This window comes from Nannocystis sp. RBIL2, from assembly GCF_026626745.1.
Classification (GTDB): domain Bacteria; phylum Myxococcota_A; class Polyangia; order Nannocystales; family Nannocystaceae; genus Nannocystis.
Genome location: NZ_JAPNJW010000001.1, coordinates 5,431,445 through 5,488,165, shown reverse-complemented (window position 1 = coordinate 5,488,165; position 56,721 = coordinate 5,431,445). Strand labels below are relative to the sequence as shown.

Below are 56,721 nucleotides of genomic sequence, written 5' to 3'. Positions count from 1 at the left end.
GCGCCACTACGCCGACGTCTTCGACGACTACCTCGAGTTCTTGTGGCCGCGGCTCGAGCAGGCGCACCGCTTGCTGGCGGCCGACGGCAGCTTCTTCCTCCACCTCGACTACCGCGAGGTGCACTACGCGAAGATCGCCTGCGACCAGATCTTCGGCCGCGAGTGCTTCATGAACGAGATCGTGTGGTCGTACGACTACGGCGGTCGCTCGAAGTCTCGCTGGTCGGCCAAGCACGACAACATCCTGTGGTACGCCCGCGACCCCGCGCGCTACACGTTTCAGTACGAGGCGATCGATCGGATCCCCTACATGGCCCCGGGCCTCGTCGGGCCGGAGAAGGCCGCCCGCGGCAAGACCCCGACCGACGTGTGGTGGCAGACGATCGTCAGCCCGCAGGGGCGCGAGAAGACCGGCTACCCGACGCAGAAGCCGCTCAAGATCCTCGAGCGGATCGTGGTCGTCCACTCGCGCCCCGGCGACCTGCTGCTCGACTTCTTCGCCGGCAGCGGCAGCTTCGGCGAGGCGGCGCTGCGCCACGGTCGCGACGTGGTGCTGGTCGATCAGAACCCGGAGGCGGTCGAGGTGATGCGTCGCCGGCTCGGGTTCGCGGCGCCGACGATCGAGGCGCTCGGTTCGCTGACGTTGTTGCCGAGCGAGACCGTCACGGCGCCGCCGGGCGAGGCACCGGCCGCAGAGCCGCTCGCGGCCGAGTCGGCGGCGACGCTGGAGCCGACGCGGCAGGACGAGGCGCCGGCAGAGTCGACGGTTGAAGATCGGCCCGCGGCGGCGTCACCGGAGCCGGCGCGGCAGGACGACGCGCCGGAGGAGTCGCTCGCGGACGAGGCCGAGGTGACGCTCGCGGCGGAGACCAGCGAAACGCCCGTGATCGTCGGCGAGAGCCCGGCAGCGGCCGAAGAGGCCGGTTGAAACTCGTTTTTTTTACCCATGCGGACATTCGCGGCCGAGCGCGGTCGGATGTCCGAAGAGACATGTGCGCGTAATTGCGCGAAGTGCTGACAACGCGTATTGAACCCGGGCCAGGCGCGCGTCACCTGGTGTGATTGCCGGAGGTGCGAGCGAGGGCGGTCGGTCACGACATCCGTGTCGTGCCGTGAATCGCATGAGCCCGGTGGCGTGGTCGGCACGGCTTGGTTAGGTTTCCCCCATGCGCTCCTATTTTGACGTGACCCGCGCCTTCTACGTGGAGCTGATGGCCGGGCTGGGTCTGGTCGCGGCTTGTGGGGGCGCGAGCGGCGAGACCACTGCGGCGACCGACCCGAGCTCCACGTCGTCGACCGGCGCGGCCACGGCGGCCGTGACGACCAGCGCGACCGACGACTCGGGCGCGGTGACGGACAGCACGGAGGGCGTGACCACGACGACGACGAGCGAGGGCACGACCGCCGGCACGATCACGACCACTGTGAACTCGATCACCGGCGAGGAGAGCACCACCGCCGAGACGACCGGCGAGGCCAGCGGCACGACGACGACCACGGGCACGACGTCGACGACGAGCACGACGACGGGCGAGCAGACCACCGGCGACACCAGCGAGCTGACGTGCGACCCGCCGCCGCCCGGGATGACGCAGAAGTACGTGTGCTTCCCGGTGCCCGACGGCCTGGCCGACTGCGCCGCATGCGACGCGACGTGCACGCAGAGCTGGGCCAACGCGGCGGCCAGCGGCGATCCGTTCTGCAGCTACAACGAGCTGATCGTGCAGTGCGGCCCGGACCCGATGCCGGCGGTGCCGGATCAGTGCTGCTACTTCGTCGCCCACGGCGACGGCATGGTCTGCGAGGGCCGGCCGTTCGTGGTCGAGGGCGAGGGCCGGGTGGCGCCGAACCTGCGCCGCAGCGACTGGGGCGGCCAGGTGATGCCGTCGCTCGCGGGCCTCGACGATCCGACCCGAGCGGCGCTGGCCGACCTGTGGGGCGCCGCGGCGGCCGACGAGCACGCGTCGGTGGCCGCGTTCGCCCGCTTCGCCCTCCAGCTGCTGGCCGTCGGCGCGCCGGCTTCGCTGGTCGACGGGGCGCAGCGCGCGATGGCCGACGAGATCGCCCACGCGCGCGCCTGCTACGCGCTGGCGGGCGCGTACGCGGGGACGCCGATGGGACCTGGCCGATTGGACATGTCCTCTGCGCTAGGCGACACCGGCCTGCCGGCGCTGGCGGCCGCGGCGGTGCGCGAGGGCTGCGTGGGCGAGACTCTGGCGGCGCTGCTCGCCCAGGTGGCGACCTTCCAGGCCGACGACTACGCGGTCCGCAGCGCGCTGAAGCAGATCGCGGTCGACGAGGGCCGCCATTCGCAGCTGGCCTGGCGGTTCGTGCAGTGGGCGCTGGGCCGCTCGCCCGAGGTGCGCGAGGCCGTGCGCGAGGCGTTCGCTGCGGCCCTGCGCGAGCCGATCGCCGTGCGCCCGTGGCCGGCCGACGCCGACCCGGAGCGGCTGCGCGCGCACGGGCGCCTGTCGCCCGAGGTGCAGATGACGCTGTGCCGCGACGCGCTGGTCGGGGTGATCGGCCCGGCCGCCGACGCGCTGCTCGGCCGCGCCGAACAGGACGCGGCGGCCTGAGCGAAGATCACCCGCCATCGACGCGGACAGCCGGCGCAGCAGCGCCGAGAGTCGAGCTCGCCGCAGGCTCGAAGCGGCGCCGAGATCGGTCCGACGAATCGATCATCCGGACCGACGAATCGCGGCGCCGCGTCGAGACAGCGACTGCCACGAATCCCCACCGCAGCGATTCCACGCGGGTTCGCAGTCGCGCCGAAGCGCCCGGGCCCGGAAGCCCGGACGCGGCCGGGTGCCCTCATTGCGGGCAGCGCGGGGCGATGAACTTGCCGTCGAGCTCGAAGTCGTTGTCGAGCCCGTTCCAGGTCACGTGGCACAGGCGACCGACGACCTTGTCGGCGTCGATGGCGACGATCTCGAGCGTGCCCTTCGCGCTGCCGCCCCCGCCGTCGCAATCGTCGCCGCTGCCGAGGTCGGCGCCGGTCTCCAGGCCGAAGGCGTGCACGCCGGGCCACGACAGCGAGTACAGGCCGGGGGCCTGGAAGGCGGCGGGGATCCGCACGGACAGCTCCCACTGATGGCCACACGAGATGCGGTCGTGCGGGTCGGCGCAGGTGAAGGTCTCGCTCGAGAAGCGGACGTACAGCTGGTTCGGATCGTCGTCCTCGCCGGTGGTGCCGTCGCTGTCGGGGTTCGCCGGGATCTGCGACTCGAGGTAGGCCAGGACCTCGACGTCGAGCGGCTCCGCCTCGCCGTCGCACGGCACCGGCTCCTCGGGCTGGCTGGTGGTGTACTGCGAGGTGGTGTCGCTGGCGGACCCGGGGAACTGCCCGGTGGTCACGTCAGCGGTGGTCCAGCCGTGGCTGTCGGTCTCGGAGACGATGGTGGTGGTCCAGTTGGGGCCTTCGGTCTCGGAGACGATGGTGGTGCTGGTTTCGGGCGGGCCCTCGGTGTCGGAGGACCAGCCGGGTCCCGCGGTGGTCGTCGCCGGCCCCGGGCCGCTGGTCTCGAGGGTGGTGCCCTGCCAGGTGTCCCAGGTGCCCTGGGACGGGTCGGGTGAATCACCAGTAGTGCCTGTGGTCGGCGCGGTGTCCCCGTCGTAGAGCTTGCTCTCGAAGGTGCACGCCAGCACGGTCGAGGCGACGATGAAGAGGTGGATACGGGTTGTCATGTGCATGCAGGATTCAATAGCATGCACTCCGATGATTCGATCGGACCCGTTTCGGTCCATCGGACCACGATCGGACTTCGGCGCTGGATCGGCCAAAATCCGGAGAATAGGGCCGTTCTGAGGTGGCGGGAGGGAGCGGCGGTGGCCGCGGTGTGTGCATTCGACCGGTGGGCGGTCACTGTCTCGATATTCGCCGGTCGGCGCCGATCTTCGCCATCGCCTCGCCGGATTTGCGGCGGGTGTGCGGATCTGGGTCGGCCGCGAGCGCGGCCAATGATGGTACTGCGCAGCTCGCGGCAGCGCCGTGATTGCCGAGGGCGAGCGCGGCCTGGCGGACAATGGCGGGATCGGCGTCGGCAAGCAGGCGCGTGAGGTCGGGGATCGCGGCGGTCGCTCGCGGGCCGAGTTCGATCAGCGCCGCGATCGCCTCCGCGCGCTGATCGTCGGGCTCGCCAGGAGTGACGAGGCGCAGCAGCGTCGGCAACGCTCCGATAGCGGCGTCGCCCCAGGGCAGGCGACGAAACGCGGCGAGCGCGACCCGCCGCACTGCGGGCGACTCGTCCTCCATGATGACGCGCAGGGCCGGCAGGATCGCGGGCGGGAGCGAGGGATCGGCGGCGAGCAGGTCGATCGCGGCCGACCGCACGCCGGCGTCCGGATCCGCGACGAGCGCGAGCAGCGGGCAAGCGACCGGCCGCGGGTCGGCGCCGATTCGGCGCAGCGCGAGCAGGGCCATCTGCCGCACGTAGCCGTCGGCGTGATTGAACAGGGCGACCATCTCGGGCGCGGTGTGCCGCGCCTTCTCGCCGTAGCTGGCGAGCGCCTGCAAGATGTCGAGGACGATCGCGGCGACCGGCTCGTCGTGGAGGTCGCGCGCGAGGTCTTCGATCAGTGCGGCGCCCGGCGGACCGAGGGCGAGGAGCGCCCGCGCGCCGCGCCCGCGGACCCGGTGCTCGCGGCTGCGCAGCTCGGCGCGGTGATAGGCGAGGCGATCGTCGATGGACTCGAACTCGCCGAGCGCGAGGGCGGAGAGCGGATCGTAAGGGTCGTGCGCGACGCCGAGGAGGCGCCCGCCGGGGGCGATGAAGGCGACCGCGGGGTAACTCAGCGCGCCGAAGCCCTGCCACTGCTCGTCGGTCTCGGCGTGGATGAAGCGCATCGGGCCGCCGGTGCGCCGGGCGAGATTTGCAAAAGTGGTACGGAACGGGCCGCAGGCGGCGCACCAGGTGGTGGAGAGGTTGACGACTGCGATCTGCCCCGGCGCGAGGCCGGCGACTGCGGCGTCGAGCGCGGGCCGGCCCTCGACCTCGAGCGGCGCGCTGCCGCGGGCGCGGGCCTGGCGACGCGCGAACGACAGGGTGCCGAGCGGGTCGACGAAGCGCACCCCGCCGCGATCGATGCGGCGGGCCTGCGCGGCCCGCTCGCGCACCGCGATCACGCCGTCGCCGTCGCGGTCGGGGACCTGCGGCGACCAGAAGGCGCGCGCGGCCCGATCTCCGACCTGTCCCGAAGGGAAGGTCACCACCACCGCGGTGGCGTCGGTCAGCGCGCTGAAGGCCAGCCGCGGGCGCGCCTGCGCCAGCACGACGATGCGCGCGCCGGTGCGGAGCTCGGCGAGCTCCAGCTGCAGCTCGGCGAGCGGCAGGCAGGCGTCCTGCAGCGGGATGCAGCCCCACGGGTCGTCGGCCAGCGTGTCGACCTCGGCGGCGAGGAGCACGAGCATCGCGCCGGGCTGCAGCGCGCGGCGCAGGGCGGCGAGCAATTCGGCGACGCCGGCGCGGGTCGGCGGCGCGTGGTGGGCCGCTCCTCGCGGCGCCCGGGCGCCGGCGACGAGCAGGCGATAGTCGGCCTCGTTGCGCAACGTGCTCAGTGCGTGCTCCAGCCGCGGGCCGTCGCGGCCGTCGAACACCAGGGCGAAGCGCGGCAGCTGGACGTCGAGCGGCGCCGCCTCGCGCGGCGGGAGCTTCGGCACCGACGAGAACGACGAGCCCGCGTGGATCCACCCGGCCGCGCCGGGGCGCGGGTCGCAGACGAAGGCGCTGTCGAGGTTGGCCGTGAGAGCGGAGGGGCCGGCGGCAGGCGACGGGCCGTCACAGGTCGAAACTTCGGGCGCTGGCGCTGGCGCCGGTGGGGGCGGCGCGGGGTGACATCCGCTCGCCAGCGACAACAATAAGCATACGGCGAGGCCGACCGAGCGCATGCAAAGCTCGAGGATAGCACGCCGCGCTGGCGCGCACGTGTCAGCCCTCGAAGGCGCGCAGTTCGATGCCGGAGACGTAGAACCGGAGCTCGCGAAAGTCATCGGCGTCGACACAGGCGCGCACGCGATCGCTGAGGTACAGCTTGCCCCACTCGCCGCAGTCCTGGGCCATCTTCGAGGCGATGTTGACCGGCATGCCGGCGATGTCCTTGCCGCCGCCGGCGAGGTCGAACACCAGCACGGGGCCCTGGTCGACGCCGATCCGGCAGTCGATGCCGCCCTCCGCGAGCTCGCTGCGAAAGGTCCGGGCGAACTCGAGCGCGCGCGCCGGCTCGTCGAAGGTGTAGATGCCGAGCGGCCCTGAGACCTTGACCTCGGTCCCGCGCGCGGCGGCAAGGTGACGCAGGCCCGCGTCCTTCATCTTCGCAGACAGCGACAAGTTGGCGAACAGCGCGACCGCGCGGCTGTCCGCGTCCTGGGCGTGGCGCTCGACGAGCACCACGACCTCGTGCCGCGTGTACTTGGCGGTCATCTCGCGCGCGAGCTCGCGGTCGCCGAGGCGGTCCGCGAGGCGCGTGAGGTCGGCGTGGAAGGCGTCGGAGTAGGGGATCGGGTAGCGCCTGCCGCTGGATGTCCCGAGGGACAGGCGAGGGCCGTCGACGAGGCGCCACAGCGGACCGAGCCCGTTCGTCTCGCCGATGGCGACGAGCGTGAAGTCGTGCGCGGGCGGCAGGCGACCGGCCACGGCCTGGCTGACGACGACCTCGCCGCCGGCGACGTGGTTCTCCGCGAGCTCCTCGATCGCGTCCGACGCGTCGCCGTAGAGGCCGCCGCTGGCGCTGTAGAACTCGCCGAAGTGGGCGGCGAGGCCGATCTTGATCGCACAGCGGCGGGCGACCAGATCCTGCACAGTGAGCAGCGCCGCGAGCAGGCGCTCGGCCGGGACCGCGTCGGGGTAGAACATCTGAGTGTTGTCGGCCGCCCAGATCCCCACGCTCTCGCCGCCGATCGCCAGGCCGAGCTCGTGGACGATCGCCTTCGGCTGATCGATGATGGCGAGGATCTCCATCAAGCCGCGCTCGGCGGTCATGCGCGTGAGCCCGGCCGCGTCGGACACGACGTTGAAGCCGGTGACGCGGCAGGCCGCGAGCAAGCGCAGGGCGTCGGCCTCGGTCTGCTCGCTCTCCCACCACCGCTCGAGCAAGCGGAGCGGGAGGCCGCCGACGATGTCCTGGGCGAGGTCGAACAGCGCGGGCGAGTACTGCGTGCGGGCGAACTTGGCGGCCAAGGCGAGCGGCTCTGTGGGTAGCAAGGTGCGGCGAGCTTGACAAGCGGTGCGCGTGGGCGCCCGGTCGACATCGGCGGAGGACGACGGCCCGGCGACGTCGAATACGCGTAACACTGGCGCCCGCGCCTCGTTGGCGAGCTGCGACCGGGAGGTCGCGCGGACCATCACGACTGCGAGGAGTTTTATGAAGATCTGGACATGTCTTGTCGCGCTCGCGCTCGCGGGCTGCGGCGACGACGGCAGCAGCACGACCGACAGCCCCGAGGACGCGACGCAGGTGCCGCCGACCAGCGGCAAGGTGGCGATGCGCGAATGGCTGGCCGCGGGCCACTACAAGCAATGGGCCTGCGAGGCCGGCGCCCACGACGCGACGATCGGCGTGTCGCCGCACGGGAAGCAGCGGATCTGCAGCAACGACATGCTGGCCGGCCACGGCGACGGCGAGTACCCGGTCGGGGCCGCGGCGGTGAAGGAGCTGTACGACGCCGAGGGGGCGAGCATCATCGGCTACGCGGTCTACCGCCACGTGAAATCAGGGACCGACGGCGGCAGCTGGTACTGGTACGAGGAGGTGCCGGCCGATCACCCGGCGCCGCACGACAAGGACGGGATCGTGGCCGACGGCCTCGGCGACGCCGGCCCGGCGATGAGCGTGTGTGTGAGCTGCCACCAGGCGGCCGGCAGCGACGCGGCGCACCCCGGGCACGACTTCGTGTACGTGCAGGTGCAGTGATTCGCGGTACCATGCCGGTCGCATGACCGAGGCGACCCTCGACGACGCGGCGTTGCTGGCCGGATTCGTGGCAGCGACCCTGCCAGGTCCGGCGTTCGGCCACCGCGAACACGTGCGCGTGGCCTTCCTGTTCCTGCGCATGTACGACGACTTCGGCGCGGCCGCCGTGGCCTTTCGCGCGGCGCTGCGCCGGTTCGTCGCCGCGCTCGGGGCCGAGGACCGCTACCACGAGACGCTGACGTGGGCCTACCTGGCGCTGGTCCACGAGCACATGCACGGGCACGACGACGCCGACTCGCGGGCGTTCCTGGCTCGTTGCCCGCGGCTCGGGCAGCACCGCGGCGGCGAGCTCGAGTCGCGCTGCGACGTCGCGGCGCTCCTGGCGTCGCCGCTGGCCCGTCGCGTGCTCGTGTGGCCCTCGCGCTAGCGCGGCTCGACGAAGCCGTTCGCGGCCGCGAACTCGTCGAGCTCGGTCACCGTGGCGCGCATGAATCGGCGCTTCTCGTGGTACGGCAAGAACGCGCTCTTGAAGCCGTTCAGGATCACCTGGCGCAGGGCGGCGAAGTCGAAGCCGAGCTCGGTGTGGAGCAGGTGGAGCTCGCGCGACACCGTGGTGTCGGTGATCAGGCGGTTGTCGGTGTTGACGGTGATGCGCGCGCCGAGGTCGAAGTAGAGGCGCAGCGGGTGGTCGCCGATGCTGCTGACGGCGCCGGTCTGCACGTTCGACGACGGGCAGCACTCGAGCGGGATCCGGTGGTCCACCACGTAGCGGAGCAGGTCGCCGTCCTCGCGCAGGCGGCAGCCGTGGCCGATCCGGTGGGCCCCGCACACGTGCAGCGCCTGCGCGATCGAGGCCGGGCCGTAGGCCTCGCCGGCGTGGATGGTCACGTTGATGTTGTTCTGGCGCACGAGGTTGAAGGCCTCGTGGTGGTCCTTGGGCGGGTAGTCGTACTCGGCGCCGGCGAGGTCGAAGCCGACCACGCCGCGGTTCTTGTAGGCGACCACGAGCTCGGCCATGCGCAGCGAGGACTCGGGCGAGATGTTCCTGATCCCGCACAGGATCAGGTTGCTCTCGATGTTGTGGGCCTGCTGGGCGTCATGCAGGCCGCGCAGCACGGTCTCGACCACGCGCGTGAGGCCGAGCCGGCGCCGGGTGTGCAGCATCGGCGAGTAGCGGACCTCCATGTAGCGCACGTTCTCGGCGGCGGCGTCGGCGGCCAACTCGAAGGCGGCGCGGTAGAGGGCCTCCTCGTCCTGCAGCACCTGCAGGGTGACGTCGAAGGCCTTGAGGTAGGCGACCAGGCTGCCGGCGTTCTGGCCGAGGTGCATGGCCGCGGTGAGGCCCTCGGGCGTGTCGGCCGGCAGCGACACGCCGCGCTCGCGCGCGAGCTCGAGGATCGTCGCTAGCCGCATCGAGCCGTCGAGGTGGACGTGCAGGTCGGTCTTCGGCAGGCGCTGGATCTGCTCCAGCGTCAGGGTGTCGGTCATGCTGGCCCCTGGGACATGTCGCAAGTGTCAGGTGGTGTAGATCGACGGCTTGAGCACGCCGATGTACGGGAGGTTGCGGTAGTGGCCGGCGTAGTCGAGGCCGTAGCCGACCACGAACTCGTTGGGGCAGGGGAAGCCGACGTGGCGGACCTGCAGCGGCCGCTTGCGCGCCTCGTGCTTGTCGAGGAGCGTGCAGATCTCGAGCGAGGCCGGGTGGCGCGTGCGGAGGACGTCGCACAGGTAATCGAGGGTCAGGCCGCTGTCGACGATGTCCTCGACCAGGACGATGTGGCGGCCCGTGGCCGCGTTGCTCAGGTCCTTCAAGATCCGCACCTCGCCCGAGGAGGTGGTGCGGTCGCCGTACGACGAGACGGCCATGAAGTCGATCGACAGCGGGATGTTCATGTGCCGCACGAGGTCGGCCATGAACAGCAGGCTGCCGCTCAGGATCCCGACCATCAGCGGGTCCTTGTCCGCGTACTCGCTCGCCAGCGTGCGCCCGAGCTCGGCGACGCGCTCGTGGATCTGCTTCTCGGTCAGGAGGATCTTCGAGAGGTCCGCGGTGAGGCCGCCCTGCCAGGTGTCCGTGGTCGTGTGTGTCATGCGCGCTCTTGCGCGGGAGGATACACGAGCGCCCGGCGCGCGTCAGCCCGCGCAGGGGCCGTGATCGCTGCTCCGACGCGGTCGCAGCGGTCGCCGCGGCGGACGACGACGTCCGCGACGTCCGCGAGCTCGGAGCACGGAGGTCGAGCGAGCGTCGTGACCGAGGCTCACGCATGCGACCGCGTTCACGAGCCCGAACCGGTCGGGCCGACGCGCGGCGCTCACGGGGCGGGCGGGGCCAGCAGCGGGCGCGGGGCGCTGAGGGCCAGAGCGGGGCGCGGCTCGGGGGCGGGCAGGGCGACGGGCTCCGGCAGGCCCTTGATGTAGACGTCGTGCTTCGAGTAGGGGATCTCGATGTTCGCGGCCGTCAGGGCCTTGTAGACGCGGCAGTTGAGGTTGTCGAGCACGTCCTCCAGGAGGCCCGGCTGGACGATCCACACCATCAGCGAGAACTCGAGGCCCGAGCCGCCGAAGCTCGTGAACACCACCGAGGGGGCGGGCTCGTTGCAGATGTTCGGCTGGCCTTTGGGACATTCGAGGAGCACGCCGCGCACGAGGTCGATGTCGGAGCCGTAGGCGACGGACACCTTGATCGCCACGCGCTCCTTCTCGGCCGGGCCGGCGCTCTCGTTGACGACCTTGGAGTTGCCGATGATCGAGTTGGGGACGGTGATCTCGATGTTGTCGCGGGTGAGGATCCGGGTCGAGCGCAGGCCGATGTCGGTGACGCGGCCGCGCGAGCCGTCGTCGAACTTGATCATGTCGCCGATCTTGTAGGGGGCGTCGGCGAGGATGAAGATGCCGGCGAACAGGTTGGCCAGCGAGTCCTTGGCGGCGAAGCCGACGGCGATGCCGACGATGCCGGCCGAGGCGAGCCAGCCGGTGACGTCGACCTTCCACGCCAGCAAGGCGAAGTAGATGGCGCCGCCGAACAGGATCAGCTTGGCGAACATGTCGAACAGCGGCAGCGTGCGCGGCTGCAGGAACGAGCCCTCGCCGGCGCGCTGGCTGAAGTGGCGCAGCACGAGCGTGGCGATCCGGATGGCCGCGCCCGTCCACACGATCACGGCCACCGTCTCGAGCAGCGGGTCGCCGATGTGCTTGAAGCGGGCGCCGTCGTCGATGATGCTGGCCGACCAGCGCAGCCCCGCGAGCAGCACGGTGATGAAAACCGGGCGTCGCAGGATCGCGACAATTTGGTCATCGAGGTCGGTTTTGGTCTTCCGCACCAGGAGCAGCACGACGCCGCGGAAGAACAGCTCGATCAGGAAGGCGGCGACGATGCTGCCCAGGAGGACGGCGCCGGCGCGGATGGTGGGGACTTCGAGCAGCTCCAGCAGCGCTTCGGGCATACGCGGACGCCCGAGGATGCCGCGCTGTCGGCCCGCGGTTCAAGTCGTGAGCGCGAATACACGTCTTCGAGTGTGGTCTTCGGACCTCAGGGGCCCAGAGCGGCGCGTACGGCGTCGGCGAGCGCGCGGGGGGCCTCCGGCGCGGGGCCGCTCGCGACGTGGACGATCCGCCCGTCGCGGCCGAGCACCAGCGCCGTGGGCAGCGCGGCGACCTGCAAGCGGGCCGCGAGGGCGCCCTGCGGATCCCAGCCGAGCTCGAAGCCGTGGAGGCGCAGGTCGGGCTCGGGGCTGAGGCGGCTGCGGTCGCTGTCGAGGGCGACGACGACGACTGCGAGGCGGGCGGCGCCGTACTCGCGCAGGAGGTCGTTGTAGAGGGCGAAGCTCGCCGGCCACGAGGGCAGCGCGGCCGAGGTGAGCTCGAGGACGACGACGCGGCCGCGCAGGCTGGGCAGCGGCAAGCCGGGGCCGGCCAGCAGGGGGACGGTGAGGTCGAGGACCTCGCCGGTGCCGTGGCGGATCGGCTGCGCGGGCAGGACCGGGGCGTCGGGCGGCGGAGGTTCGGGCGGCGGGGCGGTCTGCGGGCGCGTACACGCGGCGGTCAGCGCCGCGAGCGCGGCGGGCAGGAGCACGCGCGACGAGAGGCTCATGCGTCGTGGACCGTGTCGACCAGGAGGCGCGCGATCGCCGGGTCGGTGTGGCGGGAGATCCCATGGCCGAGGTTGAAGATGTGGGCCTTGGCCCGCCGACCGGCGGCGACCACCGCCCGCGCCTTGCGCTCGACCAGCGCCGGCGGGCCGAGCAGGGCGAACGGGTCGAGGTTGCCCTGCACGACCCGCTCGGGGCCGACGACGTCGATCGCCTGGGCCATGTCGATCGACCAGTCGATGCCGACGACGTCGGCCGGCATCTCGGCCGAGTAAGCGAGCAGGTTGGCGTTGCCGCGGGTGAACATGATCAGCGGCACGCCGAACTGGCGCACGGCGGCGCACAGGCGGGCGGTGTGCGGCTGCACGTGCTCGCGGTAGTCGTCGGGGGCGAGCGCGCCGGCCCAGCTGTCGAACACCTGCAGCGCGTCGACGCCGGCCTCGACCTGGCCGCGCAGGTAGTCGATCAGGAGGTCGGTGATCCGCGACATCAGCTGTCCGAAGAGACCTGGCTCGCAGAACATGAGCGATTTGACATGTTCGAACTCGCGGCTGGTCTTGCCCTCGACGAGGTAGCTGAGGGTGGTGAAGGGGGCGCCGCAGAAGCCGATCAGCGGCACGCGGTCGGCGAGGGCGGCCTTGCAGGCGCGCACGGCCGCGTAGACGTAGTGGCAGGCCTCGCGCGGGTCGATCCACTGCAGGCGGTCGACGTCGGCCTGGGTGCGCACGGGGGTGGCGACCACCGGCGAGGGCTCGAAGCGGACGTCGACGCCGAGGGCGTCGAACACGACGAGGATGTCGGAGAACAGGATCGCGGCGTCGACGCCGAGGCGATCGATCGGCTGCAGCGTGACCTCGGCGCACAGCTCGGGGGTGCGGCACAGCTCCTCGAAGCTGACCTTGGCCCGGACCGCGCGGTACTCGGGGAGGTAGCGCCCGGCCTGTCTCATGAGCCAGATCGGGGTCCGCTCGGGGCGTTCGCCGCGGCAGGCGCGGAGGAAGCTGTCGTTGTGCATGGCCCGGGCACGATAGCGCACCCGGGGGGGCGCGGGGCCCCGCGCCCCAGGCGCGGATGCACACGCGGCGGCGAGGGCGGTTCGGCGCCCCCTGGCGCGTCCGCGGGCCCTTTGCCATCCTCGGTCCATGCGACTTAGATCTCTCTTGTTGATCTCCAGCGTCGGCCTCGCGGCGTGTTCGACGGCCGCTCCCCAGAGCAGCGAGACCCTCGGCAACAGCACCGCGTCGGCCTCGAACACCGACGGGACCACCGATGTCAGCGGGCCGGGGTCGACGGCCGCCACCGACTCGCCGGTCACCACCCTCGAGCCGACCTCCGACACCGGGACGACGGACGCGTCCACGACCGCGCTCTCGGCGACCACCAGCGGCGAGCCGACGACCACGGAGGACTCCGGTACGGCGGCCCCGAGCACCACCGAGGCGATGAGCACGACCAGCGGCGAGACGACGCTCGGCACCACCGGCGAGACGACCGAGCCCGACACGGGGACCGGCACCGACGGGACGACCGGCGGCATGGGCGGCGGGCCGTGCGAGGTCGACGCCGACTGCAAGCTGCACGACGACTGCTGCTCGTGCTACGGCATCCCGAACGATCAGACCGACCCGATCTGCAAGTCCGAGTGCGAAGCGACGCAGTGCGAGCAGATCGGCATCGACGAGGCCAAGTGCGTGCTCGGCCAGTGCACCACCGAGAAGGTCGACTGCAGCAGCGAGGTCGCCTGCGACTCGCTGCCGCCCGACTGCCCGGAGGGCACGCTGCCGGGGATCGAAGGCGCGTGCTGGAGCGGCGCGTGCGTGCCGGTGATCTCGTGCGACAAGGTGCCCGACTGCAAGCTGTGCCCCGAGACGCAGATGTGCGTCGAATTCCAGGCGTTCGAAACCAACCGCACGTGCCTGCCCCTGCCGACGGAGTGCGGCGGCAAGGCGAGCTGCGAGTGCGCGGGCGAGGCCTGCGTCGAGCCGTTCGGCTTCTGCGGCGAAGGGGCGGGCGACGTCGACCTGGCGTGCGCGTGCCCGAACTGCTGAGACGCGCGGCGCCGCGGTGAGCGAAGAACGAGCCGCGGCCGCGAGGTCGCGGCTACGGCTGGCAGCGCTCGGGCGACCACAAGTGGGCGGCGCGACCCTCGAGGAAGCGGACGCACAGGTCGGGGTAGATGATGTCGAAGGCGCCGAAGGGCCCGAGCTCGACGAGCCGGTCGGGCTTGCCGCGCACTGCCTCGACCTCTGCGAGGGACATGCCAGCGTGGATCTTGCCGACGCCCCGCTCGTACTCGGCGATCTCGTCGGCGACGCCGAGCATCCGCTCGCCCCGGCGGGTGCGCGGGACGCTGTAGCGCGCGGTGACCTCGTAGGTGCCGCCGAGCTGCCCGGGCTGCCAGCGGGCGAGGATGAAGATCAGGTCGTCCTCGTCGAAGGCGTGGAAGAACCAGGCGACGTGGCCCTCGTCCCGGGCGGTCCGCTGCAGCTCCTCGCGAGCCCGCTCCTGCAGGCGCAGCGCCTCGCGCCACGAGAGGTCCTCGCGCGGGGCGGTGTCGATGCCGGTGAAGACGACGTGCACGAGGCCCTTGGGGACCTCGTGCAGCCGGCCGCCGTCAGGGTTGGTGGCGCAGGCGCCGGCGAGGAGGGCGAGCGCGAGCGAGCTCCGCTTCAACATCGCGGCGGATCGTAGCCGGGGAACACGGCGCCCACCAGCCGAGCCTCGTGGGCCAGGAGCCACCGCTTGCGCTCGAGGCCGCCCCCGAAGCCGACGAGGCTGCGATCGCTGCCGACGACGCGATGACAGGGGACGATGATGGGGATCGGGTTCTTGTTGTTGGCGCCGCCGACGGCCCGGGTGGCGGTGGGCCGACCCATGGCCCGGGCGATGTCGCCGTAGCTGCAGATCGCGCCGAACTCGACGGCCATCAGGGCGGCCCACACGGCCCGCTGAAACTCGCTGCCCTCGGCGCCCAGCGGGACGTCGAAGCGCCGCCGCTCACCGGCGAAGTATTCGTCCAGCTCGCGCCGCGCCTGCTGCAACACGGGCTCGTCGTCCCGCTCGCTGCCGTAGGCGGCCGGGGTCGGGTCGCCCTGCCGCTCGGTCAGGTGGACGCGGCGCAAGGCTCCGCCGCCGGCGACGAGCCGCAGGTCGCCGATCGGGCTGGACATCCATGTCCAAAAGGTCATTGTCATGAGATGTTCCTCGAGACAGGTCGAGAGGGCTGTGTGATGGGGTGGAGAGGGCGAGGCTCACCAGGTGTAGCGCGGCGCGAAGGCGCGCGCCGCTGAATTCGCGCGTCGCCGCGGGAGCGCGTCCGGAGCGGCGAGACCACGGGCGCGGGCTGGGGGGCGAGCGCCACCGCGACAGGGTTGTGGGGCCGGGTCTTGGTGCGAGGCTCGCGTGGGGGCGGTTCGCTACGTTGGGGCTTCGCGGGCGAGGCATGTCGAGCTCGAAGTCCGCGCGACGGTCGGAGATCGCGACAGGCCCGCGTCAGCGCGGAGGCCGAGCGAGCGCGCCGCGAGGTCGAGCTGCGAGGGTGCGACGAGTACGGTCGCGCTCGCTCGCGCTTTGCTCGCGCTTGCGCAGCAGAGCGCGCGACGATGCTGGATGCAATGCGCGTCGCGGCCCTGGTACAACGGGCGGATGTTGCACGTCGCCGCGGGCCCCGAGCTGTTCGACCACACCCTCTGGGCGGCCGCCACCGACGAGCGCCGCGAGGAGCTGGCGCGGCTGGTCGCGGCGGAGCTGGGGGGCGAATTTTTTAAATATGAGGGCCTGCGCCGCTATGGTCAGGCGAGCGCGCCGGTGGCGGTGTTCGTGCACGCGACGGTCGGCGAGCTGAGCCTTGTGCCCGGCGGCGGCTTCGACATGGGCCTGTCGCCCGAGGAGGAGGCGGCGATCCGCGCCGCTCGCGACCGGGCCGAGGCGGCGGCAGAGGATTTCGATCAGGAGTTCGATCTGCTGCTCAGCGAGATCGGGCAAATGCGTCCGCTGCACCGGGTGGTGGTGCCGCCGTTCCTGATCGCCCAGCGCGTGCTGAGCGTCGGCCAGGCGCTGCGCTGGTTGCCGAACCTGCGCGACCCGCTCTACGGCCACGTGCCGAAGGCGCCGGCGCACCTGAACCCGGAGCAGATCACCGCGGTGCTGCTCGGCACGGCGTTGCGGCTGCCCGCGGAGGCGGAGCTCGAGTACGCGGCCCGCGGCGGGCTGCACCGCCGTCTGCTGCCGTGGGGCGATGCGCTGCCCGACGACGCGACGATCGAGGCGATGCTCGCGGACGAGGACGGCTCGACCCACAACGCGTTCGGCCTGCACGGCTACGGGCTCTACCCGGAGCTGTGCGCGGACCACTGGCACGAGCACTACAGCGGGGCGCCCGACGACGGCGCGCCCTGGCCCGGCGCCGGGATGCACGTGGTCCGCGGCGGCGCCGGCGATTGCTACCCCTGGCAAGCTTGCGGCGAGTGGAACCTGATGCTCTGCGCGATGCGAATGACCGAACGCGCGGCGGAATTCGGAGCGTCGATCCGCCTGGTCCACGGGCTCGGCGAGCACGAGGAATTTTATAATTTTTATAATGTGTCTGAAGAGACATGTGATGTGAAGGGGGCGGGCCGGAAGGCGGCGAAGAAGAGCCGCGCGCGCGCGGGCGCGAAGAAGGCTGCGGCGAAGAAGGCCGCGACCAAGAGCGCGACGACGAAGAAAGTGGCCAAAGCCAAGTCCGCCGATAAGGGGGCGACGAAGAAGGCCTTGACGAAGAAGGCGGCCGCAACCAAGTCGCCCGATAAGGCTGCGACAAAGAAGGCTGCGACAAAGACGACGGCGAAAAAGGCTGCGACGAAGAAGGCCGCGCGATCGAAGTCGGCGAAGAAGGTGGCGGTGAAGAAGAAGTCGGCCAAGAAACTTCGGTGAAGCAGGCGGCTGCGAGGAATCCTCGCAGGACGGCGTTTACGCCGAGTTTTGCCGCGAATTAGGCAAACCGCGAACTCGGCGCCGCGGGCCGGCACCAATGGGGGGCGCATTGGCGAAGTCCAGGCCGCCTATGCGGCGAGATCTGACGGTCGATGGATAACGATGTTATGTGCGCAGCGCGAGGCGAGCCTTCTCCGCCGTGGCTGGATTGGGCAGCAGTGAGACAAAGGTTGAACGAGAGGTCGTAGGGGCGGAGCCGCCCGTCGCGGCTCTTACGTCCAGCGCTTCGTCCTGGCAGACAGGCCCTGCGAGGGGAGTTCTGTCGCGGTTCACCGCTTGAGCTCGCCGGATCGCCGGCCGCGCGCACGGACCTGCACCGTCCGTATCTTACAGCAGAGGCTGTCTGTATACCCCATTGCGGCGCTCATGGATCTGGACAATGGTTGAACCGAAGTAGGCCATGCTCTATCCGTCTCAGCCGACGAATGAACGGCAGCGTCTGCAGGTGCTGCAGAGCTGCGGCATATTGGACACCGAACCGGAGCCGGCGTTCGAAGACATTGTGCAATTGGCCACCCATTTGTGCAATGTCCCCAGAGCGGTCATCACCATCACCGACGCCCATCGGCAATGGTTCAAGGCCAAGGTCGGGATCCCGCAGATGCAGAAGGAGTGCCCGCGCGAGCTGTCGTTCTGCGCCCACACCATCCTCGAACCGGACGAGGTCCTGGTCGTACCCGACGCGCTTCAAGACCCCCGCTTCTTCGACAATCCCTTCACCCTGGCCGACCCACCGGTCCGCTTCTACGCCGGAGTGCCGCTGGTGATGGAGGACGACGTGGTGCTCGGTACGCTCTGCGTGTTCGACCATGTGCCGCACGACATCTCGCCGCGGCAGCTCGATTCGCTGCAGATGCTGGCCCGCCAGGTCACCAACGAGCTGAAGCTGCGCCGGCAATTGCGGGAGGCGCGAGCGACGACCTCCGCCCCGCCGGCGCTCGACCCGGCGCTGTTCGCTGCGCGTTCGACCGTGTTCTCCGACGTGTTCACCGACGTACCGCTGCCGATCGACACCGTGGCGGGTCGCTATCGTATGGGCGACATCCTCGGCGTCGGCGGCATGGGCGTGGTCGTGTCGGCGACCGATCTGCAGGAGAATCGCAAGGTCGCCATCAAGTTCCTCCTGCCGAACGCCCGCTTCGATCAGGCGATGATCGAGCGCTTCGCCACCGAGGCGCGGGCGCTGATGCGCGTCCGCAACAAGCACGTGTCGGAGATCCTCGACGTCGGCAACCTTGGCAACGGCGCGCCGTACATCGTCATGGAGCGGCTCATCGGCGAGGACCTCGACACGTACCTCGACAAGCGCCGCGTCCTGCCGGTGCAGGAGGCGCTCGACTACGCGCTGCAGGCCTGCGTCGGGGTCCAGCAGATCCACGCGGCCGGCCTCCTGCACCAGGACATCAAGCCCTCGAACCTGTTCCTGGTGCGCGGCGAGGACGACAGCGTCGTCGTCAAGGTGCTGGACTTCGGCGTCGCGCGGCCTTTGCCGGGGAGCGACCCGATCGCCAAGCAGGCGGCCACTCCCGAGGGTTTGACGGGCTCGCCGCAATACATGTCCCCCGAGCAGATCTTGCAGACCAGCGAGGCGGATGTCCGCAGCGACATCTGGGCGCTGGGGGTCGTGCTCTACGAGATGCTCGGAGGGATGCGCCCGTTCGAGGGGCTGAACGTGGAGTCGATCTGCGAGAGCGTGATCGTCTCGCGGCCCAAGCGCCTGAGTGTGCTGAATCCCCGAGTCTCCACGGAGCTCGAGCAAGTCGTCGCTCGCTGCCTCAAGAAGGACCGCGAGAAGCGATTCGGCTCGGTGCGAGAGCTGGCGCAGGCGCTCGCCGGCTTCGTCGGCCGCCCCTCCGACAGCAGCGACCGGCTGGTGCGGGGCGAGCCCGTCGATTCGAGCCGGTCCCTGCCCGGGGCCCCGACGACGAAGGGCGAGGACAGCGGCGCCGGGGGCCGCTCGTCGGCTCAGAACGGGTGAGCCGACTGCGGGTCGGTCTCGGGCGCGTGCTTGATCTTGCCCTTGCGACCGATCTTGATGTTGATCATCTCGATCCCCACCGAATAGGCCATGGCGAAGTAGATGTAGCCCTTGGGCACGTGGATCTCGAACGCCTCGGCGGTCAGCAGCAGGCCGATCGTCAGCAGGAAGCTGAGGGCGAGCACCTTGATGGTCGGGTGGCGGTCGACGAACACCGCGATCGACTTGCTCGCCAGCAACATCACGCCGAGGGCGATGACGTTGGCTGCGACCATGATCCAGAGGTCCTGGGCCATGCCGACCGCGGTGATGACGGAGTCGATCGAGAACACCAGGTCGAGCAGGAGGATCTGGAAGATCACCCCGCCGACCGACGCGGCGCCCTTGGCGACCATGTGGCCCTCGGCGTCGCCCTCGATCTTGTCGTGAAGCTCCTTCGTCGACTTGTAGATCAGGAACAGGCCGCCGACGAGCAGCACGATCTCTTTGCCGGTGAAGGGGTGGCCGAGCAGCTCGAAGAACGGCTTGTCGAGCTGCATGATCCAGCTGAGCGTCGCCAGCAGGCCCAGGCGGGTGACGAAGGCGCCCATGAGGCCGATCCGGCGGGCGCGGTCGCGGTTCGCCTCGGGCAGCTTCCCGACCAGGATCGAGATGAAGATGATGTTGTCGAGCCCGAGCACGATCTCGAGGGCCGAGAGCGTGAGCAGGCTGATCCAGACCTCGGGAGTGGCGAGTGAGGCGGGGTCGAACACGGGCCGAAGCTTAACCCGATTTAAGAATCACGGGCCGACGAGCCGACCGGGGGGATGGGCGGCGACGAGCTCAGCCGACCGCGCGGTACGGGTGCTCGGGCGCACCCGCCAGCAAGGCGCGCTCGCAGGCCTCGAGGTCGCGGATCAGGGCCAGGACGAGCTGCTGGACCGCCGTCACGTCGGCGACCGCGAACGGCTCGAGCGCGGGCGCGCGGACGCAGCGACGGACCGCGCGGCCGAGCTCCACCCGGCGCTCGCCGAACTGCCGCGCGGTGTAGCCGTACTCCTCGAGCCGCCGCTGCTCGTGCTCGGGCAGGCCGTCGTAGGCCCGCAGCCACGCGTTGGCGGCCGACCAGGCGCCCGCCAGCGCGAACCGGAAGCGGAAGTCCCGGACGCACCCGAAAGCCACGTCCGGGTCGACGACGAGCACCATGGTGACCTGCCGCGCGCTGGCGACGAGCTGCACGCGACCCGCGTGGCTGTGCGAGAGCAGCCGGGTGAGCGAATCGCCCAGGTGGGCGGGGGCCTGAGCCGGCGCGCCCGCCCACGGCAAGTCGCCGCGCATGCGAAAGAACCGCCACTGCCCCCGCGCCCACAGGGCCGACCGCATGGCGCCGTAGACGAGCATGAGGGCGAGGAGGACGAGGGACACTCGAGCTCCACCATAGCGCAGGTCGGCAGCGTCGCGCACTCACGCGCTCACCGCGCCGGAAGCGAGTCACTGCGCCGCGCGGGCCCGCCCGTTCGCGATCGCGTCGATTCGGGCCCAGGTGCTCACGCCAGGTCGACCAGCAGCACGGTCGCGGCGAGTCGCTCTGCGTGGTGCTGCTGCTTGATCCCCACGGCCACCACCGGTCTCGCGGGATGCGCGGCGAGGGCCCGCGGCGAGCCACGCTCGGGCAAGCGATCCCGCTGTGAGAGCGCGGGTGCCCCTGCGAGCCGACGATTCGCAGCTCCGGCGGAGGCGGCCACAGCGCGAAGACATCCGCGGGGATCGAGGTGTCGTTGCGGACGATGACGCGCTCCCGGGTCAGGAGCACGCCGGTCGGGCAGGGATCGCCGATCGGGTCGCTGTAGGCGTGGACCAGCGTCGCGGCGGGGCGCAGCGTCAGGTCATTCACCTCAAAACAGGTACGTCGGACCGTGGTGGTGGCTGGCGCTGCACGTCGATGCGGCGAGGTGGCGATCGTCGCCCGAGAAGCACACGCCGGAGACGGTGAAGCGCCGCCCGGACTCCTGCACGGGGTGCAGCGCGACTTCGTCGCTGCTCAGGCGCGCGAGGAGGATCCCGCCGCCGCCGTACCAGGCCCCGCCGCCGACCGCGATGCGCTCGCCGTCAGCGGCGGACATCAGGGAATAGGGGCACCACGGCGTGCGTAGGAGCCGAACGACGCGCATGCCGGGAATCTACCATATGGCCGAAGAGACATATGTGCAATCGCGACGACGGCGAGCGTCGTGACGACGCTCGCCGTGCGGCTCGGGCCGGGGTCGGCCTCAGTTCTCGACGAACGCCTTGAGGCGCTTGCTGCGGGACGGGTGACGCAGCTTGCGGAGCGCCTTGGCCTCGATCTGGCGGATGCGCTCGCGGGTGACGGAGAAGTCCTGACCGACCTCCTCGAGGGTGTGGTCGGACGACTCGCCGATGCCGAAGCGCATGCGGAGGACCTTCTCCTCGCGCGGGGTGAGCGTGGCGAGGACGCGGCGGGTCTGGTCGGCGAGGTTCATGTTGATGACCGCGTCCGTGGGCGAGATCATGTTCTTGTCCTCGATGAAGTCGCCCAGGTGCGAGTCCTCTTCCTCGCCGATCGGGGTCTCGAGCGAGATGGGCTCCTTGGCGATCTTGAGGACCTTGCGGACCTTGTCGAGCGGCAGCTCCATCTTCTCGGCGATCTCTTCCGGCGTGGGCTCGCGGCCGAGCTCCTGCACGAGGGACCGGCTGGTGCGGATCAGCTTGTTGATCGTCTCGATCATGTGGACCGGGATGCGGATCGTCCGCGCCTGGTCGGCGATCGCGCGGGTGATGGCCTGCCGGATCCACCACGTCGCGTAGGTGCTGAACTTGTAGCCGCGCTTGTACTCGAACTTGTCGACGGCCTTCATCAGGCCGATGTTGCCCTCCTGGATCAGGTCCAGGAACTGCAGGCCGCGGTTCGTGTACTTCTTGGCGATCGAGACCACGAGGCGGAGGTTGGCCTCGACCAGCTCGGCCTTGGCCTTCTCGGCCTGGCGGCGGGCGCTCATCAGCTGCTCGTGGAGCTCGCGCAGCTGGGGCGCGCGCATGTTGGTCTCTTGCTCGACCGCGCGGATGCGCTTGATCGCCAGCTTCATGCGCGCCTCGATCTCGTGCAGCTCCGAGGGGTGGAGGCCGAGGCGGCGGCACAGCTTGAACTCTTCCTCTTCGGACAGGCGGACGTCCTTGAAGAGCTTGCGCAGCTCCTTGAGGTCCATGCCGGCCCGGCGCTCACACTGGATGAGGTCCTTCTCGGCTCGGGCGACGCGCTCGACGAGGAGGGTGAGCTCGTTGACGATGCCGTCGATGGGACGGCGGCCGAGCTTCATGTCCTGGATGGCCTCGAGGATCTGGCGCTTGTGCTCCTCGCCGGCCTTGGCGTGGACCTCGCGGGACTTGTCGTCGAGCGGCGGGGTGGGCGGCTCGTTGACGGCGACGACGACGGCCTTCTTGGTGTCGACGGCGAGGATGAGCTTGATGCGGTCGAGCTCTTTTTGGTGCCGGCGGATGCGCTCGACCTGCTTGCCGAGGTTCTCCATGGCCGCCTCTTGATTGAGGGCGGTCGGGTCGTTGCTCATCGGCAGCGCGCCGGGGCCGGCCTCGGCCGGGTTGGAGATGTTGAGCACGTCCTTGGCCCGGATCTGGCCGCGCTTGATGCGGTCGAACATCTCGAGGATGTAGGGGACCGAGACCGGCGACGCGAGCGCGATCTCGAGGACCCGCATCTCGCCCTGCTCGATGCGCTTGGCGATCTCGACCTCGCCCTCGCGGGTGAGTAGCGAGACGCTGCCCATCTTGCGCAGGTACATGCGCACCGGGTCGTTGGTGCGCGAGGGCTCGTCCTCCGGGTCCTCGTCGCGCTTCGGCATGACCTTGCGCGTGGCCAGCTTGGGCTTGGCGGCCTCCTTGGCGGCGGCCTCGCCAGCGATCACCTGGACGCCCTCGTCCTGCAGCGTCCGCTCCCACTCGCTCAGCTCCTCGGGGTCGATCAGGTCGGGCGGCAGGAGTTCGTGGAGCTCGTCGTAAGTGACGTGGCCCTTCTTCTTGCCGAAGGCGATGAGCTGCTTCTTGAGCTTCTCACGGTCCACGGTGCGCGTCTTGCTGGGGGTCATAGGGTGCTCTGGCCTCGGAGTGACTGCGTATGCGACAAAGGCGAGAAGGAAGCTCCGCGCCCCGGAGGACTACGGACGATCAGGCCCGCAGGCCCGATGGTGGTTGCGGCGGAGGAATGAGGGCGTGCTCGTCGAGGTTGGCGAGCTGACGGTTGTGCTCGATCTTCTTCAGCGACAGCTCGCGGGCGCGGTCGAGATCGCCCCGCTCCTTCGCCTCGCGCAGCTGGACGTCGAGCCGTCGCGACTCGGCCTTGAGCTGCTCGCGTCGGCAATCGAGGATGCAGTCCTTCAACAGCATCACCGGGTCGTCCTGCGTGTCGCGGAAGGTGCCGACGAACACCGCGTCGTGGACCTGGCGCCGCGTCTCGGGCGGGATGAGCTCGAGCAGCTCGCCCTCGGTCGGGTTCTCGCCGACGAGGGCCTGCCGCACCACCATCTCGGCGATGGGCGAGAGCCTGCGATCTGTCACGTAGTGCTGCACACCCGCCTGCTCGGCCTTCTCGGCCAGGTGTGGGTTGTCCACCAGCAGGGCGAGCAGCGCAACTTGATGGCGCGGAAGCTCGGGCAAGGGCCGTGCAGGCGCGGACGGCGAGGCGGCATGTCGAGACGGCGGGCTGGGCGCGGCACGGTTTCCCTGAGGACCTGGCGGTCCGTGCGGACTCTGGCGCGACGATATGCGCCCCACCGGCAGCCTGAGCAACTTTGCGGCGCGCTCGGCATAGCGCTCGCGGGCGGCGTCGCTCTTGACCTTGCCGAGGAGCGGCTGCAAAGCGGAGATCGCGCGCTCCTGCGCGTCGATCGAGTCGAGCGCGCCCTGGGCCACCCATTGCTTGACCAACCACTCGAGCGCCGAACCTGGCTCTTCGAGCAGGGCGGCCAAACGCTTGGGGTCGGTGCTGTCAGGGTCGGCGCCGGGGTCGAGCGCGACCACGCGGGCGTCGAGGCCCTCCTCGAGCAAGATCGGGATGGCGGCCCGGATCGCCTTGCGACCGGCGTTGTCGCCGTCGAAGCACAGCACCACGGTGTCGGTGAAGCGCTTGAGGATGGCCGCCTGCTGGGCCGTCAGCGCCGTGCCCAGCGGCGCCACGGTCTCGACGTAGCCGCGCTGATGCATGCTGACGACGTCGACGTTGCCCTCGACGAGGACCGCGCGGCGCGCCCGGCTCATCGCCTGGCCCGCGACGTGCAGCCCGAACAGGGTCTTGCTCTTGGTGTAGAGCAGCGACTCCGGGCTGTTCAAGTACTTCGGCGCCTCGCGGCCGTCGGCGTCCTTGGCGTACTCCGGCAAGATCCGCCCGGAGAAGGCGATCGGCTTGCGGTTCGACTGCAGCACCGGGAACATCAGCCGCCCGCGGAAGCGGTCGTAGACCGAGCCCTTGTCGCTGCGCACCAGCAGGCCCAGCTTCTCGGCCAGCGCGAGGTCGCAGCCCTTCGATTGCAGGTGGAGCTTCAAGCGGTCCCAGCTGCCCGACTCGGCCGGCGCGGGCGCGTAACCCAGCATGAAGGTGGCGGCCAGCTCGGGGCTGATCGCGCGCTGTTGCTGATACAAGCGCCCGAGCTTGCCCTCGGGCCGGCTCTCGAGCATCTCGCGGTAGAAGTCGGCGGCGACCTGGGTGATCTCGCGGGCCTTCTCGAGCTCGAGCTGCTGCTCGTTCGACTTCCGGTCGACCAGGCCCTCGGGCAAGGTGACGCCGAACACGCCGGCGAGGTGGCGCGCGGCCTCGAGGAAGCCGAGCCCGTCCATGCGCATCACGAAGTCGAGGCCGTCGCCCCACACGCCGCAGCCGAAGCACTTGTAGCTGCGCCGCTCGGGGTTGACGAAGAAGCTCGGCGTGCGCTCCTGGTGGAAGGGACAGCACGCGGTGAAGTTCTTGCCCGCCCGCTTGAGCCCGACGTAGCGCCCGATCAAATCGACGATGTCGATCCGATCCCGCAGCTCCTGCAGTTTCTCATCGGGGATCATCACAGAGGTTCTGGCCGGGCGCGCCTGGTTTCCGCTGATTCTGCTGTGAAGGCCACCGGGGCCCCGAAGTTCGGGCGCAAGAGGCTTGGACCGCCCGCTGCGCCCTACCGGCCGCTTCGAGCGGCACAGATTAGGACAACTCCTCCGGCCAGGCCCTGCGCGCGCTCGTTAGGATCTTCACGCAGGGCCGGCCAGACCGGCGAAGACGTGAACATCTGCTCCGATGGGCAGGCGTGGCGCGCGTCGGAGCGGCCGTGGAGGACCACGCACGAGGATTTAGCCGAAAACTTGCCGGGCGCCGCGATGCCTGCCATGCCACCGCCATGCCCGAGTCGCTGGCTCCCCCCCTGACCCTGGATGGTCCAGAAATTGCTGAGGCTCGCGAGCTCGACGGTCGGGAGCGCCGCCGCAGCGGCAACCGCACCCGCGCCCGCGACCGCATCATGGACCGCGCCTCGCGCGACTACCCGGAGAGCGACGCCCTCCGCGGCGTGCGTGGCGTCGAGAACCTGGTGCTGTTCATCGACGACGACCTCCGCGAGACGGGGATGGCGCTGGGCCACGTGGAGGGCTATCTGACCGAGATCTTGCGGATGCTCGAGAGCCCCCGCATCAAGCGTGAGGATGTCCACGCGCTGGCCAGCGACGTCCGCGTGCTCGACCACGTGGACATGCTGGTCGAGAACCTCGAGACGCTGCGCCGCCGGCTGACCCGGCTGGCGACCAGCCTGCGCTGAGGCCAGTAAGGTAAGCTCGCGCGCCGTGACGTCCCCCGAGGCCAGCCGGCGCGCCCGCACCGCGGTGCTCGCGACCTGCGGCCTGTACGCCGCATACGGCCTGATGGGCCTCGTCCCCGGCCTGTCGATGGTCCGCGGGGCCGGGCTGGTCGCGGCGTTCTACTTCCTGCCCGGCTGGCTGCTGCGCGACGAGCCGGAGGTCCAGGCCCGCTACCAGGTCGGCCCGGACGGCCCGATCCCGCCGTGGAGCTGGCGCGCGCTCCGCTGGGCCGTGGGCGCCTGTCTGCTGGTGTTCCCGCCGTTCGTGCTCGGGTTCTGGTGGTTCTACGACCAGGTCTGCGCCGGCGACCTGCGGGTGCTGTCGCCGGCGCTGTGGGTGGAGCAGATGACGCCGTGGGCCGGCGGCCTCGAGAACTACCTGGAGCGACTGTGCCGCGGCCACTCCGGCGGCTTCTGGCCGGAGTCGCTGCGCCTGCCGGCGACCTGGACCGCCACTTTCGGCCTCGGCTTCGTGTTCCAGGTGGTCGAAGGCCTGTTCGCGGTGGCCCTGGCCGAGGAGGTGTTCCACCGCGGCTACCTCATGAGCGCGCTGGAGGAGCGGTTCCCGCCGCGCCGGCGGATCTTCGGGGCCCAGATCGGCGTGGCCGCGGTGCTGTCGAGCCTCCTGTTCGCGGTCGGACACCTGGTCGGGATGGCCCAGGCGGCGCGGCTTGCGACTTTCTTCCCGGCGCTGGTGTTCGCCTGGCTGTGGCGCCGCAGCGGCAACCTCTGGGCCCCCGCCCTGTTCCACATGAGCGCCAACCTGTTGATGGAGCTGCTCCTGGCGAGTACCTTCCGCGCGTGACGACCAGGCCCGAACCGAACACCGTGGGGGCCTTCTTCGACGTCGATCACACGCTGCTCGCCGTCAACTCCGCGGTGCTGTGGGTGCGCCACCAGCGACGCATCGGCAAGATGTCGGCGGCCAAGGCGCTGCGCTCGCTGACATGGGTGGTCCGCTACCGCCTCTCGTTGCTCGACCTCGAGGCCATGACCACCAAGGCGGTCCGCGACTACGCGGGGGTGCCGGTGGCCGAGGTCGAGGCCGACACGCGGGCGTGGTTCGAGGCCGAGATCGTCCGCTGGATCTGCCCCGAAGGACAGGCCCGCGTGGCCCGCCACCGCCGCGACGGCCACGTCGTCGCCCTGCTGTCGTCGGGCACCCGCTTCTCCGTCGAGCCGCTGGCCGAGCGCCTCGGCGTCGAACACGTGCTGTGCACCCGGCTCGAGGAGCAGGACGGGGTCCTCACCGGCAAGCACGTGGCGCCCGCCTGCGCCGGCCCGGGCAAGGTGGTGCTGGCCGAGCGGTTCGCCGCGGAGCACGACATCGACCTGTCCCGAAGTTACTTTTATTCGGACAGCTTCTCCGACCTGCCGATGCTCGAGCGCGTCGGCCGGCCGCAAGTGGTGAGCCCCGACCCCCGGCTGCTCCGGCGCGCGCGCGCGCTCGGCTGGCCGATCGAGCGCTGGCAAGCGGCGTGATCGCTGCGCAGTCGGGCGCAGACGCGGCTGCACGAGCGAGGCGCGCGGTGGCGGCGGGCATGGCCGTGTGGCACCCTCCCGGCCATGCGTGACCCCTGGAGCGAGCTCGGACCCGTCGCGGCGATCATCGAGGCGGCCCTGGCGGAGGACCTGGCCAGCGGCGACGTCACCGGCCGCGCGACGGTGGGCCCCGAGGTGCGCGCCCGCGCGCACATGGTGGCGAAGGCGAACCTGGTGGTGGCCGGCCTGCAGGTCACCGAGGCGGTGTTCCGCCGGGTCGAGCCGGGCGTGGGCTTCGCCGCCTACGTGCGCGACGGCGCGCGCGTGGCCGTGGGGACCGAGATCGCCTGCATCGAGGGACCGGCCCAGGCGCTGCTGGCGGCCGAACGCACCGCCCTCAACCTGCTGCAGCGGATGTCCGGCGTCGCCACCCTGACCCGCGCCTACGTCGACGCGGCCGGCGGCCGCTGCCGGATCACCGACACCCGCAAGACGATGCCCGGCCTGCGCGCGCTCGACCGCTACGCGGTCCGCTGCGGCGGCGGCCACAACCATCGCAACGACCTCGGGGCGGCGGTGCTGATCAAGGAGAACCACGTGCGCGCGGCCGGTGGGATCACTGCGGCCATCGAGCGCGCCCGCCAGGTGGCGCCGCACACGATGAAGATCGAGTGCGAGGTGACCAGCCACGACGAGCTGCGCGAGGCGCTGGCCGCCGGCGCCGACATCATCATGCTCGACAACATGGACGACGCCGCCGTCCGCGAGGCGGTGGCGATCACCGCCGGCAAGGCGATCCTCGAGGTCTCCGGCGGGGTGGGGCTCGAGCGCATCGCCGCGGCGGCGCAGCTCGGGATCGACGTGATCAGCGTCGGTCGCCTGACGCACAGCGTGCCGGCGGCCGACATCTCGCTGCTGTTCGAGCGCGCCGACGGGACCTGGGCCTGAGCGGAAGGACATGTTGAAAGAGACATGTCCTGAGGGTAATGTGATCAGCGGCGCGCGGTGCCGGGGCGGGAGCCGCGGCTCGTGATGTCTCTCGGGACAGGTCGAGCGAGCGGAGGCGGGCGTGAGCGGATCGTTTGAAGAGATGTCGTTCGCGACGCGCTGGCTCGGGCGGCCGCGCGAGCACTGGGCGGAGCTCGGGTCGACCAACGACCGGGCGATGGCGTGGGCCCGCGCCGGGGCGCCGCACGGGGCGCTCGTCACCGCGGACGCGCAGACGGCGGGTCGCGGCCGACTCGGGCGCGCGTGGGCGTCGGAGTCGGGCGAGGACCTGTACGTCAGCGCGATCTTGCGGCCCGCCCCGGGCAAGGCCATCGGGGCGCTCGGCCTGGCGGTCGGGGTGGGGCTGCGCGAGGGGCTGGCGCGGTGGCTGCCGGCGGCGCAGCTGAAGTGGCCCAACGACGTGCTGGTCGACGGCCGCAAGCTGGGAGGGATCCTCTGCGAGGCGCGCTGGGTCGGGACGTCGCCGGAGGTGGTGGTCGGCTTCGGCGTCAACGTCGGCCGGGCGCTGTTCCCGGGCCCGCTGGCGCAGTCGGCGACGAGCCTGCGCCGCGAGCTCGAGGCGGCGACGCCGAGCCGCGAGGAGGTGCTGGCGCAGCTGTTGCCCGCGCTGGAGCGGGCGCTCGACGCGTTCTTCGCCGGCGGCTTCGCGGCGATCCGCGGCCGCTACGAGCCGCACTGCGCGCTGGTCGGACGAGCTGTGCTCGTGGACATGTCGAATGGGGCAGGTCCGAAAGAGCAGGCGACGGCGCTCGGGCTGGCGGACGACGGGGCGCTGCTGGTCGCGCCGGCCGACGGCGGGCCGCCGCGGCGGGTCGAGTCCGGCGACGTGTGGCTGGCGCCGTGAACTGTCAGAGAGTCGAGCGGATGCTTCGGCTCGTCGCTGGAATGGGTGGCTCCGAACAATCGGCGGCCGCGCCATCGTTCGCGTGGGAGGACGGCGCGTCGGGTCGAGTCCGGCGGACGTGTATCGGGTGCCGTGAGCGAGGAATGAGCGCGATCATCCTGAGAATCGGTAGAGTGCGTCGATTCGTCCACGTCGCGGCAGCCGACGCGGTCGATTCGTGAGGCCCGCGGAAGAGGCGAGCGAGTGCTCGACGCTCGCGTCGCAATCGGCGACGACGCTCCGCCCGGGGCAGCGCCCGAGCTGAGCGGCCGGTCAGCGAGTCGCGCCGCGGACCAGGGCGGCGCAGGCTTCGTCGCACAGCGGGCGCCAGGCGCCGCGTTCGGGGTGGGGTTGATTCATCGCATAGCTGAGGAGGCCGTGGCTGGTCAGCCAGGCGACCTGGGCCAGGCGGGCCGGGTTCGCGTCGGGGTGGAGCAGGCCGGCCTTGCGGTCGCGCTGCAGCTTGGCCTCGAGCGACTGACTGACGACCGCGGTGAGGGGCAAGATCTCCGCCAACACCAGTCGCTGGGCCGCGCCGAGCGTCGGCGCCCAGGTGTAGAGGATGCGAAACGCGTCGGGGTCGGCGAGGTAGTGCTCGACGCGGCCGCGGATCAGCGCGGCCAGGCCGTCGATGCCGCGCTCGGCGGCGATCACCGCGGCGCTCACGGCCTCGACCTCGCGCCGCAGGGCCTCGATCGCCAGGGCGGCGACGACCTCCTCCTTGGCCTGGAAATAGTAGTAGAGCGCGGCCTTGCTGGCGTCGGCCGCCCGCGCGACCTGCTCCATCGTGAACGCCTCGGGGCCGCTGGCCAGCAGCACCTCGCGGGCGGCGCGGAGGATCTGCTGGCGGCGGTTGTCCTGGCGCCGCGACTTGCGGGCCAGCCGTCGCGCCTCGGGGCTCGGCTCGGTGTCGGCGGAGGTTCGAGGCTGTCCCATGAGACCTGTCGCGAAAGACATGGTGCTACAGCCAGGCGGTGGCCGCGCGCACGGCCTCCTTGCCGCCGCCGGGGAGGATGTCGCGGTGGCTCATGACGACGCGGTCGAAGTCCCACTGCAGCAGGCGCTCGACCGAGGCGCGGGCGGCGGCGCGGTCCTTGATCAAGGACTTCATCACCGTGGTCTGGGTCGGCTTGCCGAGCGCGCGCGAGAGGCGGAGGTAGAGCCCGGTGAGCCAGTTGGGCGCCTGCGCGAAGTAGAACACCCAGTCGGTGAGGATCAGGGTGCGAGAGGCGCGGTGGAAGAAGGCGACCTCGCCGAGCTTGGGGGCGCCCTCGAGCTCGAAGTGGTCGAGGTCGCCGGCCCAGAGCAGGTCGGGGTTCTTGGGGATGCTCTCGAGCTGCAGCTCCGGGTGCTTGGCGATCGCGCCCGGGGCCGCGTAGCCGCGCGCCGAGGGGTAGGCGGCGAGGAAGGGCCCGAGGAACAGGTGGTGCATCGAGTTGGGGGCGATGACCGCCTGCACCGGCCCCAAACTGTCGATCGCGGCCCGCAGCTCGGGGGTCAGCGCGATCGGGGCGTGGACCAGGAGGCCGCCGGAGCCGAGCCTGACGATGGTCATGCGGGCGCCGATCTGCAGGCCGAGCATGCTCAGCGGCTGAGTGGCGGTCCACAAGTTGGTGTCGATCGTCTGCAGCAAGCGGGCCTCCTTCAAGTGTGTCGAGAATCTGACCGAGGGTTGAAAAATGTGCAAGCGGCGCGGTGCGGGTGGCTCAAATGGCGATCTGGGCCTACACTGCCGGCATGTCGGAGCGGCGGATCGAGCTGGTTCGCGGGGACATCACCCGCCTCGCGCTGGACGCGATCGTCAACGCGGCGAACACGTCGCTGCTGGGCGGCGGAGGGGTCGACGGGGCGATCCACCGCGCCGCCGGGCCGGAATTGGTCGCCGAGTGCCGCATGCTCCACGGCTGTCGCACGGGACAGGCGAAGATCACCGGGGGCTACCGGCTGCCGGCCAGGCACGTGATCCACACTGTGGGGCCGGTGTGGAACGGGGGCCACCGCGGCGAGGAGGCGCTGCTGGCGTCCTGCTATCGCAGCAGCCTCGAGCTGGCGCGCGCGCACGGGCTGCGCACGATCGCCTTTCCGGCGATCTCGTGCGGCATCTACGGCTACCCGATCCAGGACGCCTGCGCCGTCGCGGTGCGCACGATCTCGGCGTTTCTGGCCGAGGACGCCGCGATCGAGCGGGTCGTACTGGTGTGCTTCGACGAGGCGGTGCATGACGCGTATGCGGCGATTCTGGCCGACCCTGGCACCTCGGCAAGCGTCGACGCGCACGCGCGCATGCTCGGGTGCCTGCTCGGGGCCGTGGCCGGCGACGCGCTCGGTGTCCCCGTCGAATTCCGCAGCCGCGAGCAACTGTCCGCCGACCCGGTCACGGGGGTGCGCGGCCACGGGACCTACAATCAACCGCCGGGCACGTGGTCGGACGACAGCTCGCTGCTGCTGGCCACGGCCGACAGCTTGATTCATCACGGGTATGACCCACCCGACATGATGGGGCGATTCCTGACATGGCTCAAGGGACAGGCTTATACGCCGCACGGCGAGGTGTTCGACGTCGGCATCGCCACCCGCAGCGCGATCGCCCGCTTCGCCAACGGGGCCCCTCCCGAGGCATGGGGCGGCCGCAGCGAGCGCGACAACGGCAACGGCTCGCTGATGCGGATCGCCCCGCTGGCGCTGTTCACCCGCGCGCTGGCGCCGGCGGAGATCGTCCGCTGCAGCATGGAGGTCAGCGGGCTGACGCACGCCCACCCGCGCTCGCAGCTGTGCTGCGCGTACTTCTCGCTGCTGCTGCCGCTGGTGGTGTTGGGATGGCCGTTGCGAAAGGCGATGGCGCAGGCGTCGCAGCACCTGGCGCCGTTCGTGCCCGAAGCGGAGCGTGAAGTTTTAATAAAAATTCTCGACGGGTCGATCGTCGAGGCGCCGGCGTCGGCGATCCGCGGCAGTGGCTACGTGGTGCATTGCCTCGAGGCGAGCCTGTGGTGCGCGGCGAATCACCCGAGCTACGAACAGGCGGTGCTGGCGGCGATCAACCTCGGCGAGGACACCGACACGACGGCGTCGGTGACGGGGGCGCTGGCGGGAGCGATGCACGGTCGGGCGGCGATCCCGGAGGCGTGGCTGCGGGCGCTGGCTTCGCGCGAGTACGTGGAGACGATCTGCGCGCGGCTGGTCGAGCGCATCGAAACGGGCCGGAGCTGATCGGCGAGTGCCGCCAGGCAGAGGGGGTCCCCGCGGCCGGACCGGTGATGAAGCGGCGGCGAGCGGTGCGCGCTTGCGCCTCGTCGCGCCGGCGTGTCATTTTGGCGCCGACCATGCCCCCGCGAGGTGGTTCGAGCGATGCGCCGCGCTCCTTCGTGGAGGAGGCTCGGCGCGCCCAGATCGTGCAATGCACGATCGAGATCATCGCCAGCATGGGCTACGCGCAGGCGTCGCTGGCGACGATCGCGGAGCGGGCGGGGATCAGCAAGGGCGTGATCTCCTATCACTTCGCCGGTAAGGACGAGCTGATCGCGCAGGTCTACACGTCGGTGATGACGAAGGTGACGCAGCGGGTGCTGCCGACAGTCGCGGCCGAGTCACGCGCGGCGGGCAAGCTGCGGGCGTACATCGAGGGCAGCATCGCGTTCATCGCCGGCCACGGGCAGGAGGCGGTGGCGCTGCTGGAGATCTGGAACGGCCTGCGCACGAGCACCGGGCAGCAAGTGCTCGACGCGCGCACGTACGAGCCGGGCTTCGAATTCTTGAAGGCGATCTTCCTGGAGGGGCAGGCGGCCGGGGAGTTTCGCCGGTTCTCGCCGCGGCCGATGGCGGTGGCGGTGCGCTCGGTGATCGACGGGGTGCTGATCCAGCGCGCGACGTACGGGGAGAAGGTCGACCTCGCCGAGGCGTCGCGCGAGGCGGTGGCGCTGTTCGAGGCGGCCACGCGCGCGACACCCGACGACACGGTGCGCTCGAAGGGCCCGGCCCGCCGCGCGCGGCGGTGAGAGTCATTCGTCGTCGTGGGCCTCGATGAAGTCGACGAGCGCGTCGCGGAAGCCGGGATCGATGAGTGTGGTGATGTGGCCGCGGCCGGGGATCACGGAGCTCACGAATTGCGGCAGCTCCCGGACCATGCGCACCGTCTTCGAGTACGGGCGGTCGAACTCGCCGTTGACCGCGAGCACGGGGAATTCGATGTCCGTGAGGTCGACGGGCGGCGGACCCCACTGGCCCCAGCCGACCGCCAGCGCCTCCATCGCGGCGTCGTCGAGCACCGGCGCGTCGATCTTGCCCTCCTCGATCATCTTCAGTAGCTCGATCTCCTCGGGATCGACGCCGACGGGGTCGAGGGCCTCGGCGGCGGTGCGCAGCGCTTCGTCCGCTTCGGCCACGCCGGTGCCGCACAGGCTGGCGGTGATGAACCGCTCCGGGGCGGCGTTCAGCAGCACCGCGGTGATGTTGCCGCCCATGGAGTAGCCGGCGATGTGGGCCCGGTCGATGTCGAGGTGGTCCATCAACTCGACGATGTCGGTGAGCATGCGCCCGCCGTAGGCGGCAGGGTCGTGCGGCTTGTCGCTGTCGCCGTGGCCGCGCTGATCGAGGAGGATGACGCGGTGATTCTCGGCCAGCGCCTGGGCGATGCCGGGCGCCTGCCAGGTCGCGTCCGCGGTGCTGGTGTAGCCGTGGAGGAGGACGACGGGGCTGCCGTCGCCGGGGTATTCGACGTAGTGCAGGTCGATGCCGTCGCTGGCGACGAACCGGGCGTCGACGGGCTCCGCGGGGGTTGCTGCGGAGGAATCAGCGCAGGCGGTGAGCGCAGCGAGGGCGAGGATGAGGGGAGTCGGTCTCGACAAGGGGTGTCTCCTATTGCCGGCAGTGCGCGTGAACGCGCTTGAATTGGCCGGTCGGTCAAAAAAATAATCGACGGGTCAAATGGGAGCAACGATTCGGCAGCGACCGGCACGCGATCGCGCGAACGCGGAGAGACCGGCGTGGGAGCGTCTCTGCGAGGGACAAGGCCGACGAGGCCGCCCGGGTGGTAGGGGCTAAAACATGGCTCTTGCGCCATGTGGCAGTGCAGGCGATCTCGGCGTCTTCACGCGGCGGGGGGACGGGCCTGCTTCGCGCGTCCGCGAGGTCCCGGCTCGGAGGTCAGGGGTACGGAGGGGCTCGGCCCTGACAGCCAAAGCTGGATGGCCGCGGAGGTCAGGCCTCTGTCACTGCGGCCGATGTTTCGACATGTCCTTGCGGACAGGTCTCAATCGGCGAGCAGGCGCAGGCGGGTGACCGGGAGGGCGGCTTCGACGAGGGCGGCGGCCAGCGGGCCGTCGGCGACGGGTTCGGTCAGCATCACCATCGCTGCCGAGCCGTCGTCGGAGGGGGTCTCCTGCGACATGCGGCGGATGCTGACGCCGTGGCGGCCGAGGCAGGCGGCGACCCGGCCGAGCACGCCGGGGACGTGCGGGGCGCGGAAGCGCAGGTAGTGGGCGCAGACGACGTCGGCCAGCGGGCGCAGGGCGATCGGCGCGGGGATGGCCGAAGGGACCTGTCCTGTGGGACCTGGCCGGGAGTACAGGCCGGCGAGCAGGTCGCGCGCGACCTCGAGGATGTCGGACACGACTGCGACTGCGGTCGGCATCATGCCGGCGCCGCGGCCGTAGTAGAGGCTGGGGCCGAGCGCGTCGGACTGCACGAGCACCGCGTTGAAGGCCCCCTGCACGCCGGCGAGGACGTGGCCGCGGGGGACGAGCGTGGGGTGGACGCGGAGGCCGACGCCGTGCTCGTCGCGCTGACCGATGGCGAGGCTTTTGATGATGAATCCGAGCTCGGCGGCGGCCCGGATGTCGAACGCGGTGATATGGGAGATCCCCTCGGTCGGGATCGTCGCCGGGTCGACCTGCACGCCGAACGCGACCAGGGCCAGCAGCGCCAGCTTGTGGGCGGCGTCGCCACCGCCGACGTCGAGCGTGGGATCGGCCTCGGCGTAGCCGGCCGCCTGGGCCCCCGCGAGCGCGTCGGCAAAGCCTGCGCCGGTGCGGGTCATGGCGTCGAGGATGTAGTTGGAGGTGCCGTTGACGATGCCGCACAGACCGGTGATCCGGTCGCTGGCGAGGCCCTCCCGCAAGCTGCGGAGCAGGGGGATCCCGCCGGCCACGCTGCCCTCGAAGACGACCGCCCGGCCGACCCGGGCGGCCTCGGCGAAGATCTCGGCGCCGCGCTCGGCGAGCACCGCCTTGTTGGCGGTGACGACGTGCTTGCCGGCCCGCAGCGCGGCCAAAATGTAGCTGCGCGCCGGTTCGACGCCGCCCATGAGCTCGACGACGATGGCGATCTCCGGGTCGCCGAGGACGGCCTCGATGTCGGTGGTCAGCAGCTCCGGCGCGACGTCGACGGCCCGCTCGCGCGCACGGTCGCGCACGAGGACGCGACGGATGCTAAGGGACACCCCGAGACGGGCCTCGATGCGCGCGCGGTGTTCCTCGAGCAGCCGCACCGTTCCCGCGCCGACGTTGCCGAGGCCGAGGATGCCGACGCCGAGGGCAGTCACGCGCCGACAGTACCAGACGGGCGGCGATTGTGCGACGCTGGCGCTGCGATGAACGCGCCCGTCGATGTCAGTGGAACGCCGTTCAGGACCATGCCCCGGGCGCCCGGCCTGCCGTGGCTGGGCAGCATGGTCGACATCGCCAGGAAGACCAACTTCGTCGGCATGACCGACCTGGTGCGCCGCTACGGAGCGCCGCTGTCGGTCCACTTCGGGAAGATCGTGGTGGTGCCGACGGTCCGGCCGGAGCACGCGCAGCACATCCTGGTGGAGAGCCGCGGGGCGTATCAAAAGCTGGCGGAGATCGACGGGCTGCGGCTGCTCGTCGGGCAAGGCTTGTTCTCGTCCGAAGGCGAGACGTGGACCAGCCAGCGGCGCCTGATGCAGCCGCACTTCACGCCGAAGGCGGTGCAGCGCTACGTCGGCGACATGCGCGGCGCGGTCGAGCAGATGCTGCAGCGCTGGTCGCACGAGACGGAGATCGAGGCGCTGTTCGAGTCGATGCGGATGGCGATGGACGTGATCGGCCGGACCATGTTCGGGGTGCCGGAGATCGGCGACGCCGGGCCGATCGGGCGCGCGATCGGGACGGCGCTCGACCTGGCCAGCCGGCGCCTGTTCGAGCTGTTCACGCCGCCGCTGTGGATCCCCACGCCGCAGAACCGCCGGTTCGTCGCGGCCAAGAAAGAGGTCGACGCGTTCATCTACGACCTCATCGGCAAGCGCCGCAAGGGCGCGTCGGGCTCGGAGCAGCGCGACCTGCTCGACGTGCTGCTCGCCGCCAGCGACGACGAGTCGGGCCGCCGCATGAGCGACGAGCAGCTGCGCGACGAGGTGATGACCGTGTTCATCGCCGGCCACGAGACGACCGCGGTGTCGCTGACGTGGGCGCTGACGCTGCTGGCCAGCCACCCCGAGGTGATGGCCCGCCTGCAGGCCGAGGTCGACGCGCTCGATCACGACGTACCTGGCCTCGAGGACATCCCGAAGCTGCCCTACACGCGTCAGGTGATCGACGAGACGCTGCGGCTCTACCCGGCGGTGTGGGCGATCCCCCGCACCGCGGCGCGCGACGACGTGCTCGGCGGCTACCCGATCGCCAAGGGCTCGATCATCACCGTGATGGTCCACGAGCTGCACCGCCAGCCCGACGTGTGGCCCGACCCCAACCGCTTCGACCCCGACCGGTTCGCGCCCGGCGCGGCGCAGGCGCGCCAGAAGACGGCGTACATGCCCTTCGGGGCAGGTCATCGCATTTGCATCGGCATCCACTTCGCCCTGCTCGAGCTGGTGATCGCGCTGGCGGCGGTGGCCCGGCGCTACAGCTGGCGCTTGCTGACGCCGGAGGTGCCGAGCGTCGGGGTCAGCACGCTGCGGCCGGCGCGGCCCGTTCGGATCGCGCTGGAGGCTCGGCGGGCAGCCGGACCGTGAAGACGCTGCCGCGGCCGAACTCGGAGCGGACGCCGATGCTGCCGCCCATCATCTCGACGAGGTGCTTGCACAGGGCGAGGCCGAGGCCGGTGCCCTCGTAGCGGCGCCGCGGCGACGAGTCGACCTGCGTGAAGGGCTCGAAGATCCGCCGGTGGTCGCCCTCGCGGATGCCGATGCCGGTGTCCTCCACCGCGAACACGACGAAGCGGGCCGGGCCGACCTCCTCGCCGCGCACGTGGACGGTGACGTGGCCGCGCGCGGTGAACTTGAGGGCGTTGCCGACCAGGTTGATGAGGACCTGACGCAGCCGGCCGCGGTCGAGCATGGCGTGGAGCGGGGCCGGCGGGGCGCGGACCTCGAGCACGTTGCCGCGCGTGCGCGCGAGCGGCTGCAGCGCCTCGGTGACCTCGCGCGCGACGTCCTCGGGGGCGAACTGCTCGCGTCGGAGGTCGAGCTTGGTCGCCTCGACGCGCGAGAGGTCGAGGACGTCGTCGATGAGCCCGAGCAGGTGCTGGCTGGCGCCGACGATCTTGACGAGGTCGTCGCGCATGTCCGGCAGGCCCTGGGCGTCGGCGTCCTCGACCAGCATCTCGGCGTAGCCGATCACTGCGTTGAGCGGGGTGCGCAGCTCGTGGCTCATCGTCGCCATGAAGGCCGACTTGGCGCTGTTGGCCGCGACGGCCTGCTGGGCGAGGATCCGCGCGCGCTCGATCTCGAGATCGGCGTGCTCGAGCTGGGCCGCGGCCGCCTCGGCGCGGGCGATCGCCTCGTCCTTGGCGAGGTCGGCCAGGTGGCTGAGGCCGTGCACCGCGAGGATCGTCATCGCCCCGTAGATCGCGGTGGTGGTGGCGTAGCGGTCGGGGTCGTGGAACTGCGGCAGGACGTCGGTGAAGTGGTCGGCGAAGAACAGCGCGCACACGCCGACCAGGCAGATCGCGCCCCACAGGTGACCCGCGCGGCGGCCCGCCATCTGCGCCGCGAGGAAGGGCACGATGGCGAGCAAGATCCAGTAGGGCGAGGCGAAGGCGCCGGTGGTCGAGACGGCGTAGAGGGTGCCGGCGAACACGCAGGCGGTGATCCAGTGGCCCGCAGCCACGGGCGTGCCGCGCCGGCGCAGCAGCCACGGGCCCACGAGGGTGAGCGCGAGGGTGCCGACATCGGCGGCCAGCGAGGTGATGCGGCCGATGCCCGAGGTCGTGCCGGCGATGACGGGCACGGTGAGCGCGCAGGCGAGGACGACCAACCAGGCGGTGCCCTCGATGAGGAGGGCCCTGCGACGCATCTCGTGGTCTTCCAGCAGCGCGGGCGGCAAACCGCGCTCGAGCAGGGCGATCAGCCGGCGCGACCAAGTTGGCTGGCGCTTTGCCATCCGGGGCCGAGAGCATAACGCAGCGGTTGTCGGGGTGCGACGTGGGCCACGTCGCGAGGCCGGTGCGCTTTACAGGGCGCGGTCGCCGTGGTCTCGTTGCGCGCCATGACGACCCCTCAGAGCAGTGTTCCGACGCCTCCCAACGGCAAGACCCTGGTGACAGGCGCCAGCGGCCACGTCGGTGCGAGCCTTGTGCGACATCTGCTGGCCGCGGGCGAGGATGTGCGAGTGCTCGTGCATCCTCGGCACAACAATCGGGGAATTGAGGGTCTGCAGGTGGAGCGCATCGAGGGCGACCTGCTCGACGCCGACGCGGTGGCTCGCGCGGTCAAGGGCTGCACCCGCGTGTATCACACCGCGGCCAAGGTCTCGGTGCTGAGCCCGACCGAGCCGCAGATGCGCGACCTGTGGAAGATCAACGTGATCGGCACGCGCAACGTCCTGCGGGCGGCGCAGCGGGCCGGGGTGGCGCGAGTGGTCCACACCAGCTCGTTCTCGACGATCGGCTTCGACCCCGACGACCCGCAGAGGCCGTGCAACGAGGACATGCCGTTCTATCCGTTCGTCGAGTGGATGCCCTACTCGCGCACGAAGGTGCTGGCCGAGCACGAGGTGCTGCAGGCGTGCGCCGACGGGCTCGACGTGGTGATCGCGGTGTCGACGGGGGTGGTCGGGCCGTACGACTATCTGCCGTCGCGCACGGGCAAGGCGATGATCGACTTCTCGCGCGGCAAGCTGCGGGCGATCATCCCCGGCGGCTACGAGGCGGTGACGACCGAGGACCTGGCGCGCGGGCACGTGCTGGCGATGGAGCGCGGGCGCACCGGTCAGCGCTACATCTTCAGCACCCGCTACGTGACGATGGACGAGATGGTGGCGCTGTTCGCCGAGCAGATCGGGACCGACCGGCGGCCGATCGCCCTGTCGCCGCGCGTGATGTCGGCGGTGGCGCGCACCATCTCCAAGCCGATGGCCAAGCTGTTCCCCAACGTGCCGCAGCACCTCACGCCCGGCGCGGTGTTCGTGCTGACGATGCAGCGCCGCGCCGACACCACGCGCGCGCAGCAGGAGCTCGGCTTTCAGCCCGGCGACCTGCCGGCGGCCGTGCGCGCGTGGTACCGCTTCTTCGTCGACGAGGGGATGATCGCCCGCTGACGCTCAGTGGGTGTGGGCCTCGAACTGCAGCTCGAACACCGCCTTGGTCTCTTTGGGCAGCGAGGTGTGGAGCTTCCAGCCGACCGAGGCCTTGGCGAGGCAAGCTTCGATCTTGCCGATCGAGAGGGTCGACCAGTTGACGCGGGCGAGGGTGGCCTTGCCGGTCGCGTCGAAGTGGACCTGGAACTGCATGATGCCGGCGAGCTCGGGGTCCTTGACCAGCGCCTGTTCGTAGCAGGCGCGCCACGGGCCCGACCGCTTGCGCGCGTACTGCTTCAGCTCGATCTTGTCGAGGCCGGCGTCGCCGGTGATCGTCGGGCCGTCGATGTGGAGCCGGGCGATGAGTCGGTTCGCGGCGCGCTCTTCCTTGGTCGGCGGCGGCAGGCCCTGCGAGGCGGTCAAGGTGACCTGAGAGACAGGTCCCTTCTTCGGCTCGGGCTTGTCGGGGTGCAGGCCGCCGCCGCGCTCGGTCTCGGCGAGCTCGAGGCCGCCGAAGTGCTTGCTCGTGCGCGGCGGACCACCGGTGGCCTGGGCCCACCAGGCGTCGTCGGTGGCGTTCTTGTAGGCGCGCTGGCCGTCCTTCATGTTGACGGTGTAGTCCTCGACCGCGTTGACGAAGCCGGGGTCGCCGAGGGCTCCGGCGACGCGGTCGTAGTCGAACCGGCGATCGAAGCGCGAGCCGACGTTGGCCTTGCTCGGGCGGCGGGCGAACGCTGCCGGTGACGACGGGGCGACCAGGCCGCTGGCTTCGTCGACTGCGAAGCCGACGGGCGGCGGCTCGGGCTCGGGCGCGGGCTCCGGCGGGCGCGCGGGTTTTTCGACCGGGCGTGCCGCGGCGACTCGCGGGGTCGTGACGGGCGGAGGCTGCGGGGTCTGCTCGCTCTTCGGCGGCGCCGGCGTGATGTAGCGGGCGGCCAGCTCGATCTGCGCCTCGTGGTCGAGCTCGATCGTGGCGACCGGCGAGTGATCGATCCACCACACCCAGCCGCCGACCAGCAGCGCCGCGCCGATGTGACTGAGCCAGGTGAGGCGGTCGAAGTCGAGCGGATTGTGTGGCGCGTCGGCGGGCGCGACCTGGGAGATCTCGAAGGCCAGCGCGCCGAGCTCCACGACGGCCCTGGCGCCCGCGGGCAGGGCGAGCGAGCGCCGGCCCTGCGCGGCCGCCTCGGCGAGGTCGATCGGGCTGTCGCCGTCGATCGTGCCGCGCACCCCGGGCGGGAGGCCGAGTACGAAGCCCTGCTCGAGGGCGATGATCAGCGGCACGCCCTCGGCCGGGGCGCCGGGGACCGCGACCGTGAAGTCGGTCCCGGGCGCCTCGCCGATGGTGTAGCGGGCGCGGGTGCGGTCTCGCCAGCGGACCAGGCCGACGACCAGCGGGAGCAGGCCGGCGGCGATCAGGAAGGCGCCGAGGCCGGCGCCGACGCCCCCACCGGGACAGGGCGGCAGCTCGCATTGCGCCGCGGCCTCGACCTGGGCCAGGCCGTGCAGGGCGAGGGCGAAGCCGAGCAGCAGGAGGGTCGCGCCGCCGCCGAGGAAGGCGGCCGGGGACACTGCCGGCGGCTCGCTCCAGCGGACGTGCTGCACGTCGACGACCCGGCCGCGATAACGGGCGACCACCTCGGCGACGGCTGGTACGACAGGGGTCACGCTGGGACGGCTCACGCAGCAGGGTGTCACGATCGAGGACGGGGAAAGTTCCCGCGCCTGTGAGATCGACGACAATGGGTGGGCGCGTGAAACCGGCCGCTGTTCGCTGGGGTCGCGCGGCCGCGGTCGGCCGGCCCGCGGGAGATGTCCGTAAGAGCATGTCCGATCGGGCATCCGCGGACGGAGAGGTCGTGAGGCAGCGACGATCGCCCTGCGTATTGTTGAGGCCGCTGGTCGGGCAAGCTGGGGATCATGCGCAGATTCGTGGGTGCGTCGCTGGTGTGGCTCGTGGCGTGTGGTGGCGGGGACGGCAGCACTGGCGCGACTACGTCGACTGCCGAGGGGCCGAGCACGGGCGCGGGCACCGAGGCGACGAGCACCACGACCGGCGGGGCGACGAGCGAGTCACCGACCGACACGGGCGAGGCGACGAGCACCACGACATCGCCGACGTCGACGACCACGAGCACGACCGACGCGAGCAGCACGACCGGGGAGCCGGTGGTGGGCTGGCGCAGCGAGCTCTATCCCGAGGACTGGACGCCCGAGTTCAGCGGGCCGGACGGGCGCTTCCTCCACGACTTCTCGTACGCGGGCTATCGCCTGGCCACGGCGGCGCCGGGCAGCGAGCTGCCGGCGCTGACGATCGACGCGGTGCGCGACCACGGGGCCGACGCGACGGGCATGAGCGACGCCACCGCGGCGCTGCAGGCCGCGCTCGACGCCGCGGCCGAGGCCGGCGGGGCGGTCGTGCGGCTGCCGGCGGGGCTCTATCGGGTCGACGGGCGGCTCACCGTGAAGGCCTCGAACACCGTGATCGCCGGCGTCGGGGCCGAGCAGAGCCGGCTGTGGTTCACTGCCTTTTCGGACATGTCCTTTGAGGCACATTTGACCTTCGCCGGCGCGCCGCAGCTCGGGGCCGACGTCGCCCTGGCCGAGGACGGCCAGGTGCGCGCGCGGACGATCACCGTGGCCGACGCCAGCGGCCTGAAGGTCGGCGACGAGATCGCCATCGGCTGGCAGATCTCCCCGGCCTTCGTCACCGAGCACGAGATGAACGGCACCTGGATGGTCTTCAACGACTCCTGGCAGCCGTTCTTCTGGCGCACCGTCACCGCGGTCGACCCGGGCAGCGGCGCGGTCGAGATCGACGTGCCGCTGCGCTATCCGGCGCTGGTGCGCGACCAGGCCAGCGTGCGGCCGGTGACCGGGTTGCTCCGCGAGGTGGCGCTGATGGACGTCGGGGTCGCCAACGCGGTCGGCTGGGAGGACGCGTGGTCGCAGGACCAGGTGTACGCGGTGGCGATGCTCGGGGTGCGCGACGCGTGGGTGACGGGCGTGAAGTCGTTCGTGTCGCCGGGCGCGCCGGGCGAGGGCAAGGGCGCCGGGCGCCACCTGCAGTCGGGCGGGCTGACGATCCAGCGCAGCGCGCGAGTGACCGTCGCCGACAGCACGCTCGAGCTGGCGCAGCACCGCGGCGACGGCGGCAACGGCTACCTGTTCGAGGTGATGCAGAGCGGCGAGGTGCTGGTGCGCGACTGCGTGGCGCGGGCGGGGCGGCACAACTTCGTGCAGAACTGGGGCTTCGGCGCGACCGGGATCGTGTGGCTGCGGGTCCACTCGTCGGAGGGCAAGGCGGTGGCGCTGATGGGCAGCGAGTTCGGGACGGTGGGGCTGTCGGAGTTCCACCACTCGCTGGCGACGGCCAACCTGCTCGACCAGAGCGTGGTCGACGACGGCTGGGGCGCGGTCAACCGCCTGGCGTGGTCGAGCGGCGCCGGGCACAGCGCGACGCAGTCGGCCGTGTGGAACGCGAGCGGCAAGGGCGTGGTGCGCTCGCGCCAGTTCGGCCACGGCTACGTGATCGGGGTCGGGCCGCAGCTCACGGTCGAGACCAGCCTGGAGTCGCCCGACGCCGCCGGGACCGCGCCCGAGGACTGGGTCGAGGGCCCCGGCCAGGTCGGCGTGCTCGACCCGCCGTCGCTGTACGAGGACCAGCTCGCGCGCCGCCTCGGCGGCTGAGTGTCGGATATCAAGATGTCCGAAAGGACATCTCGGCGCGAGGTCGGGCGTGCGTGCGTCTATGTCTGGAAAGACATGCCCGTTCGCACATGCGCGAACGGGCATGTTTTTTTAAAGACATGCCCGTTCGGGAGGGTGCGGCGGTCAGGCCGCAAAGCGGCTCAGTTGGCGGAGGCGGAGGCGGAGGCGGAGGCCTTGACCTTCACCTTGCCGCTGCCGCCGCTGTCGCCCTGGATCTTGCCGGTGTCGACCACTTCGCCGGTCTTGAGCGGGAACACGGGCGGGGTGTTGGGGTCGCAGTCGGGCGGGGGGCCGAAGCCGTCGGCGTTGAAGTCCCACTCGAGGTCGCCGGAGCCCTTGGGGTTCTTGCTGTTGGCGACGATGCGGACGGTGTGGGTGCCCTTGCGCGCCGGGGTGCAGTACGACAGCAGGTAGAAGCGCTTGGTGTGGCGCTCGATGCGGTCGGCGACCTTCTCGAAGGCGGTCTTGACGCCGGCCTGCTCGGTCGCGAGCTCGGTGCCGTCACGGCCGATGTCGCCGAGGCCGGCCTTCTTGATCTCGGCGCCGACGCCGATCGCGTAGATCTCGTAGTCCTTGTACTGCTCCTTGAGCAGCTCCTGCTTCATGTCCTCGCGGCTGAAGCGGGCGGCGCGGTCGGTGCCGTCGGTGAACACGACGAGGGTGCCGAACTTGAGCGGCTTCTTCTCCTTGTCGAGCGACTTCTTGAGCTCCTTGAGGCCCTCCATGACCGCGCCGTGCAGGTTGGTCGAGGGGTCCTTGGGCTTGTAGGTGCGGAGGCCATCGAGGCCGCCGGACACGGCGCCCTCCGACTCGGTGAAGGGCGTCACCGAGTGCAGCTCCTTCTCACCGTCGAACGCGTAGACGCCGACCTTCTGGGTCTTGCCGACGCGGTCGGTGAACAGCTGGGCGGCGTCGACGAGTTGGTCAGCCGAGCCCGACTCCGACACCGAGCCGGACACGTCGAGCAGCAGCATGGTGTACATGACCGCGGCGACCTCGGGGTTCTGAATGACCTGCTTGCTCTCGTAGGTCGAGACCAGGTCGCCGTCTTCGTAGATCTGGAAGTCCTCGGCCTGGAGGCCGGCGACCGGCTCCTCGTTCTGTTCGACGGTGAAGAACACCCACACGTTGTTGGGCTTCTTCTGCGCCGAGTTCAGGCGAGTGAGGGTCAGCGAGGTGCAGGCGACGAACGGCACGGACAGCGCAGCGCAAAGAGCGATGCTGCGACCGATCCGCCGCGAATCGAAAAGTCGGGAGAAGGCGCGGCGAATGCGCATGGTGAGGGGCGTGACGGGCGGCACGGCCCCAATTCCTCCGACCGACCGCCGCTTGTCAATCGTCCAGGCACCCCCCGCGGCGACTTACAGTGCTTTTGTGGCAATTTCGCGCCGCCGCTGGGCGCGCCTTGGAATTCACGCGCCGGGCTCGCGAGGCGAGCCTGGTCCGCAGGACCTGCCCCCAAGGCCAGCTAGGACCAGAAGCACGGGTGCTCTTCGAACTCCTCCAAGTTGTCGCCGCCCCACGGAGAGAAGCTGGGCGCGACCGTAAACGGGGCGTCATCCGCGGCGGTCATCCCCAGCGGGAGGTTCGGGTGCTCCCGATGGTCGGGGGATTGATGGGTCTCGTTGTGATCACGCATGGCTTCCTCTGTCGGAACGGGTGAGGCACCGTGACCCCCTGCATGATGTGCCCACGGCGAGAAGCAATCGCGCTGCGGGCGCCGCGCATAATTTTGAAAATGGCGCCGCAAACGGGTCGTAGCTACGTTGGCGGCGGCTGCGGCGGCTGCGCAAAAAGCGCCGTCCAACGACTGCGCAAGACGCGGCATCTAGAGCGAGCGGTTTCGCGCGGGGCGGACGCCACGCCGGTGACTGCTTCGGAGGGTCCTGCTCGAGGGGCGGGACGTGGGGCCTCGAGGATCGCGGGTTCGTCGTCGTGTCGAGGCGCTGCGGGGACGGAGGTGCGGGGGCTGTCGACGGCGGCCGGGTCGCTGAGGCCACGTCTTGGCGGACCTCCGCGTGCGGGCGGGGCGTGTCGGAGCGCTGCCGGCCGGCTGGGTGTGGGGGTGGCGATCGAGTAATGCATGGAGGCGATATTCGTCGCAGTCGCGGTGTCGACGAATGAGCGCAGCGTAGACCAGGCGGGCTCGGCTCGCCAGCCAACTGCGGTTGGTGATCGGTGCTGGACTTGCCAACTGCAGTTGGGAATCGATGGAGGTACCAAGCGGAGTTGCGTCGGCGACTCACGTCAGTGCGGGGCTGGATTCGTGCGCGGCGGCTTGTGGCGGTGATTGAGCGCGTGCTAGACCTGCGATGAATCGACGGACCGCCCGTACTCGTGGCGCGCGTCGAACGTGGCGGGCCGGCTGTTTTGCCGGGCTCGGCGAGTGCGCCTTATCGCCTTTGGCGTCCGGGAGGTTGATCGTGTCCATCTATCTGCGCTTTTCCCTGTTCTCTGCCTGCATCCTCGGCTGTCTTCCGCAGGGTGTCGCGCAAGGCGACGCTGCCGAGACCGACAGCGACACCGACACCAGCGGCGACGGCGAGTCGACGAGCGCGCCGGCCGAGGACGACGCCGCGAGCACCTCCGGGGAGTTGCCAGACCCGGTGATGACCGTCACCGGTTCGGCGGACGAGGGCTTGCCGGACGCGCCGGTCCTCTCGCTGGGCTTCTCGGCGATCAAGCAGTTCGACTTCACGTGGTCGCCGAGCGCCGGAGCTCGCCATTATCAGTTGATCGAGCAGGGCGGCGAGACTGGCGAGGTCGTGCTGGCCGACGAGCTCCTGGGCACTTCGCTGTCGCTGGCGATGCCGCTGCACCTCCAGGCGGGGGCGAGCTACGTGGTGCGGGCCTGCAACGAAATCGGCTGCTCCGACTCGGAGGCGGTCCGCGTGACGTCGGCGATGGTCGCGGCGGTCGGCTACCTCAAGGCGAGCAACCCCGACAAGAACGATTACTTCGGTCAGAGCGTGGCGCTCTCGGCCGACGGCGAGACGCTGGTGGTCGGGGCGTCGCTCGAGTCGAGCTGCGCGTCTGCGGTCAACGGCGACGCGTCCGACAACGGCTGCAAGGAGGCGGGCGCGGCCTACGTGTTCGTGCGAGCGGGGCAGACGTGGACGCAGCAGGCGTACCTCAAGCCGTTCAACCCGGGGCCGCAGGACCAGTTCGGCGGCGTGGTGGCGATCTCCGGCGACGGCGAGGTGGTGGCGATCGGCGCCTGGGACGAGGACAGCGGGGCCTTCGGCATCGACGGCGACGCCGGCGACGAGAGCGCGCCCACGTCCGGGGCCGTCTACGTGTTCGCGCGCAACGGCAACAGCTGGTCGCAGCAGGCGTACGTCAAGCCGTCGAACACCAAGCCGGATGCGTGGTTCGGCGCGAGCCTGGCGTTGTCGACCGACGGCGACGTCCTGGCGGTGGGCGCTCCGGGCGAGAGCAGCAGCGGGACCGGGGTCGACGGCTTCCAGACGGACTCGGCGGCGCCGGTGTCGGGCGCAGTGTACGTGTTCGCCCGCGGCGAGGACGGTTGGTCGCAGCGCGAGTTCGTGAAGGCGTCGAACGCCGAGACGGAGGACGGGTTCGGGTCCTCGGTGGCGCTCGCGGGCGATGGCCGCACTCTGGTGGTCGGCGCGCCGGGCGAGGACAGCGGCGTCGCAGGCGAGGACGACTCCCCGCACGATAACGCGGCCCCGTGGAGCGGCGCGGCGTACGTGTTCACGGCGGACGGCGACGGGGAGTGGTCGCAGCGCGCGTACCTCAAGGCGTGGAACGCGAACGCCAGCGACTTCTTCGGCGGGGTCGTGTCGATCTCGCAGGACGGGCAGACGATCGCGGTCAGCGCCGACAGGGAAGGCAGCGCGGCGACCGGCATCGACGGCGACGAGACCGACAACAGCGTGCCCGAGGCGGGGGCGGTGTACCTGTTCGCGCGCGCCGGTGGGTCCTGGGTGCGCGAGGCGTACGTCAAGGCGCCCGACACCGAGCCGGACCGCTTCGGAACGAGCCTGGCGCTGTCTGCCGATGGCTCGACGCTGGCGGTCGGTGCCCCGAGCGAGGACGGGACGGACGTGGGAGTCGGCGGCGATCCATCCAACAACTCGCGCAAGGACTCGGGGGCGGTGTTCGTGTACCGCCGCGCGCCGGGATCGTGGCAGCTGCAGAGCTACGTCAAGTCGCCCAACTCGGACGAGAAAGATCGCTTCGGGGTGGCGCTGGCGCTGTCCGGAGACGGGACGACCCTGGCCGTGGGCACCTCCGACGAAGCGAGCCTGGCGACGGGCGTGGGCGGGGACCAGAGCAACAACTACGGCCCGCGCACGGGGGCGGTGTACCTGTATTGACGGGAGAGTTGCGGGGGGCCGAGCTGGGCCCTGCGGGCTCGTCCACCGCGTCATGTCGCCGCTGCGCCTGGGTGGTCGGCTTCGACGGGACGAGATCGTCGCCTCGTGGGCCTGGCAGTGACTCCGCGTGAAGTACGCCGCGCGGCGGGGAGGAACTGCGGGACGGGGAGGACCTGTGGGGCGGGGAGGAACTACGCGGTGGGGAGGAATTGTGCGGGGCGGGGAGGACTGCGCGGCATTGACAGGCGGCGTGGGCCCTGCGATGGCAAGGCGCGTGACGGCCGGACGTGCTCTCGCCGAACTGCCGGCCGCCTGGGCGCTGGCTCGAGCGCTCACGCTGACAGCCGGCGCGGAGGCGCTGCGCCGCGGTCTGCCGGTGTACGTCGGGCTTCTGGCCGTCGGAGGGTTGCTGTTCGGCGGCAACGGACTGTCGGCCAAGACGGTGGTCGAGGGGGCCGAGGCTTCACCGCTGGCGCGCGCGCTGCTGTGGGGCGCGTGGCTCGTCGCGCTGACGCCGACCATGGCGGCGGTGTGGCAGACGAAGTCGAGCTTGTGGTTGCGCTCGTTGCCGGCGCCACGCACGTGGCACCTGGCGATCCTCGTCGGGTTGTCGATCGTCGCCGAGTCGATGTGGACGATCCTGTGGGGAGTCGGCGGCGGACCGCTGGCGGCCGCAGGGGCGCTGGGAGGGGCGCTGGCTGGTCACGGCGTATTGCTGGCGCGACCTGCGGGGATCCGCGGGTGGGCGATCGTGGCGGCGGCGACGACGGGCTTGCTGCTGGCTCCGTCACCGGTGCTGGCGGTGGTGAGCTGGCCGATCGCCGTGATGTCGCTGCGGTCGGCCTGGCTGGCGGCTCCGACGCGCTCGGCAGCGGGGCGCGGGCTGGCGCGCGGGCTGCCCGGGCCGTGGCTGCTGGCGCTGGCGCTGGCGCTCAGCGTGGCTCGCGGCCAGGCGACCGTGCTGGCCCGCGGGGCGCTGGTGATGGCAATGGCGGCGGCGGCGGCGTGGCTGGCAGCAGGCACGAATCAGGTGAGCGACCCGGCGGGGCTGCAGATTTATCTGTGCGGATTCATGGTGCCGGCAGGATTGGTGGCAGGATCGGCGGTGAGCGGGCCGCTCCTCCGCATCGAGCAAGCCGCATCGTGGCTGCTGCGCACGGCGGGGGCGTCGGCGCAGGTGCGGCGAGGGGCGGCAGCGCTGGCGCTGGCGGGGCTGGGAGCCGGGCTCGGGGCCGTCTGCGGGGCCGGGCTGGCTCTGGGGCGCGCGCCTTCGGCAGCGCCGCGGCTGCTGCTGGCGGGCGCGCTGGCCGGCGCGAGCCTGCTGGTGTTCGCCGGGCTGGCGGCGCGCTGGACCGAGCGATTCGGCAGCCGCGGCCCGGGGCGGCTGGTCCTGGTGCTGCTGCTGGCGGCGACGCTGGCGGTGGGGTCCCTGGCGTGGTGGCCGACGACGGCGGTGCTCGGGTGGGCGCTGGCGACCACGATGGTATGGCTGATCGGACATGTTCAATGGAACAGCCCGGCGATGGCGAAGGAAGGTGCGACGGTGGTGCTGGAGATGTTCGGCGTGCGCAAGCGGCTGGGGACGCGGATCGTGCTCGAGAAGGTCGACCTGCGCTGCACCGCGGGCGAGGTGCGGCTGCTCCTGGGCGAGAACGGGGCGGGCAAGTCGACGCTGCTGCGGATCGCGGCCGGGCTGGTCGAGCCGGACCGCGGCTCGGTCACGGTGGCAGGTGCGGCGCTGAGCGGCGGGACTGCCGGTCGCCGCGCGCTGGGCTACGCGCCCGACACTGCCGATGCTTTTCCGGACCTGGGAGTGCGCGAGCTGCTGGCGTTGGTGGCGGCGATCAAGCGAGCGCCGCTGCCGAGCCCGCAGCTGTGCGAGCGCCTGGGCTTGGCGCGAGTGATGGATCAGCGGATGCGCACCTTGTCTTTCGGACAGGTCAAGCGGACGTACCTGGCGGCGGCGACGATCGGCGCGCCGCCGCTGTGGATCCTCGACGAACCGAGCAACGGGCTCGACCCGGAGGGCGGCGCGCTGGTGGCGACGCTGCTGCACGAGCACGCGGCCGCAGGCGGAGCGGCGCTGGTGGCCACGAACGACGCCCGCTTCGTGTCGCTGTGCCCTGGGCAAGTGGTGCGATTGATCGACGGGACGCTGCGCGAGGAGCCACGCGCGGAGGGGTGAGGACGCCGGGTGTCGTGCGATGGGCTGCGGGCGCACGACAGCGGGTGCATGAAGGGCGAGCGCGAGGATAGGGGGCGACTGATGGGCGAGGAGCCACGCGCGGATGAGTGAGGACGCCGGGCGTCGTGCGATGGGCTGCGGGCGCACGACAGCGGATGCATGAAGGGCGAGCGCGAGGATAGGGGGCGACTGATGCGCGAGGATCCGCGCGCGAATGAGTGAGGACGCCGGGTGTGGTGCGATGGGCTGCGGGCGGCGGGTGCATGAAGCGCGAGCGCGAGGATAGGATGCGACTGATGCGCGAGGAGCCACGCGCGGAGGGGTGAGGACGCCGGGTGTGGTGCGATGGGCTGCGGGCGCACGACAGCGGGGCGAGCGCGAGGATAGGATGCGACTGATGCGCGAGGAGCCACGCGCGGATGAGTGAGGACGCCGGGTGTGTTGCGATGGGCTGCCGGGGCACGACAACGGATGCTTGAAGCGCGAGCGCGAGCGCAGGATGCGATGGATGCACCGACTCCCGACGTGCGCGCGGCGGTCGCGGGTAGAAGATTTGCGCGAAGGATAATGCAGCCCGCGCGGCTCAGAGCGACGCGGGGCGGTACCAGGCGATCGGATTGTCCCACAAGGCGCGGCGGGCGAGCTCCGGGCCGAGGGTCTCTCGCAGGAGGTCGAGGTCGGCGCGGGTGAAGGGGCGGGGGGCGCGGGTGGAGGGGAGGTCGGTGCCGAACATCAGGGCGCCGTGATCGACGGCGGCGATCTGGCGCAGCACGTCGGCGACGTCGAAGTCGACCCGGCCGAAGCCCGTGGCCTTGACGCGGACGCCTCGCTCGACCAGGGCGAGCAAGGTGGGCAAGCCGGCGGCAGACAGGCCGAGGTGGTCGATGCTGACCCGCGGCAATGCACACAGTCGCGCGGCGAGGCCGGGCAGGTCGGCGGAATCGACGTAGAGCTCGACGTGCCAGCCGGCGAGGTCGTACACGCGGCGGGCCAGCGGTTCGAGGTCGGCGAGGTCGGCGGAGCCGCCGCGGCGCAGGTTGAAGCGCACTGCCCGGACGCCGCGGTCGTTCAAGCGCAAGACTTCGGCGTCGGCGACGTCGGCCGGGAGCTGGGTGACGCCGACGTAGGTCGGGCCGAGGCGGGCCAGGGCGTGCTCGAGGTAGGACTGATCGAAGGCCTGGAACGAGCCCGATACGACCGCGCCGCCGGTGATACCGAGATCTGTCGCATGGGACATGTACTCGGGGACATCGAAGGGCGCGGGCAACCAGCCGTGGTTGGGGACCAGAGGGAAGCGCGGGTCGATGACGTGGAGGTGGGCGTCGAAGATCATGAGACCGCGGCGCGGTGGCGGCGGCAATCCTCGCGTAGCACGGCCAGGGCGCGGTCGCGCGGGTATTCGCCCAGGAGGCCGGCGAGCACCTGCTCGGCCTCGGCCATGCGTCGCTCGTCGATGGCGCGCACGGCGGTGACGACCGCGTCCCGCGTGACCCGCTTGTCCGCGCGCGGGCCCGGCGGGTCGGCGGCGAAGAGCTCGAAGATCGCCGGCGGGCGCTGCTGACCGGGCGCGCGGCTGCTGCCGAGCGGGCGGCTGTCGCGGGCGAGGTCGGGCGGGAGGCGAGCGTGCACGGCGTCGGTGACGAGGAGGTCGACGTCGAAGCGCCGGGTGAGCCCTTCGAGATGGCTGGCGAGCTGGACTGCGCCGGCGACGACGGTGCCCTGCATGCGGTCGTCGGCGCCGACGAGGCCGAGAGTGACGGGGCCGACGTGGACGCCGACGCCGAGGTCGACGCCGAGGTCGCGCGCGCAGGCGAGCAGCGCGAGGGCAGCGCGCACTGCCTGGGCCGGCGAGTCGGGGAAGACGGCGACGAGGCCGCCGCCGAGGTACTTGTCGACGACGCCGCCGTGGGCGTGGATCGGCGGGACGATGGCGGCGAAGATGCGGTTGAGCGCGGCGAAGGGGGCGGCGTCGGTGGGGCCGCGCAGGTCGACGCAGAGGACCGTCATCTCGCGCTCGACCTGGTCGCCGAGCGCGGCCGCGGCAACGTCGTCGCGCCCGAGCAGGGTCAGGAGGCCGGCCGGGACGAAGCGGGCGGTGGCGCTGCTCAGGGCGCGTTCGCGGCGGTGGAGCGCGGCGATCGCAGTGATGTCGCGGTACGAGCGGAGGGCGCCGACGACTGTGGTGGCGAGCCGCCGGGCGGTCAGCTCGGTCTTGTCGCGGTAGTCGTGAATGTCGTAGTCGGACATGACCTTTTGTTCAGGTGCATGCCCGGGCTGGCCGGTGCGCAGGACGATGCGGACGTGCGGGTCGCCGAGCTCCTCGCGGATCCACCGCGCCAGCTCGAGGCCGGCGTGGTCGGACTCCATGACGACGTCGAGCATGATCACGCCGATGTCGCGCTCGGCCGTCAATGCATCGCGGGCCGCGGCGGCGCTGTGGCGCGAGCGCAGGGCGATCGGTCGGCCGTCGACGGCGAGTCCGGCGAGGGCCAGGCGGGTGACGTCATGGACCTCGGGGTCGTCGTCGACGATCAGGAGCTTCCACGGCGGCGCAGACGGGGGCGCGGCTGCGGGCTCGTCGTCGGTGGCGAAGCGGACCAGGTCGTCGTGGTGCGGGCGAGTCATGAGTTTGCCGGGCGCGCGGGGAAGACGGTGGTGCGGCGCTCAAGTGCGGCGCGGGCGAGCGGGCCGCGCAAGCGAGCGAGGTCGTCGTGCGGGCGAGTCATGAGTCTTCGGGGCGCGCGGGGAAGCGGACGACGACGGTGGGGCGCGGGGCGGGCGATGAGCGTGCGGCGAGAGCGGGCCAGGTCGTCGTGCGGGCGGGTCATAAGTCTCCGGGGCGCGCGGGGAAGCGGACGACGACGGTGGTGCCGCGTTCGGGTGCGGCGCGGGCGACGATCGTGCCGCGGAGCAGGTCGGTGACGAGGTTGTGGACGATGTAGAGCCCGAGGCCGCTGCCCTGGTCGCGGGCGGTGGTGAAGAAGGGCTCGTAGATCCGCAGGAGCGTGGCCGTAGTCATGCCGACGCCGTCGTCGCGGCAGCCGATCTCGACCAGCTCGCCCGCGACCTGATCGACCCACACGACCACGCGGCCGGGCCTGCCGGCGGGGAAGGCGTGGGTCAGGGCGTTGTGGACGAGGTTGGTGACGATCTGCGCCAGCGCGGCCGGGAACACCGAGACGATCGGGTCGGCGCGCACGTCGACGCCGACGCGGTGCGGGGTGCCGGAGGAGAGCGAGCTCAGGCTGGCGACGACGGTGCTCACATATGTCCCGATGGACATGTCCTCGCGGACCTTTTCGGAGCTGTCGAGGGCGATCTGCTTGACCCCGGCGACCAGGGCGGCGGCGCGGCGCAGGTTGGCGAGCGCCATGTCGGCGGCGGCGAGCGCCTGCTGCAGGTGGTGCCGCATGTCGCGCTGGCGCAGGATGCCGGCCTCGAACGAGGCGCGCAGCTCGTGCAGCTGATCCTGGGCGAGGCTGGCGGCGGTGACCGCGACGCCGAGCGGGTTGCCGATCTCGTGGGCGATGCCGTCGACGAGCCCGCCGAGCGCGGTTCGCTTCTCCTTGCGCAGGAGCTCCTCGCGGGCGGCGTCGAGGGCGGTCCGCAGGCGCTCGGCCCGGCGCCGCTCGGTGACGTCGCGCAGCGTCAGCCACACGCCGGCGAACCGCTGCCGCGGCAAGGCCAGCGGGCGGGCGGCGAACTCGAGCCAGCGGCCGCGGTGCTGCAACTCGCGGCCGAGCGCGGCGCGGCCGGCGAGGTGGTCGCGCAGCGGGGCGAGCGAGTCGCCCTGCAGCAGGTCGACGAGCGCCGCGCCGCGCACCGCCTCCTCGCTCAGCGGGATGTTGCGGGTCGAGCGGAGGTCGAGCAGGCGGAAGAAGGCGGGGTTGTACTCGAGCAGCTTGCCGTCGCTGCCGAGCACTGCGACGCCCTCGGCCGATTGATGCACGACCTCGCGCCACAGCTCGCGGCTCTGGGCCAGCTCGCACACGAGGTTGCCGGCGCCGCCGAGGTCCTCGACGAAGGCGAGCCAGCCGACGTCGGTGCGCGAGAGGAGCAGGCGGGTGAGGACCTCGCGGGCGCCGAGGCGGAGGTGGATGTCGAGGTCGATGTGGTCGGCGTTGCTGTGACTGACGAGCTCGTCGAAGCGGAGGATCCCACGGCGATCGCGGACGCTGAAGAGGGCGTCGAGCGGGCGCCCGAGGACCTCGTCGGCGCGCTCGCCCGCGATCGCGGCGAAGCCGGCGTCGAAGCTGCGGACGACGAGCCGCGGGTCGAGCTCGAGCCGGCCGAGGTGCGGGACGACCGGCGCGGACGGGGCTCGCGGCGCGCGGGAGTGGGTGTCGGGTGGGGTCATGCCTCGGCGTGGGCGGGGAAGCGGACGGTGAAGCGAGCGCCGCGCCCGGGCGTGGACTCGGCGCGGATCGTGCCGCACAGGAGGTCGGTGACGAGGTTGTGGACGATGTGGAGCCCGAGGCCGCTGCCGCCGCTGCCGCGCGCGGTGGTGAAGAAGGGCTCGTAGACCCGGCGCAGCAGCTCGGGCGAGATGCCGACGCCGTCGTCGCCGCAGCCGAGCTCGACCTGGCCGTCGGCGGAGCGGTCGATCCACAAGATGACCGTTCCGACATGTCCCGAAGGAAATGCGTGCACGAGCGCGTTGTGCAGCAGGTTGGTGACGATCTGGGCGATCGCGCCGGGGTAGGTGGTGACGACGAGGTCGGCCCGCACGTCGACCTCGACCCGGTGCGGGCCGCGGCGGTACAGCGGCGCCAGGCTGGCCAAAAGCTCGTGGACGTGGGCGCCGAGGGCGACCGCGCGCCGCGATTCGCTGCTCTGGTCGACCGCGAGCTGCTTGAAGCCGGCGACGAGGCCGGCGGCCCGCTGGAGGTTGCCGAGGCCGATGTCCGCGGCCTCGCGCGCGCGCCCGAGGCCGCCCACGAGGTCGCGCTGGCGCAGCGCGCCGGCGGCGAAGGCGTCGCTCAGCTCCTGCAGGCAGTCCTGCGCGAGCGAGACTGCGGTGACGGCGACGCCGAGCGGGGTGCCCACCTCGTGGGCGACGCCGGCGACGAGGCCGCCGAGCGCGGCCAGCTTCTCGCGCCGCACCAGCTCGCGCTGGGCGTCGTCGACGACTGCGTGGAGCTTGCGCGCGTAGGTGTCGGCGGTGAGGAAGGCGGCCTCGGAGCAGGCGGCGTCGACCCGGCGCAGGATGGCGAAGGCGAGGTGGTGCGGGACGCTGTGGCGGGCGAGGACCGGCCCCATCGCGCGGTGGAACGCGAAGAAGCCGCGCAGGAGGGTGGAGATCTGGAACCGCTGGGTCGAGCGCAAGGTGGTGACCCGCTCGATGAAGGCGTCGCGCGGCCGCGGGTCGCCGTCCAGCAGCAGCGCAGCGTAGGCCCGCACGCTCTCGGCCACCAGCGCCCGCGTCTCGGCCAATGGCCGCTCCGCCAGGTCGACCGCGGCCGCCTCCCGCACCCACGCGGTGCCGGCCTCGATGATGGCCTCGTCGTGGACCGCCAGCAGCCGGCGCAGCGTCATCATCGATTCGTCCATGCCGGTCGCGGGCGAGGATAGGCCCGCGCTTTGCCCCGTACAAGTGGCGCGTCAATGGGCGATCGCGAGGAACGATGTATTCGCAAACGTTGAAAAGTAGCCGCACAGCCTGCTGGGGCCTGCCGGCGACGGTGCGGGGGCGATCGTGGACGCGGCGAATGTGCTGAGCACAAACTCTGTCGATTCGATCCTCCGCCCCCGCTTACGAATGATAAGCCGAATGTAGAGTGTAGACAGGGGTGTGATGCGACAATGTCCGAAGAGACAGGTCGAGCCGCGAGCGCTGCAAGCCGTGCGCGGCGGGGACCGAGCTCGGCCGAGCTCGCCGGGGTGCCGCGCGGGCGCGAGGCGCGGGTACACGCGGGCCCGGGGACGCGGCGCGACATCCGGCATGGCCGCAGGCAAGAGTCTGCCGGCGGGGGCGGCGGCGGCGATCTCCCTGGTGCGAGTCGCGCCGCCGGGCGCGTCCCGGGGCAGGTGACGGGGCGGTGACGGCCGGCGGGCGCGGCCCCGAGTCGGCGCGCGGGCGCGGGCCCTCGCCGGCCCTCGGGGCCCCGGGGACGCGATGGCCGGCCGAACCGCGTGAGCGGACGCGCGATGGCGCCGCGGGCCCGAATTCTCTTATGCTGCCGGCCATGAGCCCGGGCGAGCAGGACCGCACCGTATTGCCTCGACGGTGCCCGACGTGCGGGGAGCACTTTCCGCTCGATTACAAGGTCTGCCCGCGCCACGCGGTCGAGCTGATCGGGGTCGATTCGCAGACCGACGACCCGTACATCGGCTCGACGCTGGCGGAGAAGTACCGCATCGAGGCGGTGATCGGCGACGGCGGGATGGGGCGGGTCTACGAGGCCAAGCACGTCCGCATGCCCGGTCGCACCGTGGCGGTGAAGATCCTCCACCGCGTGCTGGCGAGCGACGCCGAGGTGGTGTCCCGCTTCCGCCGCGAGGCCGAGATCGCCGCGGCCATCGTGCACCCCAACGTGGTGCAGATCCACGACGTCGACCAGACGATCGACGGGACGCCGTTCATCGTGTGCGAGCGGCTGGTCGGCGAGGACCTCGGGCAACACCTCGACCGGGTCGGCCGGATCGGCGTGCGCGAGACGGTCCACATCCTCCGCCAGGCGGCGGCGGTGCTGACGGTGGCGCACTCGCGCGGGGTCATCCACCGCGACCTCAAGCCGACCAACCTGTTCCTCGTCGGCGACCCGGCGAGCCCGACGGTCAAGCTGATCGACTTCGGCATCGCCAAGCTACATGACCCGAAGGCCAGCCAGACGCAGACCGGGATGATCATGGGCACGCCGGCCTA

The 56,721-nt window shown here is 71.3% G+C and carries 47 protein-coding genes and 2 pseudogenes (2 of these 49 only partly in view); 21 read left to right on the top strand and 28 right to left on the bottom strand.

The window, feature by feature from the left end; all coding sequences use genetic code 11:
• Both OV090_RS21810 and OV090_RS21805 read left to right on the top strand, forming a co-directional pair.
• A pseudogene (locus OV090_RS21810) lies at positions 1-601 on the top strand (site-specific DNA-methyltransferase); its annotated part reaches 170 nt to the left of the window's first position; the annotation flags it as partial.
• Positions 602-1,166: 565 nt separating this feature from the next.
• A complete protein-coding gene (locus OV090_RS21805; protein WP_267705968.1) occupies positions 1,167-2,576 on the top strand; it encodes a ferritin-like domain-containing protein in 1,410 nt (469 codons plus the stop codon).
• A gap of 235 nt (positions 2,577-2,811) precedes the next feature.
• Here OV090_RS21805 and OV090_RS21800 read toward each other — a convergent pair whose 3' ends face one another.
• From OV090_RS21800 to OV090_RS21790, 3 genes are all read right to left on the bottom strand, one after another.
• Positions 2,812-3,684 (bottom strand): hypothetical protein, encoded by an 873-nt coding sequence (locus OV090_RS21800; RefSeq protein ID WP_267705967.1) that lies wholly within the window; start codon positions 3,682-3,684, stop codon positions 2,812-2,814.
• 175 nt (positions 3,685-3,859) lie between these two features.
• Positions 3,860-5,884 (bottom strand): HEAT repeat domain-containing protein, encoded by a 2,025-nt coding sequence (locus OV090_RS21795; protein WP_267705966.1) that lies wholly within the window; start codon positions 5,882-5,884, stop codon positions 3,860-3,862.
• A 40-nt stretch (positions 5,885-5,924) separates the two neighbouring features.
• Positions 5,925-7,196, bottom strand: coding sequence for a family 3 adenylate cyclase (locus OV090_RS21790; protein WP_267705965.1), 1,272 nt, complete (start codon positions 7,194-7,196; stop codon positions 5,925-5,927).
• Positions 7,197-7,356: 160 nt separating this feature from the next.
• Here OV090_RS21790 and OV090_RS21785 point away from each other — a divergent pair, with 160 nt between their 5' ends.
• Positions 7,357-7,905, top strand: coding sequence for a hypothetical protein (locus tag OV090_RS21785; protein ID WP_267705964.1), 549 nt, complete (start codon positions 7,357-7,359; stop codon positions 7,903-7,905).
• Between the two features lie 22 nt (positions 7,906-7,927).
• Entirely contained in the window at positions 7,928-8,332 is a 405-nt protein-coding gene (locus OV090_RS21780; RefSeq protein ID WP_267705963.1) for a hypothetical protein, read from the top strand.
• On the opposite strand, the gene add is transcribed toward OV090_RS21780, so the two are convergent.
• From add to hemE, 5 genes are all read right to left on the bottom strand, one after another.
• Positions 8,329-9,393 (bottom strand): adenosine deaminase, encoded by a 1,065-nt coding sequence (gene add, locus OV090_RS21775; RefSeq protein ID WP_267705962.1) that lies wholly within the window; start codon positions 9,391-9,393, stop codon positions 8,329-8,331. The two genes, OV090_RS21780 and add, sit on opposite strands and share 4 nt — an antisense overlap.
• A 27-nt stretch (positions 9,394-9,420) precedes the next feature.
• Complete coding sequence (gene hpt, locus OV090_RS21770) at positions 9,421-9,996, bottom strand: hypoxanthine phosphoribosyltransferase (RefSeq protein WP_267705961.1); 576 nt, start codon at positions 9,994-9,996, stop codon at positions 9,421-9,423.
• A gap of 221 nt (positions 9,997-10,217) precedes the next feature.
• Entirely contained in the window at positions 10,218-11,348 is a 1,131-nt protein-coding gene (locus OV090_RS21765) for a mechanosensitive ion channel family protein (RefSeq protein ID WP_267705960.1), read from the bottom strand.
• Between the two features lie 86 nt (positions 11,349-11,434).
• Positions 11,435-11,995, bottom strand: a complete 561-nt coding sequence (locus OV090_RS21760; protein ID WP_267705959.1) for a hypothetical protein — start codon at positions 11,993-11,995, stop codon at positions 11,435-11,437.
• On the bottom strand, positions 11,992-13,008 hold the full coding sequence (hemE, locus tag OV090_RS21755; protein ID WP_267705958.1) for a uroporphyrinogen decarboxylase: 1,017 nt from the start codon (positions 13,006-13,008) through the stop codon (positions 11,992-11,994). The genes OV090_RS21760 and hemE overlap by 4 nt, the downstream gene beginning before the upstream one ends.
• A 127-nt stretch (positions 13,009-13,135) precedes the next feature.
• On the opposite strand from hemE, the gene OV090_RS21750 reads away from it, so the two are divergent.
• Positions 13,136-14,041: a hypothetical protein gene (locus OV090_RS21750; protein ID WP_267705957.1), complete on the top strand. Its 906-nt coding sequence runs from the start codon at positions 13,136-13,138 to the stop codon at positions 14,039-14,041.
• 52 nt (positions 14,042-14,093) lie between these two features.
• Here OV090_RS21750 and OV090_RS21745 read toward each other — a convergent pair whose 3' ends face one another.
• Together OV090_RS21745 and OV090_RS21740 are read right to left on the bottom strand one after the other, a co-directional pair.
• A complete protein-coding gene (locus OV090_RS21745) occupies positions 14,094-14,669 on the bottom strand; it encodes a hypothetical protein (RefSeq protein WP_267705956.1) in 576 nt (191 codons plus the stop codon).
• Positions 14,663-15,181, bottom strand: a complete 519-nt coding sequence (locus OV090_RS21740) for a methylated-DNA--[protein]-cysteine S-methyltransferase (RefSeq protein WP_267705955.1) — start codon at positions 15,179-15,181, stop codon at positions 14,663-14,665. Before OV090_RS21740 ends, OV090_RS21745 begins: the two co-directional genes overlap by 7 nt.
• 457 nt (positions 15,182-15,638) lie before the next feature.
• Between OV090_RS21740 and OV090_RS21735 the strand changes: the two genes are divergently transcribed.
• Positions 15,639-16,907, top strand: a complete 1,269-nt coding sequence (locus tag OV090_RS21735; RefSeq protein WP_267705954.1) for an SUMF1/EgtB/PvdO family nonheme iron enzyme — start codon at positions 15,639-15,641, stop codon at positions 16,905-16,907.
• A gap of 460 nt (positions 16,908-17,367) precedes the next feature.
• Positions 17,368-18,945: a protein kinase gene (locus OV090_RS21730; RefSeq protein ID WP_267705953.1), complete on the top strand. Its 1,578-nt coding sequence runs from the start codon at positions 17,368-17,370 to the stop codon at positions 18,943-18,945.
• Here the strand turns inward: OV090_RS21730 and OV090_RS21725 are convergent.
• The 6 genes from OV090_RS21725 to dnaG all read right to left on the bottom strand — a co-directional run bounded on the left by OV090_RS21725 (position 18,933) and on the right by dnaG (position 25,005).
• Positions 18,933-19,697 carry a TerC family protein gene (locus tag OV090_RS21725; RefSeq protein ID WP_267705952.1) on the bottom strand — a complete coding sequence of 255 codons (765 nt, stop codon included), beginning with the start codon at positions 19,695-19,697 and terminating at the stop codon, positions 18,933-18,935. The two genes, OV090_RS21730 and OV090_RS21725, sit on opposite strands and share 13 nt — an antisense overlap.
• A gap of 70 nt (positions 19,698-19,767) precedes the next feature.
• Positions 19,768-20,349, bottom strand: a complete 582-nt coding sequence (locus OV090_RS21720; protein ID WP_267705951.1) for a hypothetical protein — start codon at positions 20,347-20,349, stop codon at positions 19,768-19,770.
• Positions 20,350-20,471: 122 nt separating this feature from the next.
• Positions 20,472-20,600, bottom strand: a complete 129-nt coding sequence (locus OV090_RS21715; protein ID WP_267705950.1) for a hypothetical protein — start codon at positions 20,598-20,600, stop codon at positions 20,472-20,474.
• A gap of 219 nt (positions 20,601-20,819) precedes the next feature.
• A complete protein-coding gene (locus OV090_RS21710) occupies positions 20,820-21,047 on the bottom strand; it encodes a hypothetical protein (RefSeq protein WP_267705949.1) in 228 nt (75 codons plus the stop codon).
• A gap of 147 nt (positions 21,048-21,194) precedes the next feature.
• A complete protein-coding gene (gene rpoD / locus OV090_RS21705; RefSeq protein WP_267705948.1) occupies positions 21,195-23,042 on the bottom strand; it encodes an RNA polymerase sigma factor RpoD in 1,848 nt (615 codons plus the stop codon).
• 79 nt (positions 23,043-23,121) lie between these two features.
• Positions 23,122-25,005: a DNA primase gene (gene dnaG / locus OV090_RS21700; RefSeq protein ID WP_267705947.1), complete on the bottom strand. Its 1,884-nt coding sequence runs from the start codon at positions 25,003-25,005 to the stop codon at positions 23,122-23,124.
• A 323-nt stretch (positions 25,006-25,328) separates the two neighbouring features.
• Between dnaG and OV090_RS21695 the strand changes: the two genes are divergently transcribed.
• From OV090_RS21695 to OV090_RS21675, 5 genes are all read left to right on the top strand, one after another.
• Complete coding sequence (locus OV090_RS21695) at positions 25,329-25,742, top strand: hypothetical protein (RefSeq protein ID WP_267705946.1); 414 nt, start codon at positions 25,329-25,331, stop codon at positions 25,740-25,742.
• 25 nt (positions 25,743-25,767) lie between these two features.
• The gene (gene mrtZ, locus OV090_RS21690) at positions 25,768-26,586 is read left to right on the top strand and encodes a myxosortase MrtZ (protein WP_267705945.1); all 819 of its coding nucleotides are present in this window, start codon (positions 25,768-25,770) and stop codon (positions 26,584-26,586) included.
• Entirely contained in the window at positions 26,583-27,263 is a 681-nt protein-coding gene (locus OV090_RS21685) for an HAD family hydrolase (RefSeq protein WP_267705944.1), read from the top strand. Before mrtZ ends, OV090_RS21685 begins: the two co-directional genes overlap by 4 nt.
• Positions 27,264-27,347: 84 nt before the next feature.
• On the top strand, positions 27,348-28,211 hold the full coding sequence (gene nadC / locus OV090_RS21680) for a carboxylating nicotinate-nucleotide diphosphorylase (protein ID WP_267705943.1): 864 nt from the start codon (positions 27,348-27,350) through the stop codon (positions 28,209-28,211).
• A 142-nt stretch (positions 28,212-28,353) separates the two neighbouring features.
• Positions 28,354-29,115, top strand: coding sequence for a biotin--[acetyl-CoA-carboxylase] ligase (locus OV090_RS21675; RefSeq protein ID WP_267705942.1), 762 nt, complete (start codon positions 28,354-28,356; stop codon positions 29,113-29,115).
• 312 nt (positions 29,116-29,427) lie between these two features.
• Here OV090_RS21675 and OV090_RS21670 read toward each other — a convergent pair whose 3' ends face one another.
• Together OV090_RS21670 and OV090_RS21665 are read right to left on the bottom strand one after the other, a co-directional pair.
• Positions 29,428-30,090, bottom strand: a complete 663-nt coding sequence (locus OV090_RS21670; protein ID WP_267705941.1) for a TetR/AcrR family transcriptional regulator — start codon at positions 30,088-30,090, stop codon at positions 29,428-29,430.
• A 25-nt stretch (positions 30,091-30,115) separates the two neighbouring features.
• Positions 30,116-30,787 carry a DUF4336 domain-containing protein gene (locus OV090_RS21665; protein WP_267705940.1) on the bottom strand — a complete coding sequence of 224 codons (672 nt, stop codon included), beginning with the start codon at positions 30,785-30,787 and terminating at the stop codon, positions 30,116-30,118.
• Between the two features lie 104 nt (positions 30,788-30,891).
• On the opposite strand from OV090_RS21665, the pseudogene OV090_RS50795 reads away from it, so the two are divergent.
• The 3 genes and pseudogenes from OV090_RS50795 to OV090_RS21650 all read left to right on the top strand — a co-directional run.
• Positions 30,892-31,395, top strand: a pseudogene (locus OV090_RS50795) (O-acetyl-ADP-ribose deacetylase); the annotation flags it as partial.
• A 42-nt stretch (positions 31,396-31,437) separates the two neighbouring features.
• Positions 31,438-32,361 (top strand): ADP-ribosylglycohydrolase family protein, encoded by a 924-nt coding sequence (locus tag OV090_RS50790; protein ID WP_267707142.1) that lies wholly within the window; start codon positions 31,438-31,440, stop codon positions 32,359-32,361.
• Positions 32,362-32,516: 155 nt separating this feature from the next.
• Positions 32,517-33,146: a TetR/AcrR family transcriptional regulator gene (locus tag OV090_RS21650; RefSeq protein WP_267705939.1), complete on the top strand. Its 630-nt coding sequence runs from the start codon at positions 32,517-32,519 to the stop codon at positions 33,144-33,146.
• Positions 33,147-33,149: 3 nt separating this feature from the next.
• Here OV090_RS21650 and OV090_RS21645 read toward each other — a convergent pair whose 3' ends face one another.
• Positions 33,150-33,995 (bottom strand): alpha/beta hydrolase, encoded by an 846-nt coding sequence (locus tag OV090_RS21645; protein WP_267705938.1) that lies wholly within the window; start codon positions 33,993-33,995, stop codon positions 33,150-33,152.
• 404 nt (positions 33,996-34,399) lie between these two features.
• Positions 34,400-35,689, bottom strand: coding sequence for a homoserine dehydrogenase (locus OV090_RS21640; protein WP_267705937.1), 1,290 nt, complete (start codon positions 35,687-35,689; stop codon positions 34,400-34,402).
• 90 nt (positions 35,690-35,779) lie between these two features.
• On the opposite strand from OV090_RS21640, the gene OV090_RS21635 reads away from it, so the two are divergent.
• Positions 35,780-37,117 carry a cytochrome P450 gene (locus OV090_RS21635; protein ID WP_267705936.1) on the top strand — a complete coding sequence of 446 codons (1,338 nt, stop codon included), beginning with the start codon at positions 35,780-35,782 and terminating at the stop codon, positions 37,115-37,117.
• On the opposite strand, the gene OV090_RS21630 is transcribed toward OV090_RS21635, so the two are convergent.
• Positions 37,050-38,486 (bottom strand): ATP-binding protein, encoded by a 1,437-nt coding sequence (locus OV090_RS21630; protein WP_267705935.1) that lies wholly within the window; start codon positions 38,484-38,486, stop codon positions 37,050-37,052. The genes OV090_RS21635 and OV090_RS21630 overlap by 68 nt on opposite strands.
• Positions 38,487-38,591: 105 nt before the next feature.
• Between OV090_RS21630 and OV090_RS21625 the strand changes: the two genes are divergently transcribed.
• Complete coding sequence (locus OV090_RS21625; protein WP_267705934.1) at positions 38,592-39,641, top strand: NAD-dependent epimerase/dehydratase family protein; 1,050 nt, start codon at positions 38,592-38,594, stop codon at positions 39,639-39,641.
• A gap of 3 nt (positions 39,642-39,644) precedes the next feature.
• Here OV090_RS21625 and OV090_RS21620 read toward each other — a convergent pair whose 3' ends face one another.
• Positions 39,645-41,288 (bottom strand): hypothetical protein, encoded by a 1,644-nt coding sequence (locus OV090_RS21620; protein ID WP_267705933.1) that lies wholly within the window; start codon positions 41,286-41,288, stop codon positions 39,645-39,647.
• A 252-nt stretch (positions 41,289-41,540) separates the two neighbouring features.
• Here OV090_RS21620 and OV090_RS21615 point away from each other — a divergent pair, with 252 nt between their 5' ends.
• Positions 41,541-43,310, top strand: coding sequence for a glycosyl hydrolase family 28-related protein (locus OV090_RS21615; RefSeq protein ID WP_267705932.1), 1,770 nt, complete (start codon positions 41,541-41,543; stop codon positions 43,308-43,310).
• Positions 43,311-43,471: 161 nt separating this feature from the next.
• Here the strand turns inward: OV090_RS21615 and OV090_RS21610 are convergent, their stop codons facing one another.
• Both OV090_RS21610 and OV090_RS21605 read right to left on the bottom strand, forming a co-directional pair.
• On the bottom strand, positions 43,472-44,527 hold the full coding sequence (locus OV090_RS21610; RefSeq protein ID WP_267705931.1) for a VWA domain-containing protein: 1,056 nt from the start codon (positions 44,525-44,527) through the stop codon (positions 43,472-43,474).
• A 272-nt stretch (positions 44,528-44,799) separates the two neighbouring features.
• On the bottom strand, positions 44,800-44,970 hold the full coding sequence (locus OV090_RS21605; protein WP_267705930.1) for a hypothetical protein: 171 nt from the start codon (positions 44,968-44,970) through the stop codon (positions 44,800-44,802).
• Between the two features lie 784 nt (positions 44,971-45,754).
• On the opposite strand from OV090_RS21605, the gene OV090_RS21600 reads away from it, so the two are divergent.
• Together OV090_RS21600 and OV090_RS50785 are read left to right on the top strand one after the other, a co-directional pair.
• Positions 45,755-47,671, top strand: coding sequence for a hypothetical protein (locus OV090_RS21600; RefSeq protein ID WP_267705929.1), 1,917 nt, complete (start codon positions 45,755-45,757; stop codon positions 47,669-47,671).
• 274 nt (positions 47,672-47,945) lie between these two features.
• The gene (locus OV090_RS50785; protein WP_267705928.1) at positions 47,946-49,856 is read left to right on the top strand and encodes an ABC transporter ATP-binding protein; all 1,911 of its coding nucleotides are present in this window, start codon (positions 47,946-47,948) and stop codon (positions 49,854-49,856) included.
• Positions 49,857-50,439: 583 nt separating this feature from the next.
• On the opposite strand, the gene OV090_RS21590 is transcribed toward OV090_RS50785, so the two are convergent.
• The 4 genes from OV090_RS21590 to OV090_RS21575 form a co-directional block, all read right to left on the bottom strand.
• Positions 50,440-51,189 carry an amidohydrolase family protein gene (locus tag OV090_RS21590; protein ID WP_267705927.1) on the bottom strand — a complete coding sequence of 250 codons (750 nt, stop codon included), beginning with the start codon at positions 51,187-51,189 and terminating at the stop codon, positions 50,440-50,442.
• On the bottom strand, positions 51,186-52,481 hold the full coding sequence (locus tag OV090_RS21585) for a hypothetical protein (protein WP_267705926.1): 1,296 nt from the start codon (positions 52,479-52,481) through the stop codon (positions 51,186-51,188). Before OV090_RS21585 ends, OV090_RS21590 begins: the two co-directional genes overlap by 4 nt.
• A 199-nt stretch (positions 52,482-52,680) precedes the next feature.
• Complete coding sequence (locus OV090_RS21580) at positions 52,681-54,213, bottom strand: ATP-binding protein (RefSeq protein ID WP_267705925.1); 1,533 nt, start codon at positions 54,211-54,213, stop codon at positions 52,681-52,683.
• Entirely contained in the window at positions 54,210-55,406 is a 1,197-nt protein-coding gene (locus tag OV090_RS21575; RefSeq protein WP_267705924.1) for a HAMP domain-containing sensor histidine kinase, read from the bottom strand. Before OV090_RS21575 ends, OV090_RS21580 begins: the two co-directional genes overlap by 4 nt.
• Before the next feature lie 635 nt (positions 55,407-56,041).
• Here OV090_RS21575 and OV090_RS21570 point away from each other — a divergent pair.
• Positions 56,042-56,721: the 5' portion of a serine/threonine-protein kinase gene (locus tag OV090_RS21570; RefSeq protein ID WP_267705923.1), read on the top strand. Its footprint extends 829 nt past the window's final position; 680 of the gene's 1,509 nt are visible here — the first part of the coding sequence; its start codon is at positions 56,042-56,044; its stop codon lies off the right edge, out of view.

Bases quoted from the DNA above. Each gene is read 5' to 3' on its own strand.
- hemE (WP_267705958.1), bottom strand. From the start codon at position 13,008: ATGCACAACGACAGCTTCCTCCGCGCCTGCCGCGGCGAACGCCCCGAG.
- OV090_RS21760 (WP_267705959.1), bottom strand. From the start codon at position 11,995: ATGAGCCTCTCGTCGCGCGTGCTCCTGCCCGCCGCGCTCGCGGCGCTG.
- OV090_RS21745 (WP_267705956.1), bottom strand. From the start codon at position 14,669: ATGTTGAAGCGGAGCTCGCTCGCGCTCGCCCTCCTCGCCGGCGCCTGC.
- rpoD (WP_267705948.1), bottom strand. From the start codon at position 23,042: ATGACCCCCAGCAAGACGCGCACCGTGGACCGTGAGAAGCTCAAGAAG.
- OV090_RS21670 (WP_267705941.1), bottom strand. From the start codon at position 30,090: ATGGGACAGCCTCGAACCTCCGCCGACACCGAGCCGAGCCCCGAGGCG.
- OV090_RS21710 (WP_267705949.1), bottom strand. From the start codon at position 21,047: ATGTCCGCCGCTGACGGCGAGCGCATCGCGGTCGGCGGCGGGGCCTGG.
- nadC (WP_267705943.1), top strand. From the start codon at position 27,348: ATGCGTGACCCCTGGAGCGAGCTCGGACCCGTCGCGGCGATCATCGAG.
- OV090_RS21780 (WP_267705963.1), top strand. From the start codon at position 7,928: ATGACCGAGGCGACCCTCGACGACGCGGCGTTGCTGGCCGGATTCGTG.
- OV090_RS21800 (WP_267705967.1), bottom strand. From the start codon at position 3,684: ATGACAACCCGTATCCACCTCTTCATCGTCGCCTCGACCGTGCTGGCG.
- OV090_RS21805 (WP_267705968.1), top strand. From the start codon at position 1,167: ATGCGCTCCTATTTTGACGTGACCCGCGCCTTCTACGTGGAGCTGATG.
- OV090_RS21735 (WP_267705954.1), top strand. From the start codon at position 15,639: ATGTTGCACGTCGCCGCGGGCCCCGAGCTGTTCGACCACACCCTCTGG.
- OV090_RS21625 (WP_267705934.1), top strand. From the start codon at position 38,592: ATGACGACCCCTCAGAGCAGTGTTCCGACGCCTCCCAACGGCAAGACC.
- dnaG (WP_267705947.1), bottom strand. From the start codon at position 25,005: ATGATCCCCGATGAGAAACTGCAGGAGCTGCGGGATCGGATCGACATC.
- OV090_RS50790 (WP_267707142.1), top strand. From the start codon at position 31,438: ATGCTCGGGTGCCTGCTCGGGGCCGTGGCCGGCGACGCGCTCGGTGTC.
- OV090_RS21590 (WP_267705927.1), bottom strand. From the start codon at position 51,189: ATGATCTTCGACGCCCACCTCCACGTCATCGACCCGCGCTTCCCTCTG.
- OV090_RS21730 (WP_267705953.1), top strand. From the start codon at position 17,368: ATGCTCTATCCGTCTCAGCCGACGAATGAACGGCAGCGTCTGCAGGTG.
- OV090_RS21785 (WP_267705964.1), top strand. From the start codon at position 7,357: ATGAAGATCTGGACATGTCTTGTCGCGCTCGCGCTCGCGGGCTGCGGC.
- OV090_RS21740 (WP_267705955.1), bottom strand. From the start codon at position 15,181: ATGACCTTTTGGACATGGATGTCCAGCCCGATCGGCGACCTGCGGCTC.
- OV090_RS21615 (WP_267705932.1), top strand. From the start codon at position 41,541: ATGCGCAGATTCGTGGGTGCGTCGCTGGTGTGGCTCGTGGCGTGTGGT.
- add (WP_267705962.1), bottom strand. From the start codon at position 9,393: ATGACCGACACCCTGACGCTGGAGCAGATCCAGCGCCTGCCGAAGACC.
- OV090_RS21580 (WP_267705925.1), bottom strand. From the start codon at position 54,213: ATGACCCCACCCGACACCCACTCCCGCGCGCCGCGAGCCCCGTCCGCG.
- OV090_RS21575 (WP_267705924.1), bottom strand. From the start codon at position 55,406: ATGGACGAATCGATGATGACGCTGCGCCGGCTGCTGGCGGTCCACGAC.
- OV090_RS21765 (WP_267705960.1), bottom strand. From the start codon at position 11,348: ATGCCCGAAGCGCTGCTGGAGCTGCTCGAAGTCCCCACCATCCGCGCC.
- OV090_RS21795 (WP_267705966.1), bottom strand. From the start codon at position 5,884: ATGCGCTCGGTCGGCCTCGCCGTATGCTTATTGTTGTCGCTGGCGAGC.
- hpt (WP_267705961.1), bottom strand. From the start codon at position 9,996: ATGACACACACGACCACGGACACCTGGCAGGGCGGCCTCACCGCGGAC.
- OV090_RS21675 (WP_267705942.1), top strand. From the start codon at position 28,354: ATGTCGTTCGCGACGCGCTGGCTCGGGCGGCCGCGCGAGCACTGGGCG.
- OV090_RS21635 (WP_267705936.1), top strand. From the start codon at position 35,780: ATGCCCCGGGCGCCCGGCCTGCCGTGGCTGGGCAGCATGGTCGACATC.
- OV090_RS21695 (WP_267705946.1), top strand. From the start codon at position 25,329: ATGCCCGAGTCGCTGGCTCCCCCCCTGACCCTGGATGGTCCAGAAATT.
- OV090_RS21605 (WP_267705930.1), bottom strand. From the start codon at position 44,970: ATGCGTGATCACAACGAGACCCATCAATCCCCCGACCATCGGGAGCAC.
- OV090_RS21750 (WP_267705957.1), top strand. From the start codon at position 13,136: ATGCGACTTAGATCTCTCTTGTTGATCTCCAGCGTCGGCCTCGCGGCG.
- OV090_RS21630 (WP_267705935.1), bottom strand. From the start codon at position 38,486: ATGGCAAAGCGCCAGCCAACTTGGTCGCGCCGGCTGATCGCCCTGCTC.
- OV090_RS21585 (WP_267705926.1), bottom strand. From the start codon at position 52,481: ATGACTCGCCCGCACCACGACGACCTGGTCCGCTTCGCCACCGACGAC.